The sequence below is a fragment of the Rhizobium sp. MHM7A genome, assembly GCF_005862215.1.
Lineage (GTDB): Bacteria > Pseudomonadota > Alphaproteobacteria > Rhizobiales > Rhizobiaceae > Rhizobium > Rhizobium bangladeshense.
Genome location: NZ_VCHT01000010.1, coordinates 224,401 through 281,937, shown reverse-complemented (window position 1 = coordinate 281,937; position 57,537 = coordinate 224,401). Strand labels below are relative to the sequence as shown.

The window sequence follows — 57,537 nt, the reverse complement described above, 5'->3', positions numbered from 1 at the left end:
CGTATCGGCCTCGCCGGCGAGCAGGCGGCTTGCCTGCGTGGTGTCGGCAACCATCGACGCGTTCTTCTGAGTCATCTGGTCCATGGCGTTGACCGAACTGTTGACTTCCTGCAAGGCGGCCGACTGATCGCGGCTGGCGGTGGCGATGGTCTCGACATGGCCGCTGATCGCGATGATCTCCTGGCTGATCGAAGCAAGGACGCTGCCGGTCTTCTGGACGAGTTCCGAGCCGGCCGTCACTTCGCGGCTTGACGTCTCGATCAGAGACTTGATCTCGCGCGCCGCGTCAGCCGAGCGCTGGGCAAGCTCGCGGACCTCCTGGGCGACGACGGCAAAGCCCTTGCCCGCCTCGCCCGCCCGCGCCGCCTCGATGCCGGCATTCAGCGCCAGAAGGTTGGTCTGGAAGGCGATATCGTCGATCACCTCGATGATCTGCTCGATACGCTGCGAGGCACCTTCGATGCGCTCCATGGCGGCGACGGCATCACCGACCACGGCGCCGGAATTGTCGGCCGTCTTCTTGGTTGCGGCCACGACATTGTTGGCTTCGCGGGCACGCTCGGCGGAGGAGCGGACCGTGACGGTGATCTCTTCCACCGCCGCTGCGGTTTCTTCGAGACTAGCCGCCTGCGCCTCGGTGCGCTTGGACAGCTCGCCGGCAGAAGCGGAGACGGCGCCGCTGTTGCGCTGTATCGTCGAGGCGCTGTCACGGATGCCGGACAGCGTATCCTGCAGACGCAGAAGGGAAGCGTTGAAATCGACGCGCAGTTGCTCCAGTCGGCCGACGAAGGGCGTGCCGATCGTCTGCGAGACATCACCCTGCGACAAGCGTCCGAGGCCCGCTGCAAGCTGACTGACGGCAAAATCGATCTGGCCGTCGAGCGAGCGCTTGTCGGCATCGTTCCTGGCGCGTTCGGCATCGCTGAGCGCGCGCTGTTCGGAGGCCTCGGTCTCCAGATCGCGCCGGGCGCGGGCGCTGTCGCGGAAGAGCGAGAGCGCCCGACCAATCTCGCCGAACTCGTTCTTCTTCTCGAGACAGGGGACCACCCTGTCGAGATCCCCCGAGGAAATTGTGTGGACGCTCGCGGTCAGCGCCTGCAGCGGCTTTACCGACAGGCGGATCGCATAGAAGGCGAGAACACCCACGAGCAGCATGACGACGGCGCCGATGCCGAGAACCAGGATCAGCAACTCATTCATGCGCTGATAGTAGAACTCCATCGGAATGCCGATGAAGAGAATACCAATATTGGCGCTCGACGCGTTTTTGATCGGGAAGTAACCGGTCATGAATTTGCGGCCGAATAGCTCGGCCGGTCCGTAATACGCCTCGCCCCGGGCGAGAACCGCCTGGGCCGGGTGTTCGGCTGCAAGCTTGGTGCCGACGGCGCGATCGCCGTTTTCCTTCTTCACATTGGTAGATATGCGGACGTAGTCGCCGCCCTGCTTCTGGAAGATCGTCGCGACACCGGCGATCGATTGCGCGGTGCGGTCGACAAGCGAATGATCGGCAAGGACCGGAACCGCCTCTTCCGTGACCGTGGCGAGCTGATTGTCCTTCACCTCGATCTTCGCGGCCGGGTCAGCCGCGCCGTAGAGCACAGCCATCGAGCGGGCGGCGTTCCGGGCGTCGGAGACAGCTCCGTCCATCACGTGGCGGCTCAGATTGTAATAGATCACGCCGACGATGGCGGCCGTGCTGATCGCCAGGAGAAACAATGTGATCGCAACGATCTGGCGAACGATAGACGTAGAGAAAAAGCGCAGCATCAAAACCCCCGACGGCAACGAGGGCTAAATTAGAGGAAAAGCGTTAAGGAAAATTTTCCGTAAATCTGGGTCGCCCGAGATATTCGTCCGTCCCGTTTGCGGGCGATTTCTACCCAACACGCAAACGGCCCCGGAAAACCGAGGCCGTTCGGATGACTGGACATCGGCCTTGATCACGCGGCGCGGTAGACCTGCGCTTCGGCAGCCTCACCATGGATCTTGAACTGCTGGATGAGGCGTCGCAGCGCATCGGCCTCGTCGGCCAGTTCGCGGCTGGCGGCGGTCGTCTCCTCGACCATGGCGGCGTTCTTCTGCGTCATCTGGTCCATCTGGTTTACCGTCGAGTTGACGCTCTGCAGCGCGTTCGACTGATCATGGCTGGCGCGGGCGATCATCTCGACATGCTGGCTGATCGTGACGATCTGGGCGCTGATCTTGGCAAGCACCGTCCCGGTCTCCTGCACGAATTGCGAGCCGGAGCTGACCTCGCTGGTCGACTTGTTGATCAGGCCCTTGATCTCCTGCGCGGCGGCGGCGGAGCGCTGGGCGAGTTCGCGCACTTCCATGGCGACGACCGCGAAGCCCTTACCGGCCTCGCCGGCGCGCGCCGCTTCGATGCCGGCGTTGAGCGCCAGCAAGTTGGTTTGGAAGGCGATTTCGTCGATGACGCCGATGATCTGCTCGATCTGGCGCGAGGCATCCTCGATGCGGCCCATCGCGTCGATGGCGTTGCTGACGACGACGGCGGAATCGTCGGCGCTGCGCTTGGCCTGGCGGACGATCTGATCGGCATCCTTGGCGCGTTCGGCCGACGAGCGGACCGTGACGGTGATCTGATCGACGGCAGCGGCGGTCTCTTCGAGCGAGGCAGCCTGCTGTTCCGTGCGCTTGGAGAGATCCTCGGCCGACTTGGCCATCTGGTTGCCGTTGCCCTGGATCAATTCGACATTGTCGCGGATCTGGCTCATCGTCGCCTGCAGGCGCAGCATCGAACCATTGAAATCCTGACGCAGTTGTTCGAGACGGCCGATGAAGGGGGTTTCGATCGTTGTCGAGATGTCGCCCTGCGACATGCGTTCGAGGCCGGCGGCAAGCTGGTTGACCGCGAATTCGATCTGGCGGTCCATCTCGCGCTTTTCAGCGTCATTGCGCTGGCGCTCGTGTTCGGCGGCAGCGCGTTCCTCGTCGCTCTGTTCCTCGATGCGTATCTTCGAGATGGCATTTTCCTTGAAGATGCCGAGCGCGCGGGCCATGTCGCCGATTTCGTCGTGGCGCTGCTCGCCTGATATGCTGGTATCCAGCGCTCCCTCGGCAATGCGGCGCATGGCGGCCGTAATCTGGCTGATCGGCCGCTGCAAGGTCAGCACCAGGGCGATGCCGCCGAGGATCGACAACAGGATGCCGAGACCGGTGGTCAGGACCGAGATGCTGTTTGCCTGGGTCCGCTCGGTGCCGGCCGTCTGCTTCTGCAACTCGGCGAAATCGGTCAGCTTCGTCCAGATCTGGTCGAGCTCCTGGCGGGCGGCGGCATAGGCCGCGACACGCTCACCGATCGTACCGACGATCTTCGAGCCACCGCTGGAAATGGCGTCGAGCGCCGGCTGGATCGCGCCGGATATGCCTTCGGCAAAGCCCATGCCGTTGGCGCTGGTGGTCAGCACCTGCATGTCCTTGCCGAGCGTGCCGGCCTGCTGCTGCAGGCGAACGAGGTTATCCTTGCTGGGATCGGCGAGGAAATCGGAAAGGACGATCTGCAGTGCATAGACGGAATTTTCCAGGCGCCGCGTATCCTGAAGAACGGAGTTGGTCTGGGCGATGCGGCCTTCGAGCTCGGCGAAACGCTGGGTCGCTTCGCGCATCTTCTGTGTCGCGGTCAGCTGCGTATAGGTCGAGGTCTGGCGGAAGCGCGACACGAGACGACCGAGTTCGGCGATGTTCTCGTCGGTCGGACTGGGCATCTGGGCGATCGCCTTGATGCTGTCGATGGTCGCGGCCAGGGCGTCGACGACGTTCTTCTGATTGGTCGGAACCGAAATGGCGATCAGGCGCTGGGATTTGATGACCTCCGGCATCTGTTCATTGATGAAGGCGATCTTGTCCTGCGGCGTCTGCGGCTTGCTGAAGCCGCTGGCGACGGTGCCGAGGAAATCGCCGCCCTTCAGCAGGCGATCGGCCGTACGAAGGGTAACGGTAGCGTCGCTCTCGTCGCGCTGCAGCGCGCTCTGCAATTCCTCAGCCTGATATGAAACGGTGAATCGGGTGCTGATCAGGCTCTTCTGCGCCGCGTCAATTTGCTCGTGCAGCGCCTGTTCCTGTTCATGCAAGCCCCAAAGCTTGTCCACCACGCCCGAAATGTCCTTGGTGCGGGTTGAAGCTTCCGCGAGACTGTCGCGGCCAGCCGCCTCTTCACCGACCTGGTCCAGCGTCTGTTCGAGCACGCCCTGCTGCGCCTTCAGATCCGCAAGCAGCTTGTCGCGCGCCTCCGAACTGGTGACGCGCAGGAAATCATCCATGGAGCCGTAAAGATCCTTGAACCCGCTCAGCGACTGCAGCACGCTGTTGGATATTTCCATCCGCCCCTGGAGAAGCCCGGATGCATAAAGGCCGGTCAAACCGACCGCCGAAATGGTGACGACAAAGGGCAGAACGAAGATCAGAACCTTCGTCTTGATCTTGAAGCGGGATAGAATCTTGTCAATCAACATAGCGTTCCGGGCCTTTCATACACTACTCCTCCCGCGGGCAGCCATGAGGCGCCAGCCGAGTGCACATCGGACTATTCTATTTCCATTGGGAAACCCGGAGGCCAGGCGGCAGTCATTGCCAGTTCATGTCCAAGCAGACTTGGAAACGCCCAAATAATCGCGGGCAATTGTGTCAGATTAGATATTAATTTTCAGATAAGCAGTAGTGGCGGCTTGAGCCAAGGCAGTGAAATAACTGCAAATATGCGCCGCGCGGCCGCAATGGCAATCGGAAGCCGGCAAGTTTGTCTTCAGATACCGGGGCAGATCAGATGAGATGGGCGAGCAGCAGCGCCAGGCTGGCGGCGGTCGCGCCGGCTGCGAGCATCAGGTATCGCAGGGTGGCCATCCGGGCGTCAGGTTTTGCCTGGGTGATTGCGATGGCGCGGGCGCGTCGTGCGTTTCTGTTCATGCTCGAAACCTCACTCTTATGACACTACAGTCCAACAAAAATGCTTGCCGGTAAAGCTTAATTTGGGAAAAGCTCTCACAGACGGCAATTGAGACAGGATGGCGCACCTCTCTTAAGAAGTCTTGAATCGATATAGCGGATATCTACGCGCATTCACCGGCGGCAAAGCCGGAGGCCCAGGCCCATTGGAAATTATAGCCGCCGAGCCAGCCGGTGACGTCGACGCATTCGCCGATGAAATAGAGGCCGGGCACGGCCCTTGCCTCCATGCTGCGGGAATCGAGCGCCGCCGTGTCGATGCCGCCGAGCGTCACTTCGGCGGTGCGGTAGCCTTCAGAGCCGGAAGGTTTGACGATCCAGTCCTGGGCGCCGGCGGCAAGGCGCTGCAGCGTCCTGTCCGGCAGGTCGGCCATATTGCCGGTAATATTTTCGCGCTCGACGAGAAACTGCGCCAGCCGCTTCGGCAGGATCTCCCCCAACGCCGTCTGGGCCGATTGGCGGCCATTCAGCTGCTTTGCCGTCTTCAACTGCGCGGCGATATCGACATCCGGTTCGACCGCAACGACGATCTCGTCGCCCTCCCTCCAATAGGAGGAGATCTGCAGGACGGCCGGTCCGCTTAAGCCCCGATGGGTAAACAGCAGGGCTTCGCGAAAGGCGGTCCGGCCATGGCGGATTTCAGCCGGGGCGGAAATGCCGGCAAGCGGCGCAATGCTTGCGAGCAGGCCGGGATCGAGCGTCAGCGGCACCAGACCCGGGCGGGTTTCGAGCACGGCCAGGCCGAACTGCTCGGCAAGGCGATAGGCAAAGCCGGTGGCGCCCATCTTCGGGATGGATTTGCCGCCGGTTGCGACGACCAGCGAGGATGCCTCGTAGACGCCTTGGCTCGTGGAGACGCGGAATCCCGCCGCCATCCTTTCGACGCCCGATATTTCGGTGCCGAGCTGCAGCACCGCGCCGACTGCACGCATCTCGTCCAGGAGCATGCGGATGATGTCCTTGGCGCTGTCGTCGCAGAAGAGCTGGCCAAGCGTCTTTTCGTGCCAGGCAATGCCGTGCCGATCGACCATGGCGATGAAATCGGCCGGCGTGAAACGGGCAAGCGCCGATTTGCAGAAATGCGGATTGGCGGACAGGAAATTCCTGGGCCCGGCATGGATATTGGTGAAATTGCAGCGACCGCCGCCCGAGATGCGGATCTTCTCGCCGGGCGCCCTCGCATGGTCGATGACCACGACCGAGCGGCCGCGTTTACCCGCGCGAATGGCCGCCATCATGCCGGCGGCCCCGGCGCCGATGACGATGACGTCGCTTTTGCGCTGCAAACTCTTTTCCCCGATCCAGTCGGCGTCTTCTTTTCCATCAAAGGGCGAAAGTCAACGTTTTCAGCCCCTCGCCAATTGGCAAAGTCCGGCTATGATGGCGCCACGATCAACCAAACCGGTGTGTCATGTCCCCAAAAAAGACGACGCTGAAGCCTGCCAGAAACGTACCCGCCTCGACGAAAACACCTCCGGACCCCGGATCTCTGCGCGGCGTTGCGAACTGGAAGGAAGCAGCACAGTGGCTGCGGGCCAGGGGCATCGAAGACATCGAATGCATCACCCCGGACCTTGCCGGCGTTCCGCGCGGCAAGATGATGCCGAGTTCTAAATTCACCTCGAACACCTCGCTGGCGCTGCCTTCGGCGATCTACCGGCATACGATTTCGGGCGAGTATCCGGAGGAGACGGAAAGCTTCCGATACGAGCCCCGTGACAGCGACCTGAAGCTGATGCCTGATCTGTCGACGCTATCGGTCGTGCCTTGGGAAAGCGACCCGACGGCCCAGGTGATCTGCGACATCGTCGATTCGGATGGCGGGGAAGTGCCCTATACGCCCCGCAACGTGCTGAAGCGGATCATGAGCCTCTATCATGATCGCGGCTGGAAGCCGATCGTTGCGCCGGAGATCGAGTTCTACCTGGTCGCCAAGAATGACGACCCCGACTATCCGCTGCACCCGCCCAAAGGCCGCTCCGGCCGCTCGATCCTCGGGGGCCAGGGCTACTCGATCGCCGGCATCAACGAATTCGACGAGCTGATCGACGACATCTATCATTTCTCCGAGAAGCAGGGGCTGGAGATCGATACGCTGATCCACGAAGAGGGCCCGGCGCAGCTCGAGATCAACCTGCGCCACGGCAACCCGATCGAGCTTGCCGACCAGGTATTTCTGTTCAAACGCACAATCCGAGAGGCGGCGCTCAAGCACGACATCTACGCGACCTTCATGGCCAAGCCGATGCAGGGCCAGCCGGGGTCGGCGATGCATATCCATCAGTCGGTCGTCAATATCGAGACGGGCAGGAACGTCTTTTCCAATGCGGACGGATCGGCCTCGAAGGAATTCTTCCATTTCATCGGCGGCATGCAGAAATTCGTGCCGAGCGCGATGGCGATGCTTGCGCCCTATGTAAACTCCTACCGGCGCCTGCAACCCGACATGTCCTGTCCGGTCAACAACGCCTGGGGCTACGACAACCGGACGACGGCCTTCCGCGTTCCGGTTTCAGATCCGCAGGCGCGGCGGGGGGAAAACCGGCTGCCGAGTTCCGACGCCAATCCCTATCTGGCGCTTGCCGCCTCGCTCGCCGCCGGCCTGCTCGGCATCATGAAACAGATCGAACCGACGGCGCCGACGGAGGATTCGGCCAATGAGGGCTCGATCGATCTGCCGCGCGGCCTGCTGGAAGCCGTCGCGCTGATGGAGGATGAGCCCGCCTTTGAAGAGGTGTTCGGCAAGCAGTTCATTGGCCTTTATGCCGGTGTCAAGCGGGGCGAGTTCGAGACCTTCATGCAGGTGATCAGCCCCTGGGAGCGGGAGTTTCTTCTGCTTAACGTGTGAGGGATGTCATGACACCGCAGCAGATGTGGCAGAGCCCGATCGCGCCCGGGCTGACCTGGTATCAGGCAACCGTCGGGGAGCGACCGACCTACGCCGCCCTCGACGGCTCGAGGACATGCGACGTCGCTATTGTCGGCGGCGGCTATACCGGCCTCCAGGCCGCCTATAACCTCGCCAGGTCAGGCGTTTCGGTGGTGCTGATCGAGGCCTGGCGCTTCGGAGACGGAGCGTCGGGGCGCAATGGCGGTCAGCTCGGCACCGGCCAGCGATGGTGGCCGGAAGAGCTTGAGGAAAAAATCGGCTACGAACGCTCGAAGGCGCTGTTCGATGTCGCCGAGGCGGCCAAGCGCCATCTTCTCGATTTCGCCGGAGAACATCAGATCGAGATCGATTATGTGCCGGGCCAGCTCAACGTCGCACACAAGGCAAGCTACGAACGCGACTATCGTGAGAATGCCGAAATCGCCGCTCAGCGCTACGGCTATCCGCACCTGAGCTTTATGGACGGCAAGGAAACGCAGGAGCGGCTCGGCTCGAAGCGATTCCACTGCGGCGTGCGTGATGTCGGCACCGGCCATATTCATCCGCTGAAGCTGCTCATCGGGCTGGCGCGAGTGGCCGCCAATGCCGGCGCCGCCATCTTCGAGATGACCCCGGCAAAAGCGGTCCGCCAAGGCGGCGGCAAGGTGACGATCGAAACCGAAAAGGGGACGATCACCGCCGAGCGGGCGCTGATCGCCTGCAACGGCCATATCGGCAATCTGGAGCCGGTGACGGCAAGCCATGTCATGCCGATCCGCTCCTTCATCGGCGCCACCGTTCCACTCGAAAACTATCCTGATGTGCTGCCGGGCGGCGAGGCTGTCGCCGATTCGCGCTTCGTCGTGCGCTATTTCCGCAAATTCGAAGGCCGCCTGCTGTTCGGCGGACGCGAGGCCTACACGGCAGACAATCCTCGAGACATATCGCAGCATATCCGTCGGCAGATCGGCGAAATCTATCCTGACCTGAAAGACATCGAGATCACCCATGCCTGGGGAGGCAGCGTCGGCATTACCATGCCGCGCCAGCTTTTCGTGCGGGAGGTGATGCCCGGCGTCACCTCGATCGGCGGTTATTCCGGCCATGGCGTCATGCTGTCAAACTACTGTGGCAAGCTCTACGCGGAAGCGGTGCTCGGAAAATCCGGCGATCTCGACCTGTTCAAGTCGCTCGATATTCCCGCATTCCCCGGCGGAGCCTGGATGCGGGCGCCGTTGCTTTTCCTCGCCTTGTCGTGGTTTGCGCTTCGCGACAAGTTTTAGTCCGATTGCGGATTTCCTCTTCCGGGAATTCGCTCTAAAACCGGTGCCTGACAGATTCATTGCACTGCACACTGGCTTTTTTAAATCGATTAGATTAAAAGGGCCGCCAACCAGCCTGATTGAGAGACAAGCTCATGAGCAGCCAGATCATTCCCGTTGAGCCTTTTGATTACGTCGTCTTCGGCGGCAGCGGCGACCTTGCCGAGCGGAAGCTTTTGCCTGCGCTCTACCATCGCCAGATCGAGGGTCAGTTCTCGGAACCGACGCGCATCATCGGTGCCTCGCGCAGCCCGCTTTCGCATGAAGAATACCGCAAGTTTGCCAAGGATGCGCTGACGGAGCACCTGAAGAAGGGGGAATATGACGAAGCGGAGGTGGAGAAGTTCTGCGATCGTCTCTACTACGTCTCCGTCGACGCCCGTACCGATACTGGCTGGGATCAGCTGAAGAAACTGCTCGACGAAAGCCGGGACCGGGTGCGCGCCTTTTATCTGGCGGTCGCGCCCGGCATCTTCGGCGACATTTCGCAAAAGATCCACGATCACAAGCTGATCACCAGATCGACCCGCATCGTCGTCGAAAAGCCGATCGGCCGCGACCTCGCCTCGGCGCTGCAGCTCAACGACACGATCGGCCGCGTCTTCAAGGAAGAGCAGATTTTCCGCATCGACCACTATCTCGGCAAGGAGACGGTGCAGAACCTGATGGCGCTGCGTTTCGCCAATGCGCTCTACGAGCCGTTGTGGAACGCCAACTACATCGATCATGTGCAGATCACCGTAGCGGAATCGGTCGGCCTCGAGGGCCGCGCCGGCTATTACGATACGGCCGGCGCGCTGCGCGACATGGTGCAAAACCATATCCTGCAGCTGCTCTGCCTGACGGCGATGGAAGTGCCTTCGTCGATGGATTCGGAAGCCGTTCGCGACGAGAAGCTGAAGGTGCTGCGCGCCTTGAAGCCCCTCGACGCCTCCAATGTCGAGCAGGCGACGGTTCGCGGCCAATATCGCGCCGGCGCCTCTGGCAGCGGCCCGGTCAAAGGCTACCTCGAAGAACTCGAAGGCGGCGTCTCGAATACCGAGACCTTCGTCGCCATCAAGGCGGAAATCAACAACTGGCGCTGGGCCGGCGTGCCCTTCTATATCAGAACCGGCAAGCGCCTGACCGGCCGCATGTCGGAGATCGTCATCACCTTCAAGCCGATCCCGCACGCGATCTTCGACCAGGCAGCCGGGCGCATCGTCGCCAATCAGCTGATCATCCGCCTGCAGCCCGATGAAGGCGTCAAGCAGTCGCTGATGATCAAGGATCCGGGTCCGGGCGGCATGCGCCTGCGCAACGTGTCGCTCGACATGAGCTTCGCCCAGGCGTTCAACGTCCGCAATCCAGACGCCTACGAGCGTCTGCTGATGGACGTGATCCGCTCCAACCAGACACTGTTCATGCGCCGCGACGAAGTCGAGGCCGCATGGAAATGGGTGGACCCGATCCTCAAGGGTTGGGAAACGACCGGCCAGCAGGTGCAGGGCTATACGGCCGGCACCTGGGGCCCGAGCCAGGCCATCGCGCTGATCGAGCGCGACGGCCGCACCTGGCATGACGACATCTAGGACGACATCGATGGCATCGACCCTGCATTCCTTCGCCAGTGCCGCAGACCTCGCCAGCAGCCTCGCCGACAAGGTCGCCGACAAGCTGTCGGCGGCAATCGCCGCCCGCGGTGCGGCGTCCATCGCCGTTTCCGGGGGCTCGACTCCGAAGGCCTTCTTCCAGGCGCTTTCGACGCACGACATCGCCTGGGACAAGGTGACGATCACGCTGGTTGACGAACGTTTCGTGCCGGCCGACAATGCGCGCTCGAACCATTTGCTGGTCGATGCCAACCTCTTGCAGAACAAGGCGAAGGCGGCGCGTTTCGTGCCGCTTTATCAGCCAGCATCCTCGGTCGGGGAGGCCGCCCGGCTTGCGACGGTAAAGAGCGCCGAAATCGGCATCCCCTTCGACGTCGTCATCCTCGGCATGGGCGGCGACGGCCACACGGCCTCGTTCTTTCCCGGCGGCAGCAATCTTGCCCGGGCGCTCGACGCGTCGACGCCGCGCAGCGTCATCACCATGGAGGCGGAAGGAGCCGGAGAGCCGCGCCTGACCTTTACCTTCTCCAGTCTTCAGGATGCCGCACTCCTGGTGCTCCATATCGAGGGCGAAGGCAAAAAAGACGTTCTCGCCAAGGCGGAAGGCAGCGGTGACGAGGCAGAAATGCCGATCCGCGCCGTTCTGCGCCGGGCCGCTTCCCCGGTCGAGATCTACTGGGCTCCCTGATCGGCCCCAGAACCGGGTCCGGATTAAGGCCGGAGCCGCCGAAAGAGATAGAGACAACGAATAAGGCAGGGATTTTCCATGTCCGCTCATGCACGCATTTCTGCGATCACCGATCGCATCGTCGAACGCTCCAAGCCGACCCGCGAGCGCTACCTGGAACGTGTGCGCGCCGCCGCTTCCAAGGGTGTGCAGCGCTCGGTGCTCGGCTGCGCCAACCTCGCCCACGGCTTCGCGATCTGTTCCCCCGCCGAAAAGGACGCGCTCGCCGGCGACCGCATACCCAATCTCGGCATCATCACCGCCTATAACGACATGCTCTCGGCCCACCAGCCGTTCGAGACCTACCCGGCGATCATCCGTGAGGCGGCCGCCGAGGCAGGCGGTGTCGCCCAGGTGGCCGGCGGCGTGCCCGCCATGTGCGACGGCGTCACCCAGGGACAGCCGGGCATGGAGCTTTCGCTCTTCTCGCGCGACCTGATCGCCATGGCGGCCGGCGTCGGCCTGTCGCATAATATGTTCGATGCCGCCCTCTTCCTCGGCGTCTGCGACAAGATCGTCCCCGGCCTCGTCATTGCGGCGCTGTCCTTCGGCCATCTGCCGTCGATCTTCGTCCCCGCCGGCCCGATGACGACGGGACTGCCGAATGATGAGAAGTCGCGTGTGCGCCAGCTCTTTGCCGAGGGCAAGGTCGGGCGCGCCGAACTGCTGGAGGCGGAATCGAAATCCTATCATGGTCCCGGCACCTGCACCTTTTATGGCACCGCCAACTCCAACCAGATGCTGATGGAGATCATGGGTTTCCACTTGCCCGGGTCCTCCTTCATCAATCCCGGCACGCCGCTGCGCGAAGCACTGACGCGCGAAGCCGCCAAGCGGGCCCTGGCGATCACAGCGCTCGGCAACGAATTCACGCCGGCGGGCGAGATGATCGACGAGCGCTCCGTCGTCAACGGCGTCGTCGGCCTGCATGCCACCGGCGGCTCGACCAATCATACGCTCCATCTCGTCGCCATGGCCCGGGCAGCCGGCATCCAGCTGACTTGGCAGGACATTGCCGAACTTTCGGAAGTCGTGCCGTTGCTTGCGCGCGTCTACCCGAACGGCCTTGCCGACGTGAACCATTTTCAAGCCGCCGGCGGCATGGGCTTCCTCATCAAGGAACTGTTGAAGCACGGCCTGGTGCACGACGACGTGCGCACCGTCTTCGGCCAGGGCCTCGAAGCCTATACGGTCGATGCCCGCCTCGGCGAAAACAACAACGTCCTGCGCGAGCCGTCGCCGGAGAAGAGCCATGATCCGAAGGTTCTTTCCAGCATCGAGACGCCTTTCCAGGCCAATGGCGGGCTGAAGATGCTGCGCGGCAATCTCGGCAAGGCGGTCATCAAGATCTCCGCCGTCAAACCGGAGCGCCATGTCATCGAAGCGCCGGCGATCGTCTTCCACAGCCAGCAGGAACTGCAGGACGCCTTCAAGGAAGGCAAGCTCAACCGCGATTTCGTCGCCGTCGTCCGTTTCCAGGGACCGAAGGCGAACGGCATGCCGGAACTGCACAAGCTGACGCCGCCGCTCGGCGTGCTGCAGGACCGCGGATTTCGCGTGGCGCTGCTCACCGACGGGCGCATGTCCGGCGCATCCGGCAAGGTGCCGGCGGCGATCCACGTCACGCCGGAAGCGGTCGACGGCGGCCCGATCGCCCGCATCAGGAACGGCGACATCATTCGTCTCGACGCGATCAAGGGCACGCTTGAAGTGCTCGTCGATGCCGCCGATCTGGCCGAACGCGAGCCGGTGAGCATCGATCTCTCCGATAATGAATTCGGGATGGGCCGCGAGCTCTTCGCTCCTTTCCGCCGTGCCGTCGGCGCTTCGGATCAGGGCGCCAGCGTGCTCTTCCACTGAAGCGACATTGGAGCGGTTCAGCTTTTCACCGAAGCGCAGAACCGCTCTAGCCTTTTGTTCTTGCGCAATTACGGACGGAAAACCGCTTCGCACTTTTCCTGGAATTGCTCTAGTTTGAATAAACAAAACCCGCGGAGCGCCTGAAGCGTCCCGCGGGTTTTTCTATGACCGGTCCGAGACTATCCGTCAGGCGCGGATGTCGAGGACGTAATCCTTGTGCGCCGGGTGGGTGCTGTAGACGAAGATCTTGTTCAGTTCCTTCTGCGTCAGCAGACGCAGGAAGCGGACCTCGATCGTGTTGTTGGCGTTGACCTTCATCAGCAGGCAGCCGACCTTGGTGATGCGGGCATCCGGAATGTCCAGATAGAACTGCTTCGGCAGGTTGAACTGGGTCAGGATTGCGAGTGTCGCGCTGCTCATCGAGATGCGGACAATATCGCAGCGGCGCGAAGCCGCATGCATGACGCCCTTTTCCGTATATTCGATGCGCGCGGCGTTCATGGTGTCCTCCATCTTGAACCGCGCCTCGCGGTCATACATGAAGGATTCTTCCTTGCTCAGGAAATGAGATCTTGGCTGTGACGGATTGGAAGCGGCCACGTGCTTATCCCCCTCATAAATCGATGAGGAAAAGGTAGCAGCCGATCTTTAACAGAAAGTGAGAATTCGGCCGCCCGTGCACAATTCCTGGGATTACCACCCCAAAAATGGCCGCTTCATTTCCGGTATGTATGGCCGGTCGCGTCAAAGAGATGGAGCTTCTGCCGATCGGCGGCAAAACGCATCTTCTGGCCCTTATGGACATCGTAGATGCCTGGCAGCTTGACGACGATCGGCTCGCCGGGAACCAGGCCCTCGATATAGAGCAGCGTTACTTCGCCGAGCGCTTCGACGATCGACACCTCGCCCTCGAAAACATAGTCGGCGCCGTCGGCGATCCTCAGATCTTCGGGACGGACGCCGAAGCTCGCCTGCTTGCCCTTCTCGGACGCGTCAGTCGCCACATCTAATGTCACCGACATGCCGCCGGTCAGCGTCACGGTCGTCTGGCTGCCGGTTTCCGCGATCGTGGCGGGAATGATGTTCATGGCGGGCGAGCCGATGAATTTCGCGACGAAGAGGTTGGCGGGGCGCTCGTACAGCTCCAGCGGCGCGCCAACCTGCTCGATATTGCCGGCGGAGAGGACGACGATGCGGTCGGCGAGCGTCATCGCCTCGACCTGGTCATGGGTGACGTAGATCATCGTCGTATCGGCCATCTGCTCGTTGAGACGGGCAATTTCGATACGAGTGGCGACGCGCAGCGCGGCATCGAGGTTGGACAGCGGCTCGTCGAACAGGAAGACCTTGGGATCGCGGCAGATGGCGCGGCCGATCGCCACGCGCTGACGCTGGCCGCCCGACAGCGCCTTCGGCAGCCGGTCGAGATATTTGGTCAGCTGCAGGCTCTCGGCCGCAGCGCGGACGCGGCGTTCGATCTCCTGCTTGTTTTCGCCGGCGATCTTCATGCCGAAGGCCATGTTGTCGTAGACGGTCATGTGGGGATAGAGCGCGTAGGACTGGAAGACCATGGCGATGCCGCGCTTCGACGGCGGCACGTCATTGACGAGCTGGCCGTCGATATACATCTCGCCGCCGGTGATCGCCTCGAGGCCGGCGATCATGCGCAGAAGCGTGGACTTGCCGCAGCCGGACGGACCGACGAAGACGATGAATTCACCCTGCTTGATATCGAGGTCGATACCATGGAGAACATCCACGGAACCGTAGGATTTGCGGATGTCCTTCAGTGTCAGTCCAGTCATTTTTCTCTCCCCTCCTGATCCTTAGGCGAGACGGGCGAAATACGCCCCCCACGCCGGAATATCGATCTTGTCGCCATAGTTGTTGCTGATAAAGCCATGGCCCGTCAACGCCTGCCATTCTCCCGCAGGCAGAGTGACGCTGGTCTCAGCCGGACTCATGTTGAAAATGCAGAGCAGCTTCTCGTCGCCATATTCGCGGGTGAAGACCAGACTATCTCCCTGCGCATCCTCGAATTCGATCTCACCCTTTGCAAAGGCCGGGTGTTGCTTGCGGAAAGCGATGAAGCGGCGATAGTGCTCCAGCACCGAAGTTTCATCGCCCTGCTGGACGCTAACGGCGCGCAGAATGTGCTCGACCGGCACCGGCAGCCAGGGCTTGACGGTGGAAAAGCCGCCCTGGGCGACGTGGCTGTCCCAGACCATCGGCGTGCGGCAGCCGTCGCGGCCCTTGAACTCCGGCCAGAACTGAATGCCATAGGGATCCTGCAGATCCTGATAGGCAAGATCGGCTTCCGTCAGGGCCAGTTCCTCGCCTTGATAGAGGCAGACGGAACCGCGCAGCGTCATCAGCAGCGAGGCATAGAGCTTGGCGAAAGCGTCGTGATCGGCGACCAGTCCGCCCCAGCGGCTGACGTGACGCATGACATCGTGATTGGAGAAGGCCCAGCAGGCCCAGCCATCGGGTGCGGCGGCTTCGAAATCTTCCATCACCTCCTCGACGCGCTCCGGCGTCAGCGGATCGGGCGCGAGGAACTCGAAGGCATAACACATGTGCATCTTGTCATTGCCGGAGGTGTATTCGCCAACGATTTCGAGGCCGCGCTGGCTGTCACCCACCTCGCCGACGGCGGCGATTGCCGGGAACTCTTCGAGGACGGCGCGGAAACGCTTCAGGAAGGCAAGGTTCTCCGGCCGGTTCTTGTCGTAGATATGCTCCTGGAAATTATAGGGATTGACCGCCGGCGCCGTCGACGCGTTGCGCCGCTCGGGCGCAAGCGCGGGATTGTCGCGCAAGAGCGGATCGTGGAAATAGAAATTGATGGTGTCGAGGCGGAAGCCGTCAACGCCGCGATTGAGCCAGAAGCGCACGACATCCAGCAGGCGGTCCTGCACTTCCGGGTTATGCAGGTTCAGATCCGGTTGCGAGGTCAGGAAATTGTGCAGGTAGTACTGCATGCGCGTCGGATCCCACGCCCATGCGGAACCGCCGAAGATCGACAGCCAGTTGTTCGGCGGCGAGCCATCGGGCTTGGCGTCGGCCCAGACATACCAGTCTGCCTTGGCGTTGGTCTTGCTGGACCGGCTTTGCACGAACCAGGGGTGCTGGTCCGAGCTGTGGGAGATGACGAGGTCGATCATCACGCGGATGCCGAGGCGATGGGCCTCAGCGATCATCGTGTCGAAATCCACCAGCGTGCCGAAGATTGAATCGACATTCTCGTAATCGGAGACGTCGTAACCGAAATCGCGCATCGGCGAGGTGAAGAAGGGCGAGATCCAGATCGCGTCGACGCCGAGGCTTGCCACATGCGGCAGACGGGCGGTGATGCCCTTCAGGTCGCCGATGCCGTCGCCGTTCGAATCCTGGTAGGAGCGCGGATAGATCTGATAGATCACCGCGCCGCGCCACCAGTCCTTGTCGGCGGTCAAGATCGATTGAGAAGCCACGTTCATAAGTTATCCTGTTCGTCACATTTGGGGAATGGTCAGCCGCCCTTGACCGAGCCCGCCAGCAGACCACGCACCAGATAACGCTGCAGTCCGAAGAAGACGAGCAGCGGCACGACGATGGTGACGAAGGCCGACGCCGTCAGAATCTCCCAATTGCCGCCGCGCGAGCCGAGCAGCGCGTTCAGGCTGCCGGTCAGCACGAGGTGATCCTTGTCGGTGCCGAGGAAGACCATGGCGACAAGGAGATCGTTCCACACCCACAGGAACTGGAAGATGGCGAAGGAGGCGAGTGCCGGGAAGGACAAGGGCAAAACTATGCGCGTGAAGATCTCGAAATCGCTTGCGCCGTCGACGCGGGCGGATTCGATGATCTCTTTCGGCAGGCCGGCAATATAGGCCCGCAGGAGAAAGATGGCGAGCGGCATGCCGAAAGCGGTATGCGCCAGCCAGATGCCGGGATAAGTCTTCGACGGCTGGCCGAGCATATTGCCGACCTCGTTATAGAGGCGCAGCAGCGGGATCAGCGACATCTGCAGCGGCACGACGATGAGGCCGACGACGAGGGCTATCAGCAGCGCGCGGCCGGGAAACTCCATCCAGCTCAAGGCATAGGCGGCAAAAGCGGCAATCAGGATCGGGATGATCGTTGCCGGGATCGTCACCGTCAGGGAATTGATGAAGGACTGGCCGATGCCTTCGCCGGTTAGAACCGTATTGTAGTTCTGCAGCGTGAATTCCGGCGGCGCTGAGACGGACACGTAGATGCGCCGCGGCCGCTCGTCAGGCGAAAAGGCCGTGTTCTTCATGTAGCGATAGCTGCCGTCGCTGTTGATCTGCAGCGTTTCGCCGTCGCCGAGATCGGCGGTCATACCGGCGTCGAAAGCGGCCGGCTGCTGCACACGGTTACCGAAGGCTTTTACCGAGCGGCCGGTCTGCCCTTCCAGCACATTGCCCGAGATGACGTAGTTGGCGCCTTCCTGCCGCTGCTGGTCGGGCGTGCCCAGACGCACGGCGACGGTCTGCGTCGAGCCGACGAAGGCTGTCCACCAGCCGGAGACGACGATCTGGTCCTTGTCGCGCAACGCGCTGACGAAGATGCCGAGCGTCGGGATCAGCCAGATGATGACGATCAGCAGAACGGCGAGGTGAACGAAGAGGCGGGCGGGGCCGATCTTGAAGTAACTTCCGACAGCGGTCATCTCAATGGCCCTTCAGTTCGCGATTGGCACGGCGCACGTTCCAAATCATGATCGGCGTGACGGCGAGCATGATGATGATGGCGATGACGGCGCTTCGGCCGGAATCGCCACCGCCGCGGAACATCCAGTCGAACATCAGGTTCGCCAGCACCATCGTCTGCCATTGGCCGTTGGTCATGGTCAGCACGATGTCGAAGACCTTGAGGACGAGGATGGTGATCGTCGTCCAGACGACGGCGATGGTGCCCCAGACCTGCGGCACCATGATGCGCCAGAAGATCTGCCAGCCATTGGCGCCGTCGATGACGGCGGCCTCGATCGTCTCCTCGGGGATGCCGCGCAGCGCGGCCGACAGGATGACCATGGCGAAACCGGTCTGGATCCAGATCAGGATGATCATCAAGAAGAAGTTGTTCCAGAAGGGAACCGAGATCCAGACTTCGGGCGTGCCGCCGAAAAGCTGGACGATGGCGTTCAAGAGGCCGATCTGAACGTCGTTGCCGCCGCGATACTCATAGATGAATTTCCAGATGACCGAGGCGCCGACGAAGGAGATCGCCATCGGCATGAAGACGATGCTCTTGGCGATATTGCCCCACCAGATGCGATCGGTCATCACCGCGATGACGAGGCCGAAGAAGGTGCAGGCGGCTGGCACGACGGCGAGCCAGAGGATGTTGTTGAAGATCGACTGGCGGAATTCGCGGTCGCCAATCGCCCATTTATAGTTGGCGACACCGACGAACTGCAGACCGGTACGGTCATAGAAGGAGAGAATGAAGGTCGCAACGACGGGATAGACGAGGTAGACGAAAAGCAGGAAGAGCGCCGGGCCGAGAAACAGCCATGGACGGATGACAGCGCGGCGGTTGAGATTGCGCGATGCGGCGCGTACGTCGCCGTCGCTCACCGGCAATGCGAGATCCAGGATCTTGTTGGAAAAATAGAAATAGGCCGAGCACGCGACAACGGCGACGAACACGACGACCAAAGCGGACACTATCTGCGACAGCATTTCGTCCCTCCCCTGCTTCCCCTGATCTTATTCCGATCGACGTTCATTCTGACGAGTCAAGGCCGGTCACCGTCAATCCATTCGTATTGCCCAATCACAATATTCCTGCGATGGCCGGGCTGTTGGCGAGCCCGGCCAGTCATGCAGGCCATGCCGCCGGCAAACCGGCGGCATATCTGACTGATTACTTGATGCCGTCCCAGGCGCTCTGGATTTCGCCGGCCGCCTCTTCGGCGGACTTGCCGCCGACGAAATCGACCATGCCCGTCCAGAAGGCGCCGGCGCCGATCTTGCCCGGCATCAGGTCGGAACCGTCAAAGCGGAAGGTAGTGGCGGAAGTCAGGATCTCGCCTTCCTTCTTCATCTGCGGATTGGCGTAAGCCTCGGTGCTGACGCTCTTGTATGGCGTCAGGAAACTCGACTGCGCCATCCATACCTCGTGCGCGATCGGGGTCTTCAGGAAGTCGATGAAGGCACGAGCCGCCTTCGAATCCTTGGCGATCGAGACGAGCGTGCCGGCGCCGAGAACCGGCTTGCCGAGTTCCGGTTTCGAGGCATAGGTCGGCATGTAGAAGAAGTCGGCATCCTGGCCGAGTTTCGTGCCCTCAGGGAAGAAGGACGGAATGAACGAGGCCTGATGGTGCATGTAGCACTTCGGCGGAACGGCGAAGAGGCCCTTCGGGCTGTCGCGGAAATCGGTCGAAGCCACGGCAGCCACGCCGCCATCGACATATTTCTCGTTCTTGGCGAACTTGCCGAACTCGTCGATCGCGGCAACGACGGCCGGATCGGTGAACTTCAGCTCGTTGGTCGTCCACTTGTCATAGGCTTCGGGCGGCTGCATGCGCAGCATGATGTCCTCGACCCAATCGGTCGCCGGCCAGCCGGTGGCGCCGCCGGAGCCAAGACCGATGCACCAGGGAACGCCGCCGTCCTTGACGATCTGGTCGGTCAGGGCATGCAGCTCTTCCATGGTCGTCGGAATCTTATAGCCGGCTTCCTCGAAATTCTCCGGAACGTACCAGACGAGCGACTTGACGTCGGCCTTGTAAGGGAAGGAATAGAAAGCTTCCTTGCCGTCCTTGCCCTTGTAGGTGCCGTAACCGACCCAGCTGTCGCCTGCGCCGTAATTGTCCTTGATCCATTTGGAATTGTCGTCACCAAGCGGCGTCAGGAAGCCTTTGCTGGCGAGATCGGCCAGAAGGCCCGGCTGCGGCAGAATGGCGATGTTCGGCGGCGAGCCCGCCTGCGTGTCGATGACGATCTGCTGTTCGTAGTTTTCGGAAGAAGAGTACTTTGCGTCGACCCCGGTCGCTTCGGTGAAATAGGCGAGAACGCTCATGAAGAACGCCTCATCCTCTCCGCGCCACGGCCCGAAGATCGTCAGGGGCTGCCCCTTCAGATCGGCATGCGCGGCCTTGAACTCGTCATAGCTCTTCCAGTTGAATTTGGAATCCTGTCCAGGGGCAAATTTCAGATCGGCCGCGGACGCAGCTCCAGCAAAGAGCGCCGCAACGGCAACGCCCATCAAAAATGACTTTTTCATGTGATCAACCTCCCATCACAATCCCAACCGCGCCGAATTTCCTTAAGAAAGAAATTTCAAAGCGCTTTGACACCCAACTCATTTCACTTTCGGTGGAACGAAGTCAAGTCATTTCGCGAGAATCCCTCCCGAGCGGGGGAATATCCCGGCGCAGCAGCGCCTATCGTGGAAATATGGAGCGATTTTTCTTGAGTCAAGCGCTTGAGATGATACATAATTGAAAGCGCTTTGGATGCCATTTGAAGGCGGGAGACCTTTTAAGGCGGCTGAGGGCGGGCCGGGAGGAAGCATAGCAGGTGAATCTCAAACAGCTATCGGAAATGCTTGGGCTTTCGCAGACGACGGTGAGCCGGGCGCTGAACGGCTATCCCGAGGTCAATGAAGCGACTCGGGAGCGCGTGCTTCAGGCCGTCAAGGAAACCGGATACCGGCCGAACAAGGCTGCCCAGCGGCTCGCAACCGGCAAGGCAGGCTCGATCGGCCTCGTCATGCCGACGGCGCCGGGCCACCAATCCGACGTCCATTTCGGCGAATTTCTGGCTGGGCTCGGCGAGGAGGCCGTGCGCCATGATTTCCATTTCGTCATCATGCCGTCCGACCCGGATGATGAGGTAGCGGCGCTCCGGCGGCTTGCGATCAGCGGCAATGTCGACGCGCTGTTCATTGCCTATATGCGCGCTCACGACCCGCGGCTCGCCATGCTGAAATCGCTCTCCATGCCCTATGTCGTGCACGGCCGCTCCTTCGGCGCGGAGCCGGATTATCCCTATCTCGACATTGATAACGAAGGGGCTTTCTACGACGCGACGCGGCTCTTGCTGCAGCTCGGCCATACGCGCTTTGCCCTGATGAACGGTCCAATGCATCTCGATTTCGCCATCCGCAGAAGGAACGGCGTCATCTCAGCCCTTGCCGAACGCGGCCTCACGCTCGAGGAGCATTGCATGAACCACGCGCTGATGACGGACGAACAGGGCCTGCTGGCGATGGAAAGGTTCCTGCAACTTCCGGAGCGGCCGACGGCGATCCTCTGCTCCAGCACGGTGATGGCGCTCGGGGCAATCCGCGCGGTCAACCAGGCGGGATTGCGGCTCGGCGACGACATTTCGCTGATCGCCCATGACGATGTGCTGCCGCTATTGAAGCCGGAAAACTTCTCGGTGCCGCTGACGACGACACGCTCCTCGCTGCGGTCGGCAGGCGTCCGCATCGCGCAGCGGCTGATCGGCACAGTGAAACAGGGCGGCCCCTTTCCCGACCAGGAGCTGTGGAAAACCGAACTGATCGTCAGGGCCTCGACCGGCCCTGCCCCGCAGACATAGAGCATTCTCTGTTTGGCAAGTCCGGAGAAGAGCTAGCGCGACCCCGGTAAATCGGCGACCCGTTAACCGGAAGTTCGCGTAACGACGGGTGCCTCTCGCTTTCACAGGGAGGGGCCATGGGTGATCAATTTCCAAGCCAAGAGCCCGTAAGTCGATGGACGAAGGGGCTTTTTGCAGCGGATTGCCGTCACGAAAGGGCGGCGGTTGAACGATTGCAGTCTATCCAGACGATTTCGACGGGCGTCGCCGAAAGAGCTGATCCCAGATGTCGTACCCCGCAGGGACAATCCCGATCAGCAGTGCAGCGGCCAAATCGAACCGTGGAACAAACGCCAGGATGACTGCGCAGAACGCGACAAGCGTCCCGAATGCAAATATTGCAAAAAACCGGCTTCTGTTCATCGGTCTATTCTTTCGGAATGGGCCAGACACTGCGTCATCTCTGTCCTCCATAGAGCAAATTCGGCAGCATGTAGACGATGCTCGGGAACAGATAGATGATCACCATGCAGAGAATGACGATCAACATATAGGGCATCATGCCGCGGAAGATGTCGGTCAGTTTGACATGCTGAGGCGAGACGCCCTTCAAGTAGTATGCCGACATCGCCATGGGTGGTGATAGGAAGGCCGTCTGCAGGTTGATTGCCACGAGGATACCGAAGAACAGCGGATCGATCCCAAAATGCGGCAGCAGCGGAATGAAGATCGGGATGAAGATGACTATGATTTCGGTCCATTCCAGAGGCCAGCCGAGAAGGAAGATGATGATCTGGGCCAGGATCAGGAACATCAGCGGCGACATGTCCAGGCCGGTCACGAAGTCACTGATGAACTGTTGGCCGCCGAGATAGGCGAATACCGACGCGAAGGTCGCCGAACCGACGAACAACCAGCAGACCATCGCGGTCGTTCGCGCCGTCAGATACACCGACTCCTTCAGTCGCTGCCAGGTCAGCGCCCGATAGGCCGCAGCAAGCGCCAGTCCCCCCAATGCGCCGATTGCGGCGGCTTCCGACGGCGTTGCCAGGCCAAAGAGAATGGCACCGAGCACCGCAAGAATCAGAAAGGCGAGCGGCGCGAAGGATGTAAGCATCATCCAGGCGAGTTGGACCGGCGTGTGCTCGCCCACATCTTCTTTCGTTGGCCGCGGCGCCAGTTGCGGCTGCAGGATTGCTCGCACCACGACATAGATGAGATAAAGCCCCGCCAGGGCGAGGCCGGGCAGGAGCGCCGCCGCATACATTCGGACGACCGAGATCCCGGAGGTGGCCGCATAGACGATCAGCAGGATGGAAGGCGGGATCAGGATCCCGAGCGTCCCGCCCGCGCAGATCACGCCCGTCGCGTAGCGCACGTCGTATTTCGCCTTCAGCATCGCTGGCAGGGCGAGCAGTCCCATCAACGTCACCACGGCCCCGACGATGCCGGTTGCCGTGGCAAAGAGTGTGCAGGTGGCCAGGGCCGCGACCGCCATCGAGCCGGGCACCTGGCGCGTGACGCTGAATAGCGTCGTGAACAGCCGATCGACGATGTTGGCTCGCTCGACGATGTAGCCCATGAACAGGAACAGCGGGATAGCCGTCAGCACGTCGTTCTGGATGACCGAGTAGGTCTGGTTGACGAACAGATCGAAGACCCGGTTGTTGAAGAAACCGCCGATCCAGGTCTCCGCCAGTGTAAAGGCATCGCCGCCGGATTCGAGCGCGCGGTCATAGCCGCGCCACATGCGGCCGGCATCGAAATAGGCATAGTATCCGAAGCCGACACCCAGAGCCATCAAGGTGAACGCCACCGGGAAGCCGAGGAAGATGGCGAGGATCAGGATGAGGAGCATCCCGACGGCGATATGTGCGTCCGTCATTGAGCGTCCCGATCCCGTGGTTCACGTCCAGCGTCCAGTTCCCGCGACGGAAGGAAACCCTCGTCCTCGGACTTGAGCACGTCCAGGCTTTTGGTTTCCAGTAGTACCTTTTCCAGTTCTTCGACATCTTCGGCCTGCTTCGGCCATTCGCCCGTCCTTATGCAGAGAATGCAGCGGAAGACCTGCGCCACGCCCTGCAGGAACAGGAGAATGCCGGCGGCGACGATCACGGCCTTGAACTCGAAGATCGGCACACCGGCGGGACTGTTGGAACTGACCTCCAGGTAGCGCCAACTGCGTGCGGCATATTTCCAGCCCGAGAACACAAGCGCGGTTATCCCGGGAAAGAAAAAGATGAAGTACAACACCAGTTCCAGCCTGGCCTGCGTCCGCGGTTTCCAGAGCCGGTAGATGAAGTCGCCGCGCACATGGCCATTACGCGAGAGGGTATACGCTCCCGCCATCATGAAGATCGCTCCATAGAGCATGTAGCTCAGATCGAAGGCCCAGGGGGTCGGCGCGCGAAAGAGGTAGCGTGCAACAACCTCATAGCCGACGCCGAAGGCCATGATGAGTATCCCCCACGCGAACACCTTGCCGAACCACGCCGACAAATCGTCGGCGAATGCAATGTAACGGAGCATGCAAGCGCCTCCCTAACCTCGATGAGGGGCGAGGCCCGGAAATACCGGGCCTTCACCATCTATTTTCCGAGGTTCAATTTTCCAGGGAAATAGTGCTCATAGGCGAGTGCGAGATCGGCGGAGTTCATCAATTCGTAGTACACGACCCTCTCCACCCACTGCCGCTGACTGTCGAGCACCTTCTTCATGAATGCATCCGCTTCAAGCGTCGGGATGATCGCATCCCAGGCCTTCAGTTGCGCATCCAGGATTTCCTTTGGAGTGCGGTGCACGGTCACGCCATGTTCGGCCTGGAGTTTTTGAAGGTCGCTTGAATAGTTGTCCATCGCGGACGCTGTAATCGCCGTGCTTGCAGCCTCCACGCCATATTCCAGGATCGCCTGCAGATCGGCGGGAAGGTCGTCAAACACATCCTTGTTGAAGAGGAACTCGAAAGATTCGCTCGCTTGATGGTAGGACGACAGCATGTAGTTCTTGGCGACATCCTGCGAACCAAACCGTATGTCAGAGGAGGGATTGTTGAACTCGAAGGCGTCGATGACACCTCGCTCCATTGCCGGCACGATCTCGCCGCCCGGAAGTTGAGCGACGCTCATGCCCATATTCTGCATGAGATCGGCGGCGAGCCCGACCGTCCGATATTTGAGGCCGTTGATGTCGTTCACGGTCGCGACCGGGTTCTTGAACCAGCCGAACGGCTGCGCGGGCATCGGGAAGCCATAGAAGCCGTAAATGTTCAGCCCCATGATGTCCTGGGTGAGTTCTCGGTAGAGATCCTTGCCGCCGCCTTGATGGAACCATCCAAGCATGGTGGTTGCGCTGCCGCCGAATACCGGCCCGGTACCGAAGAGGGAAGCTGCCTTGTGCTTTCCGTACCAATAGACGGGAACGGTGTGGGCTGCGTCGATCACGCCGTCGTTGACGCCGTCGAGCACCTGAAACGCGCCGACGACCGTACCGGCAGGCATTAGTTCGAACTTCAGGCGTCCGCCGGACATTCGTTCGACCCGTTCGACGTACAGACGCGCAAAATCCATCCAGATGTCCGACGCGGGCCAGGATGTTTGCATTTTAATGACGGTGGGTGCCTGGGCCAGCACCGCCGGGGCGGCAAGAGCCCCAACTGCGGTTACTCCAACAAGCGTAGATGCTCCCAGCAACTCTCGACGCGATACTGCCTTTTTGCTCATTGTTCTTCCTCCCTGGATTGTTGTCGAATTCTCCCTAGTCTGCATAGTTGAAGAAGAAGACTTCCCAACCTTTTCGCGATCGGTATCGACAACTGATTGTTCTCATTTGTCTAATATACACACTTTTTGCAATTCTGACAGACGTTCAAGTGTTGTTGAGGACAGCCTGGGGCTGTGGTCCAACGGCCAGGGCACAGTACCGCTACTCCGCGTTGTCCGGACTACCTCAGCTTAGAAAGTAAAAGCTGCTTTCGCCCGCCAACGATGAACTGGAGCCATGTGCTGAACTCGAACCATGTGCTCGTTCTTGATCGCCTTCGTCCCAAGTCGATTAAGCCGACGAGAGCCGACGTCCACACATGGCGCACAGATGTCTCTCGTCAAACCAATGCTATGGCCGCTTTCGGGGAGCGGCAACAATTGCCTCTATGACCGAGAAGGCGGCGCGAAGCTGTCATGGCTGAGCCATGGTAAAGCAGTCGAAGAGATGCGAATTCGCGACCAGCAAAAAGTTTCGAACAACAGGGGCTAAAGGCGCGCCGGATGAATCGAATTTCATACGACGCTCTTTAGCGGCTTGCGTTGCAATCAGAACTGCGGCGGCGTCTGCCCCGCGGCGCGATGAGCGGCGATGACGGTGTTGGCCATCAGCATGGCGATGGTCATCGGCCCGACGCCGCCTGGAACCGGCGTGATGGTGCCGGAGACGGTGGAGACCTCGGCAAAGGCGACGTCGCCGACGAGCCGGGTCTTGCCCTCGCCCTTGTCGGGAGCCGGCACGCGGTTGATGCCGACATCGATCACCGTCGCGCCGGGCTTGACCCAATCAGCCCTGACCATCTCCGGCCGGCCGACGGCGGCCACCAGAATGTCGGCGTTGCGGCAGACCTCGGCGAGATTCTTGGTTCTCGAATGGGCGATCGTCACCGTCGCATTGGCGTTGAGCAGCAATTGCGCCATGGGCTTGCCGAACAGGTTGGAGCGGCCGATGACCACGGCGTTGAGGCCGGAGAGATCCTCGCCGTGGGTGCGGCGGACGAAGACCATGGCGCCGGCCGGCGTACAGGAGACCAGACCGGTCTTCAGATCGCCGGTGGCGAGCTTGCCGGCATTGACGACGCTCAGGCCGTCGACATCCTTTTCCGGCAGGATCGACTGGATGATCGGCTCGCTGTCGAGCGGCTTCGGCAAAGGCAATTGCACGAGGATGCCGTGGATCGAAGGATCGGCGTTGAGGGTGGCGACGAGGCTTGCCAGTTCCTCCTGTTTCGTCTCGACAGGCAGCGTGTGCTGGACGGACTTGAAGCCGCATTCCTTGGCCATGCGGCTCTTGGAGCCCACATAGGCGTGGCTTGCCGGATCGTCGCCGACAATGATGACGGCAAGGCCGGTGGTGACGCCGCTGCTCTTTTCCAGCGCCGCCGTCGCACTCTTGACCGTCTGAATTACGGATGCAGCTACGTTCTTGCCGTCGATTACTGTCGTCACGCGTCTCTCCGCCCTGTTTCGCGTCAATCTAGGGATAGTTGACGAGCGTCAAATGCCCGCTAACGCCCTATCCTGTCGGAAAGCGGCAAGGCAATATCAAACTTGCAAGGAAATGGATCGTCAACGCAGCGGCTGCCGCGTTTCCATTACATGAAACCTAAGCCGGTCCCGCAGGCCTGAGATCTCGGAGCGCAGCACTTCGATCTCATCGACCGCCGCCGGCATGGGCGACGGTGGCGGAGACGGGACGGACGGTGGCACGGGCATTTCCGATGCGGGAACAGCAACGGCTTTGCGCAAGGACAGCAGGAAAGCCAGGGCAAGACCGATTGCCAAGCCAGCGGCGGCTCCGGCCAGCGCGCGGCCGGTCAGACTATTCGTTGCCGATACGGTCGACGCCAGCGGCGGCTTCAGCACGGTCATATCACCACCGTCGGCTGCCCCCGATGCGGGCGCAGCGTCCTCCAGCCGCGAGCGCGCTGCACTCGCCTTCTCGCGTAGCTCGATCAACCGTGACAGATCGACGCCGGTATCGCGGCTCTGGGCGATCAGCGTGTTGCGACGGTCGTTCAGGCTCTTGCGCGCATCGACCGCAGCTTTGGCAGCGGCATTGGCGAGTTGGGTAAGCCGGGCAAGCTCCCTTCCCATGTTCTCCTTGAGACCCTCCGTTTCGGCCTGCTGCTGCAACAGGCGCGGATGGCGCGGGCCGAGCTCGGCCGAAAGCTGCGCAAGCGTCGTCCTTGCGACCGCATATTTGTCGCGCCAGTCCTGCAGCGCCGGCGAGAGCATATCGGAGGGGAGCGAGCCATCCAGCACGCCCGCAAGCTTCGCCGCCTTCAACCGGTCGGCTTGCGCCTTGGCGGCGAGAATGTTCTGGTCTGCCTCTTTCAGATCGGCGTCGAGCCGGTCGATCTGACGGCGAAGATCGATCGCCACCTTGACGTTGCCCTCGCCGCTCTTTGCCGTGAAGGCGGCAAGCTCCGCCTTCGCCTCGTCATAGGCCTTGCGTAGAGCGGCGTCGGTTTCAGCGCTCCGGCCGCGGCCGCTGCCTGCGGAAACCGCTTCGGCAAGCCGTGCGGCGATACGCATGGATTTGCCGCTGTCGCCGGTCGTCACCCTGACGAGGATCGTGCCGGCGACGGCATCGGGCACGATCTCGATCGCCTGTTTCAGCGTGGCCTCGGCGCGTGAGGCCGGATCGGCTGCAGCACCGGTGGCCGAGAGGAGATCGAACGCAACACCGAGAGCATTGGCACTGGAGCCGGCAAACTCCGGATCGCGATCAAGTTTCAGCGCAGCGACCGTCGAGGCCACCATGCGCCCCGATAGCAGCCCCTTCGCCGCAGCCTGCGTGAAGGCGGCGCGGCTTGCCGCATCCGTCTTTACCGCGAGCGTCGTCTCGGCCCGGTAGAGGGCCGGCGAGACCGGCATCGTCGACGACAGGCCCGCGCCGAGAATCGTCCCGGCAACCACCGTCATGACGAGGCCAAAGCGACCGGCGCGCCGACGCGGCGGTGCCGGTCGGGGCCCAGCAAGGTCTCCACGAATTGCGGTGAGCGGTTGAAGGGGAATTGCCGGTTCTTCGATCGCAGCGCTCGGCTCTGCATGACCGGCCGGCCCCGGCGCAAGAGGACTGCCGATGTCGTTGGCGGCCTGCAGGCGATTGCCAAGGATGGTTTCGATGCGGTCGACGAGCGGCGCCGGGCCGGCCGCTTTTGCGCGCTGCTCTTCCAGCGCGCGGCCGATGGCGCGCAAGAGTTCGGCCTCGGGCGAGGCGATATCTGCCCCCTTCGTCCGCGGTAGGCGATAGGCATCGTCAAAGTGACGCTGCCCCGCGGCTGCGCGATCCTGAAAGCTGCTTCTGGCCCTGATATCGTACATTTGCGCCACATCTCATGCACATGATGGCCGAGTTCGCTCATCCGCGCGCGTTGCAGATGATTAAGCGACACTAAACATTCATGGCAAAGAAATCGTTAACTGCGGCGGGCAAGAATTGCGATCCGATTTCAAATGTCGATCGCAGTGTCTGCGCGCCAGGAACGCGTGGGCGCCGCAGGCTCAGCTCGCCTTCTTGCGTTCGGCCGGCGGCTGCACGACGCTACGCTGCTCTTCCGGGTGGCTGAGAATTCTTTCGCGCCGGCGGAAGCGATAGCGCAGGACATGGAAGAGGAAGACCGGAATGCCGACGACGTAGCGCCGCCAGAGGCGCGCAGGCTCCTGTATCAGGCGATAGGCCCACTCCAGGCGCATCATCCGCACGGTCTTCGGCGCCCGCGGAACGGCGCCGGAGACGAAGTCGAAGAGAGCGCCGACGGTGAGCACCAGGCGCGCATGGTCGGCTCGAATATTGTCGTGAACCCATTTCTCCTGCAGCGGCGTCCCCATGCCGACGATCAGAATATCGAGCTTCTGGCGCTCGACTTCCTCGATGACATCCGTGGAATCGACCTTGTCGAAAAAGCCATCGGAAATAACGACAAATTCATGCCAGGGCGTGTGCTTGCGGAAATTTTCCGCCGCCGCATCGACGACCGAGCGCTTGCCGCCGATAAGGCCGATGCGGCGCGGGGCCTCCATGAAGGTGAGGAAAGCCGGCACGAAATCGGTGCCGTTCAGATTGGCGGGAAACGGCGCACCATGGGCAATCTGCGAGGCGATGTTAAGACCGATGCCATCCGGCAGCACCAGATTGTGCGACATGATCCGGTAATATTCATCGTCACCCAACGCCGTCAGCATGTTATGGGCGTTGACGAAGCAAACCACGGTCTGGCCGACAGGAATGGAGGCCAGCTCGTTGATAAAAACGAGGGCATCGTCCCAGCCGAGATCGCAGACCGGCAGATCGAAGATCGTCCGCCGCGACGCAAGCACCGCGAAGTTTGCAATCAAGTTCATTCCTACCTCCTGCCGAGGGTGCGTCATGCGCCCGACATCCCGGAAAACAAGCCCATATTCCGCACCCCGGAGGTCTTCGAAAGGACCGGTCGCGTCAGGCATGGAACGGCGTCGCCCCGATCACGAAAACGGCGCATGCCAAGCTGTGCCGCCTGATATAGCAGGATGGGTTCAAACAACCCTTAGGAAAATTCCTTAGATTTTTATGCTCGCATAAGTAGTTTGTTAACCAATACGGCCGAAATGGAAACGGCGCCCGAAGGCGCCGTTTGTGCATCTAAACCGCGTCGCGATCGTTCAGATTCGCTCTTCGCGCTTTAACCTTTGTTTTTTGGCAGGTGGTTATCGCAAAACCGCCGCACACGGTTGCGCACGTGCTCCATTGTTTCAATGGGCGGCTGGAGCCGGCGCACCCTCAGCGGGCGCGCCTTCGACGATCTTGACCGGGGCGCCGAGCTTCTTCGTCTCACCGGCAGCATTTTGCTTGATCTCCTGCTTGGAGAGATAGTCGAGCTGCTCCAGCATAACGTCGGCGACATACTCGCCACCGAGGCGCTCGTTCATGCCCTTCTTGATCTGCTCGCGGAAGGCTTTCGGGTCGAAGGATTTGATGCGAGTGAGGTCGATCATCTTGTTGCCGACGAGAAGGCTGAAAAGTTGGTCGGTCGTCATCTCGGTCAGCGGCAAGGTTACGCCCTTCAACATGTCCTTGTTCATCATGAAGGAGATACGGCCGAGGAAATAACCAGTGACCGCGCCGTCTGAGATAACCGGCACGGTGATCGTTTCACCCTTCACCAGTTCGAGCGCGCTCTGCTTGGAATCCGTTATCGCGGGAGCCGGCGCCGTCGCCAGGTACACCGAAAAATAGACCGAGGCCAAGGTGATGGCGCAAACCCAGATACCGGTGAGGACGAGCTTGACCATCAGTTTCCACGCGCGGCGAATTGTTCCTGGGAATAGGTGCCGTCGGCATCGGCGTCCTGAACCGCATTCTTCAGCAGGTCGGCAACGGCACGAACCGCTTCGAGATGTGCCTCGACGCGCCGGGCGTTAAGAACCAGCTTCTTTTTCAGGCCGTGCAGTTGATCAAGATGGGCAGCCGCAAGCTCGGCCGGATCTGTATCGCGGAAAAGCATCGACAGCTCGTAGAGGCAGCGGCTCTTGTGGGCGTTGGAGACCTTGAGATCGAACTGCGGGTCGTTGCCGATCCGGGTGTTCTCATTGTCGATGATCATCTCGAGACGTCCGAGAACGGATTTAATCCTGTATTCGTTCGAAACTATTTCCATTGTACCCTCGGTTATGCGTCGCTTAGAGCACGATGCCGAAAGTGTGCGCGGTTTTCGGCAATATCATGCTTAACTATTTAATTTAGAATAGGAATCAGATTTTAGGCCAACAGGTCCAACATCATCCTGTTCTATCGATCTTGGAATCGGCGGTCGGCGTGCCGAAGGTCTTGCGCTGGAAGTCATCGATCATGCTGAGCGCGGTATTGCGATCATCATTATCAGTCGAGGCATTGACGACCCTGCCTTCCTGGCGGCGCAGAAGTTCGCTGTACATCTGCTTGGCGATGCCGATGCCGTCGCCCTTGGCCATGGTGTTGCCGAGCTGTTCGGCCATCATGCCCTTCCAGATATCGCCGGTCGCGCCCTTGCCGTAGACCTCTTCACTTTCGCTCGGCAGCATCGACTTGACGAAATTCTGCAGCACCATCGCCTCGAACTTCCGGTAGCTTTCCGGAACCTCCTCGGTCTTGGTGCGATTCTGAACGTTCGCAAGGCCGCTCTTCTGGCCGATTTGATCGAGAACGTCGACCGTATTGGTGAAACCCTTGCCGTTCTCGGCGAGGCTCGTTGCGGCAAAGGCCGCGCGATTTGCCTTCAACTTTTCCTGGGCCGCCTGAACCTCCATGGGGTCGGCGGCTTTAACCACGTCCAGGACCAGATCACTGGGGGGCGAAATAGCCACGTTACAATCCTCTGAATTAAGATCGTAACGACTATGGTTTTTGAAGCTTGCTGGAGGCTGGTGTTGCGAATTGCTGATCGATCACATCGTAAACGGCATTGTCGTCTGCCTCTCGGCGCTCCGCATCGAGGGCCGCTTTCATGCCCTCTTCCAGCCGATCGGCCTTGGCCCGCTCACGCGTCAGCCGCATCTCGTGGATCTGCTGCATGCCGGTCAGTTGCTGATCCTTGATGCTGAGCCTGCCGAATCGATCGGCATAATTTTGCGAGAAAGCGTGGTGGACAGGGTCCATCGAGCCAAGCGCGACTATGACGTCATCCATCGCCGCATTGACCTCGATGCGCTGACGGCTTGTTTCGGCCAGGTCGTTCTCCGCCATCCTTTCGATATGCCGCTGTACCGACAGGAGACGCTTGAGCTTTTGGGAACGGCTCTTCTCGATCATGACAGCCTCATCGCCCGATATAGATCGAGCCGAAGGATTGGCCGAACTGGCTGACCATCGCCGCAATCGAGACGTAAATCAGGAAGAGGCCGCCCATCAGCAGATAGGGCGTGGAAATGAAATAGACCGGGATCTGCGGCGCCAGCTTGTTGATGAAGCCGATCGAGACGTTGAAGATCAGGCCGTAGATCAGGAAGGGGCTCGACAACCGCAGCATGATGTAGGTGGTCTGCTCCAGCGTGTCGGTAAAGGAGATCAGTGTCGCGCGCATCTGCACCAGGCCGCCGAAGGGCATTGTCGTGTAAGAATCGATCAGGGCGCGAAAGACGATGTGGTGGAAATCCATGATGAAGAGAATCATGATGCCGGCAAAGGTGATGAAGGCGGAAAGGCTGGTCTCGGGCGTGTCTTCGATGACATCGGCAGAACCCGGCTGGGTATAGCCGACCATCATGGCGAGGATCGTCGCGGCGAATTGCATGCCGAGCGTATAGATCCTGGCCAGCATGCCGTACATCACGCCGATCAGTGATTCGCTGAAAATCAGGCCGATATAGGTTCCGGTTCCGGTGTGGACGGCCGGATAAACAGTGTCCCAGAGCAGGGGCATGACCGCGATCGACAGGGCGACGGCAATAAAGACACGCATCTGCTCGGGCACGCGGGCCGAGGAAAAACCCGGAAGGGCCAGCACACAGCCGCCGATCCGGCAGAAAACCAGAAACAGCGCGAGAACCGTCCCTTGCGGGTCTGTTATCATGAAATCGAGCCCAAAATCTTTATCTCGATGCCCTTGGCCAATTCGACATGCGAGAGGACCGGCAATGTGGCGAACAGTCGTTCGATGATCATGCGCACATAGGAGCGTGTTTCCGGCGAGGTGACAAGTGCGAATGGCAGGCCGCGATCCATGAACTCACGGATAACTTTGCTGGCCTGTTCGCTGAACTCCTCCAGGCTGCGCGGATCGATATCGAATTCGATCACCTCGCCCTTGGCATCGCGCTTCAGCGCCTGGTGGAAGGCAAGATCCCATTTGCTGCCGAGCCTGAGCACGCGCAGTACGCCATTATCGGCGAGATCGCCGCAGAGCTGCTGGGCCATGCGGATGCGGACATGCTCGACGATCTGCTCGGTCTTGCGGACATGCGGAGCAAGCTCGGCCACAGCTTCAAGAATGAGATGCAGGTTGCGGATCGAAACGCGTTCGGCAAGCAGGAGCTTGAGCACCGCCTGCAGGCCCGAATAGGACATGTGCGACGAGCAGATCTCATCGGCAAGCTTCTTGTATTCCGGATCGAGGCGATCGATCAGCACCTTGACGTCCTTGTAGGAAAGAAGCTGCGGCAGGTTGTTGCGAATGACCTCGCTCATATGTGTGAGCACCACCGAGACATTGTCGATCGGCTGGAAGCCTTCGCGTTTCAGATCGTCGGCGAAGTTTTCGAGTATCGAGACGGCCGGCATGCCGAAAGCGGGTTCGCGAATTTCATCACCGGGAATGCTCGGGCGCCGGCCGGCGCCGGTGACGACGAGGACCTCGCCGACGCGCAGCAGATTGGAGGCGACCGTCGTGCCATGAATACGGATCTGATAGGACTTCTCGGGGATGCCGATATCGTCCGTCACCTTGATTTCCGGCACGACGAAGCCGTATTGCGTCGCGAACTTCTTGCGCATCTTGCCGACGCGGAAGGCGAGCTCCTGATGGGCGCCGAGCAGACGGGTGGAGACCATCTTGCCGAGCGCGAGCTCGATTTCGGAGGTGCGGAGCACCGACTTGACCGAATCCTTCTCCAGCTCCTTGCTCTGCACGACCTTCTTTTCCTCCTGTTCGCGGCGAAGCTTGTTTTCAGCCTCGACCTGACGCGGAATGAACCAGGCGCCAAAAGCGAGAAGACCGCCAAGCACCACGAACGGGACAAACGGCAGGCCCGGCATCAAGGCCAGGACCAGCATCAGCACGGCCGAGACGGAAAGCGCGCGGGGATAACCGCTCAACTGGTTGACAACGGCCTGATCGGTGGAGCCGGTGGTGCCGCCGCGGGAAACGAGAAGGCCGGCTGCGAGCGAAACGATGAGGGCCGGCATTTGCGAGACGAGGCCGTCGCCAACCGAGAGCTTGACGAAGACGTCGGCCGCTTCGCCGATCGGCATGCCGTGGCGGAAATAGCCGATGATAATGCCGCCGAAGACGTTGATAGCTGTAATGATGAGGCCGGCAACGGCATCGCCGCGCACGAACTTCGACGCACCGTCCATCGCACCGAAGAAGGAGCTTTCCTCTTCGAGCTCCCGGCGCCGGCGCTGAGCCTCCTTCTCGTCGATGATGCCGGCCGAGAGATCGGCATCGATCGACATCTGCTTGCCGGGGATGGCATCCAAGGTAAATCGCGCGCCGACTTCGGCAATACGTGTCGCACCCTTGGTGATGACGATGAAATTGATGGTGATGAGAATGAGGAAGACGATCAGACCGATGACGAAGTCGCCGGACATGACGAGACTGGCGAAACCGGCAATGACGCCGCCGGCCGCATCGTGGCCCTCATTGCCGTGAGACAGGATGACGCGGGTCGTGGCGATGTTCAGCGCCAGCCGGGTCATCGTCGCGATCAGCAGGATGGTTGGGAAAGACGAGAAATCGAGCGGCTTCTGAATCCACAGCGCGACCATCAGGATCAGCACCGAAAAGGCGATCGAGAAGGCCAGTCCCATATCGATCAGGAACGGCGGGATCGGCAGGAAGAGAATGCAGATGATGACGACGATGCCGAGAGCAAAACCGACATCGCGCAGGCTCGGGGCGACTTTGGGAAGGGGGAGTGCAGGTGGTTGCGCCATAAGAGTTCCGTCTCTTCATGAGAGGTGGCGGATTTGAATCCGCCCTATTCGGAGCGACAGTTAAATGGCGAAGCTTGCGCGAAGGTGGCTCAGAAGCCGGACTGAATGCGCGAAAAGACCAGATTGGTGAAAATTGAGATCTGCGAGCCGATGAAAGGGGCAGTGATGCCGACCGTAACGAGCACGGCGACGATCTTCGGCACGAAGGTCAGCGTGGCCTCCTGCACCTGGGTCAAAGCCTGGATCAAGGCGATGACCAGACCCACCACCATCGCCGCTATGACGGCGGGACCGGCGGCAATCAGCACTGTCCAGATTGCGGCCTGGAAAAGATCCAATGCATCAGCTTCATTCATCCGAAGGCAACCTCATATCGCCTTGAAGCGGCCCTGTCATGACCGGGCCGCGATTGTTGGCATCAAACAGGCGCGGGGGCGCCCCTTCGCCATCAGGAGCTGCTGCTCGGAGCCTCGTCGGCGACAGTGATTCCCGCCTGCACGAGTATCTTACCGCCATCCTCGGTCGTCGCAATGATGCCGTCGGAATAAACCTTGACGGACTCGATGACACCTTTGACCGTGCCGTCGGCACTCTCCATATATTTGCCGACGTAGCTGCTGGCCTGGGTCAGGCTCGAGCTGGCAAGAAGCGTGTCCAGCTTGGTGTTGGTGTGGATCGTCTGCTCGACCTGCGAGAAGGTCGCAAGCTGAGCGACTTGCTCGCTGGCATCCATCGGATCGGTCGGATCCTGGTTCTTCATCTGCGCGATGAGCAGCTGAAGGAAGTTGTCGTAGTTCATCGTCGCCTTGCTCTGGGCCGAACTCGGAGAGTTCGTAGACGTCGAGTTGGTCACCTTCGACGTTGCGTCTACCGCCATGGCGCAATCTCCTTGCGAATCTGCTCGACCATCGTCGGCGGCAGTTCGTGGTTGTTGAGAATATTGTCTTCGATTGCGTAAAGGCCGCGGATGGCCTTCAATGCGTCGAAGGCGCGGCCGGTCGACACAAGCGCGTCGATCCGCTTCAGTTCGGCGAGGATCTCTTCATTCTTGAAGCAGGTGAGCAGCATGGTGATCGACTTGCGGAACATCGCCGTCGAGTGCTCCTTGCCCTCTGGATTGATGAGGATCATCTGCGCGATGAAATAGAGCTGGCGCAGTGGCGTCGTTGCGCCTTCCGGCTGGAGGACGTGGTTCTCAAGAAGGAACGTCACATCATTCAGGAATTCCAGCGCGACCTTGCGGTCGACACGCAGGACAGCGCCGTTGATGAAGATTCTCTCTCCGGCTTTCAGAGAAATGCGAAGTGTACTTTTCATTTAAGTCCATCCCTGATGATGGTGGTAACGTCGATGATGCCCTGGTAGTTATTCGACAGACGTTTTCTGATCCTGTCGCATTCCTTCAATATCCAGATCGCAATCGAGATGAGATTGGCCCTGAGCTGAATATCCAGCTGATTGTCCGGATGTTTCAGATCCTCGATGAAGCTGATCCACACCCGACGCGTGTAAAACAGGGCTTCAATGGCTTCCCGGCCGTATTTTTCATTGTCGCGCGCCAACGCCAGCAGTTCTATGGACCGGTCAAGAACCTGCCATTCCCGCTCTTTCGCGTCGGCCACCGAGTCCTGCATGACTTCGGCATATGAGAACTGATACATTCATGCATCCTTCTGTATATTGCGCGCCTTTGCTCATCAAAGGTAGTTCACGAGACTCAACTGCTGGATCTTCGAGACGATCGTGTAAGCGGTTTCAAGCTGCGTTTCCAAAGTCTTGACGAGGGTCGAGGCTTCGTATGGGTCGACGCCCTGAAGATCGACCAGTTTGTTCTTGATGATATTCGACTGGGCGTCGAGAGCGTCGTTGGACTTCTTGACGCGTTCCTGCGAGAGGCCGAGCTGGCTTGCCTGCGTTACGAGACCGCTTGTCGCCTTGGCCGTGTAGCTGATGGCCTGTTTGGACACCGTCGTCATTGCATCGGTGCTGAGGTTCTGGCCGAGCAGCGCGGTGGTCATGACCGAGGCGAGTGCGAAATAGCGCATGCCTTCTGAATTGGCGTTGGTCGAGGATTCGATCACTTCCGAATTGCTGATGCGGCTCGTCATGTTCTGGTTCGATGCCTGAGACCAGCCGGTCCCCGCGGCCGTCCAGTTTGCCTGGTTGAACATCGGCTCCACCTGCGTTGTGATGAAGGTCTCCATCTCTGCGCCGGTGAGTGCGCTGACCGCCTTCGGCGGGACGAGAGCGGCTGCATAGGTGTTCAGTGCCGTAACGATGGCGGCGCTCGTCGATGTCGTCTTGTCAGTCAGCGGCTGCACGTCGGTGTTGATGCCGGAGAACAGATATTCGCCGTTCACCATGGTGTTGGCCGTATCCATCATCGTAGACAGCGCGCTGGTCGCCGATTGAATGGCGACGGTGATGCTGCCGGGGTCACGGCTGCCCTGCAGCGCCGTCAGCTTCGAAACCAGGCCGTCGCCGACGTCCTTCATCTTGGAAAGGCCGAGCTGCGAGGATTCCATGCGCGCGCTGACAAGCGAATTGCTTGCTTTGATCGAGGCTATCCTGTCGGCCTCGCGGGTGAAATCCACGCTTCTGGCGGCGTTGCCACCGAGCGAGACACCGATATCGGCATAGACTCCCGTCGTTGCCTCCATCGTCGCCTTCGTCATCTGGTTCTGCGCCTGACGGATGGTCAGCCGCATCGCATTCTGAATGGCCGAACTTGAAATGAATGAGCTCTTCATGGCTTAACTCGCAATATCCAGCAATGACTTCAGCATTTCGTCGACGGCGTTCAGGATCTTGGTCGCCGCCTTGTAGGACTGCTCGATGTCGAGAAGCAGCGTCAGCTCCTCGTCGAGATTGACGCCCGTCTCATTGGAATAGGCTTCGTCGGAGCGCGACAGTGCCGCCGCGGTATTTTCCGCCGCCGTCGTGGCGTTGCTGCGATACTGCTCCAGCCAGCCGAGGGAATTCGTCGCATATTCCATGATGCTGACATTGGAATCGATGCCCGTCGTGGCGTCGAAGCCAACCGGCGCCCCCGCTGCCGGGTCGAAATCAATATCGGCGCTCATCGCCGTATAAAGGCGATCGAGTTCGGCCGTATAACCGCTGACGCCCGACGTGTTCAGAACGAGGCCGGTGGCGTTGACGCCGCCATCGCGCAGACGCATCGGGTCGCCGCCCTGCGAGGTGATCACGCGGCTGCTGACGGTGATGGTCGACGCCATGCCGGCAACCGCGGTGGCGCCGGTGTCGACCGTGCCGCCGCTCCAGGTGAAGAGGCCGGGCACATAGGCTGGGGGCGCTGTGGTGTTCTGCTCCTTGAAGAGCGAGACAAGGCCGCGGGCGATCTCATCGAGCTGTTTCTGGAAGTTGGGGGCGATCTCGTCGCGGATCTGGAGGAGCGATTGGAGGCTCCCCTGCCCCGTCGTCGTCGAGCCCTTGCCGAGCGGCAGTGCAACACCATCGATATAGACGGAATTGCCGACGGTTGTAGCGGTATAGACATCCTGGGACTTGAACGTCACCTTGCGCGGGATCGTCTCGAAGAGGATCGTACCGTCGGGCGTGCTCAGCACCATGTCGTTATTCTCGCGCGTCGTCGCGCTGACGCCGACGATCTGCGAAATCTGCTTCAGGACTTTTTCACGTTCATCGAGAGCGCCGGATGCATCCGTACCGGAAGCCGTGGCAGTCTTGACCGCATTGTTGGCCTTCTCGAACTGGCTGAGTAGAGTGTTCAGCGTATCGACGGCAGTGGCGATTTCCTTGTCGGCATTGGCGCGAACATTCTGAACCGACCGGGAGGCATTGTTCAGCGAGTTGGCGACGTCCTGGGCAGCGGTGATGGCGCCCTGTGCGGCGACCGTGCTGCCGGGAGTAGTGCGGAATGCTTGAAGCTTCTGCTGGAAAACACCGAGATAGGTGGACGGCGACGTTTCATAGTCGTTGCCGCCCATGATTGATTTCAAGTCCTCGAGGCCACCCAGCAGGGTCTGCTGGGCGCTGTCCTGAGAGGAGGTCTTCAGATACTGGCGCAGCAGGGCATCTTCCTGTGCGCGGTTGATCTGAACGACCTGCGCGCCGTTCAGGGACGTAGTGAGCATCGCCTGCCGGCGCACGTAATCTTTATTGCCGGCATTCGAGATATTGTTCGATACGACACTGCTTTGCGTGCCGGTATTGTTGAATATGCTCTGCGCGGTATTAAGTGCGGACGTGAGCGACATGGCTTAGCCGTTACCTTACTTATCTCTTGAGATTGACGAGTACGTCCATGATGTCGGAACCCGTCTGGAACACTTTCGAATTGGCGGTATAGCTGCGCTGCGATTCGATCATCTCGGTCAGTTCGCCGGCGAGGTCGACGTTCGAACCCTCGAGAGCGCCCGATTTGATCGTGCCGAGGCCGTTTGTTTGCGGGAAACCGGTGACGGTGACGCCGGACTGGCCGTTGGCGCTGTAGACGTTGCCGCTCATCAGCGTCAGCTTGTCGGGGCTCGCGACGTTGGCGAGCGGAACGCGGTAGAGCGGCTTGGTGCTGCCGTCCTCATATTTGGCATAGACGATGCCGTCGCCGTCGATCGTGACGTCTTTCACCGGGCTTGCTGCCTGGCCATTCGGCGTGCCGGTGCCCGCAAAGTCGGCGCCGAGTTGGGTAAAGCCGGAGAGATCCATGTTAATCGTCAGACCGGTTACAGGATCGACGATCGGAATGGCGCCGGAAGAAATCATCTTGCCGTTGGCGTCGAAGGTGAGTGAGCCGTTGCCAACGTCACCGCCGGCAGTAGTGTAGGGGAACGACGTCGTTCCGCCCACCGCCGCATCGGCATTGCGATAAATCGAAACTTCCCAGGTGCTGGCAACCCCCGGAGGCGCCGGAGGCGGAGTGGTCACAGCGGTCTTGGTGAAGTAAAAGTCATACATCACCTTGTTGCCGAGGCGGTCGTAGGCGACCATGGAAAACTTTTTGGTGTCGGTGGTCGTCGTGGCGGCGTTGGCGCTCGGCAGCGTTGCTGGAGCGACAGGAGCCACCTTCGCGTTGGAATCGAGGTTGCCCTTGAAGTAGCCAGCCGTTGAGGCAATGGCCGTCAGACCTTCCTGGTTTACGTTGACGGGTACCAGGCCGTCGAAACCGTTGACGACGACGGCGGGGGCGCCCGAGTCGTAGGAATAGCCCATCAGCTGAAAGCCGGCTGAGTTGACAAGGTTGCCTTCATCGTCCTTCTGGAAGTCGCCGGCGCGGGTCAGCACCGGCGTACCGTCCGGCCCCTGGACGATGAAGAAGCCGTCACCCGAGATTGCGAGGTCGGTGCTCGAGGTAGTGTAGGAAATGTCGCCCTGGTCGGAGACGGCCTGGCGCACGGAAGTCTGAACGCCGCCGGAATTATAATTGCCGCCCGAGGAGGGCAGAACCAGAGTCGAGAAGCTCGTCGACACGGCCTTGTAGCCGGTGGTGTTCACGTTGGCGATGTTGTCGGCGACGGTGCTGAGGCGGTTCGCCTGCGCGTTCATGCCCGACACTGCCGTCTTCATGCTGCCGAAAATGCTCATCTGAAAACCTCGTTTTACCTGTTAAACTCGAGAGTATTTGTCGGGCCTTGCGTGAAGCTGTCTGTAATGGCGAGCAGCGAGGCCAATATCGAGGCTCAGCCGGGCGCCGCCACCCGGCCGGAAAAATCAGGCCCAATCAATGCAGTAGCCAAGGAAGCGCTTGGAATCGACCGGGTCGACGCCGAGCTTCTTGCGCAGCTTCTTGCGCAGCTTCGAGATGTGGCTTTCGACGACGTTCTCCTCGACCTCTTCATCGAAGATGCCGTAGATGGCGTTGAAGATCTGGGTCTTGGTGACACGGCGACCGCGGTTGGCGATCAGATATTCGAGGATGCGGCGTTCGCGCCGGGGAAGCGCAAAGACCTCGCCGTTAATCTCCGGGTCACGGCCATCCGAGAAGACGCGGATCCCGCCGATATCGGTATAGTTGGCGATCGCCTTCAGCCGGCGCCGGATCGCAGCCGCCCTTGCGAGGATTTCGCGGGGATGGACCGGTTTGCGCACGACGTCGTCGACGCCGCAATCGAAAAGGGCAAGCGTGTTTTCAAGCGAGGGCTGATCGCTGACTGCGATCACAGGCGCCATCGAGCGGTCCCTGATCGCCCGGGGCAGCTCGAAGCTGCGCTGGCCCTGACCGATCAGGAATGCCTCTACCGCCGCAATATCCGAATCGGCGGCGGTCTGCACCCACTCGCCGAATTCCGATGGATCAAAGCCGGTGGAGGGAATGCCCTCCCGGCCAAACAAGGATGTGTATCCGTCTTTCACGAGCTCACGCTCATCAACCACTACGATCATTCGTCCGCCTCCGAATCAGTGTGGCACTTCGATGATCTATGGGTACGAATCGCGCGAATCGGCGACAACTCGTTAAAGTGAATGGCGGAAATTAATAATTGATTAAGACCTGCGTGGCGATTTGATCAATATGTAGTGGCAACCGTCGGATATCCACACAAAAGTTTCGTGGAAAAGTTAACGCTTGGTTAAATGTGACTTGCGCATCGATTTAGCGCCGGATTCCTGCCACATTACGACACAGTTTCGTCATAATTTGGCGCTTCTATTTTTAGTTGAATTAATTTTGGCAGAAGTTACTCGCATTAGGAGTCCATTTGCCGTAGCCGGTGGCCACCAAATTGGCGATGACACGGCAGACATACTGCTTCTGTGCGGGGTTGTTATTCGGCCCCGCGTGGTATCTTGCTACCGCCATCGTCCACGTCTCATGGCGATCATGCAGGTTGCGGAGAAACTTCGCAGCATACTCGACGTTGCGATGCGGATCGAACATATCTTCGGCCGAGGCGAAATTCTCGCCGTGATAATAGTGATTGATCTGCATGCATCCGATGTCGATGAGCTTCGCCCCGCCTCTGCGGGCGACATCGAACTGCCTCATTGCGTCCTCTTCCGAGGGCGGAAAAATGGCCTTGCCTTCGACGTTCATGGCATAGGGATAGAGTGAACCCTTGCGGCCGGTCTCTGTCAGGCCGACCGAATAGAGGATACCTACCGGGATGCCGTATTTGGCGGCAGCCGACTGGATTTCTTGTTCGCAGGCACCGGTGGAAGCGGCCGCCTCAGAGGTAAACGCCGCCAGAGCCGCTGCTGCGAGCACCGCCAGCAGAGACGCCTTCAATACCGTTCTCGCCTGCGCCATTGAAGCCTCCATCCGTCCGCTGCGCCGTCTGATTGTGGCGCTCGCGCGCCTCGCCACCCTGCCCTTGCTGGGCGAGCGACTGCTGCTGGGAGGCCTGCCCCTGGCTGCCAGGCTGGTTTCCGGCGTCGGCACGCTCGACGGGAGCCATGCTGATCGTGACGTTGTCGACCGCATAGCCCTGGCTGCGTAGCGCTTCGAGAATCTTGCCGTGGTCTTCCTTCAGCTGCCGATAGGCTGCGCCGGTTTCGACCTTGAGGTCGACGTTCAGGGCATCGCCGGCCAGGCGCATGGTCGCCGTCACCAGGCCAAGATCGATCGGGTTCATCTGGATCTTCAGTGTGTTGACCACCTTGCCGGTGCTCGTCCATTCCGCCGCGTTGGAGAGCGCTGAACTCGGCTCCATGGCACGCGCCCATTCGGAATCACCGGCGAGAGCCGCGGTGACCGCTGCGGAATTCGTATTCTGCGCCAGGCCGATATAGCGGCGCGACTCGAGGACAGAAATGTTTTCGACATCGGTCTTCTTCGAACCGTCCTTCGGTCCGACCTGTTCGGCGCCCAGGTGAACGTCCATCGACACGCCGCGGCCATCGGCGCGGCTGATCCGGAACATCCTGCCGTCGGTGGCTTCGGCGTTCTCCGCACCGGGAACCCTGATGTCATCGGCCTTGATGCTTTCGGCGCTGCCGTTGACGACCGTCAGGGCGTCAGATGCGTGGCCGGTCGTTTTGGCGTCAATGCCCGCGGTCTGCTTGTCGGCATGTCCGGCCTCGGCGGCCTTGATGGAGGCTTGATGAGCGGCTGCCGCGGCCGGCAAAGTGACCGTCCCATCGGCAGGCTCCTGCTTCAGTAGGCCGAGCACATCGGAAATGCCGCCGTCATCGTCCTCACTGTCCGTAGCCTTATCTGTTTGCGAGATCTCTGTCTTGCCGTGCTTGACGCCCTTGGCCGTTCGCGCGGCCTCGTCGGCGGACTGATCTTCGGCATCGAGCTTGCCGACGCCAGCCGGCAATTCGAGCCCGTCCTTTGCATGCTTCGCGGCCGCCCTTTCGCCATTGGCGATCGTTTCCGGCTGCACGTCGGCCTGTGCCTTCAGCACAGCGTCGCTGAGATCGATCAATGGTTTGGCGCCGCTGCGGCTACGGAGCGTCCGCGCCGCCTTCCCTGCATCGCCGTCGGCGACACTCTGATCCGGCTGTGCATTATCGGGTGCGTCGTCGGCGGTGCTGCCGCTTGCCTTGGCCAGCACATCGGAGAAGTCTCCCTTCTGACCGGCGGCGTCACCCTTTCCAGCCTTAGCGGATTTCGCCGCCGCAGCCGCCTCCGCACCAGAGGCTCCGCCCGAGACGCTCAAATCCATCATTGTTCGTTGCCTTCCTGCGCCAGAAGACCATCGATCTCGTCGAGCTTGGATCGGCTGGTCGTCACAAATGCGTTGAATGAGGAGTCGGTATCCTGGCTCTGGCCAGTCGATGCCACACCTCCCGGAACAGGCTCGGGAGGCGCGCCTGGCGTCCCCGGTTGCATGGCTATCGCCGCAGCCTTTTCAGAAGTGATTTCTTGATGAGAAGTGTTAGGATTGGATGCTTGCGTCAAGCTTGCCGGATCCGGCGCGCGCAGGATCTGCTCGGCAACCGAGCGCGCCGCCGCCTGCAGCGCCTGATCCCGCGGCGAAAGCATCTTGCCGTCGATGCCGCTGACATTCTTCGCCGCCCGGTCGATATCGTCTGTCGGAAGCCCGGCCATGCCGCCATAAAAATCCGCAAGCGGGCCGAAGGGATTGTCGGTGCCCGCGCCAAGCAACTGCACACGCTCGACCGCCATGCGCGCCAACTCGGACTTGCCCGCTATCGCCGCGGCGCGGGCGATGCGCAGATAGACCTCGCGCTGGCGCGGGGCATCCATGAAGGACAGTATATCGACGACATCCTGCGGTTTCACGTCGTGATCATGGGCGACGACAAGCTTGACGAAAAGATCGGCGAACTGACTGGCATAGGGGGAATGCAGGAAGCGCCTGACATAACGCTGAGAATAGGCCAGCGCTTTGTCGAGCATCCCCTTGTCGACGCAGATGGCGAGGGAACGGCGCAAGGCCGCCTCCTCGACGATCGTACCCGGCGCGGCAAGACGCGCCTGATCGTAAAGACCCAACGCATCTGTCGGTTTCGTGGCGATCAGCACATTGCCGCCGATCAGCGCCAGGTATGGACCGATCTTCTTGTCGCGATATTCCCTGGCGGTTTCCTCCAGCGTCTTGGCGACGAGCAGCCCCTTGCCGGTCAGATATTTGCGCAGCACATCGGTGACGCGGTTGTCGAAATAGCCGTTGACGTCATGGGCGATCAGATATTCGAGCGTCTGGGGATTGCCGCCGCTCATCGTGTAGATCAGCGCCGCATCGACATTGCGGTCGTCATCGAAAATCCTTGTATCGGCCGTGCGCAGCCGCTCGTCGATGGTGCCGAGCATGAAGCGCTGCATTTCGCCGGCCGAATGATCACCGGCGACAACGGAATCCTGCACGAACTGCAGTGACCGCAGCATCTTGTACGGCGCAAGATCGTCCGGATCCTGCGCATTGCCTGCGGCAGGCGAAAACATCGCCAGGCCAAGGGCCATGAATCCGACGTAGCGATGCTGCCGACGCGCCATCCGACTATCCCTATTCCGCCTGCACCAGGATCTCGATCCGGCGGTTGGCTGCGTTAAAAGGGTCGGCGGGCAACTTCAGCCGGCGGTCAGCGAAGCCGGAGACCTGGGAGATGCGCGTCTCGTCCAGCCCGCCGCGCACGAGCATGTAGTAGGCGCTCTGGGCGCGGTCCATCGAAAGCCGCCAATTCTCGTTCTGCCCACCCTTGTATTGGCGCCCGTCCGTGTGGCCACGGATGGCGACTGCGCCACCCCTCTCCTTCAGGATCGTCCCGATCTTTTCCATGGCAAGCACCATCTCCTGGCGCGGAACGGCCGAACCGATATTGAACATCGAATCGTCGTTCTGGTCGGAGATGCTGACCAGCAGGCCGCCCTCGGATGCCGTCACTGTCAGGCCTTCGGCAAGCTTGCCGGCAACACCGCTGATCTGCTGCGCGATCTGCGCCTGAAGCTGTTCTGCTTCCTTCTTCTGCTGCTCGGCCCCAACCGCGCCCTTGTCGGCTTCCTTCTGATCGGCGTCCTTCTCGGCCTCCGCCTTCTTCTCACCAGGCGCCTTGCTGTCCGTCGCCTTGCCACCCTTGGCCTCGGCGGCACCCTTGGTTTCCTTGGCCTCGGCCGGCTTCTGTTCAGTCGCCAAAGGCGCCGGCTTCACATCCTCGGCGTTGGCGACCTCCGTCGTCTCGCTCTCGCTCGCCTGCTCCTCACTCCTGCCGGGCGGCAAGGATTTTCCCGCCGTTGTCACCTCGACCTGCTTGGTCCAGAAATCCGGATCGAAGGGGTCGCGATAGGCTTCGCCGCCATCGGCACCGGTGGCAGGGCCGGAATCGGCCGCGCCGCCATCGCCCTTGGCGCTGACATTGGCCTGCTGGCCGACCTCTTGTGCGATTTCGGCGAGAACCGAATAGGGATTCTCGAAGAAATCGGCTTCGGAATAATTGGTGTGGTCGCCTGAAGTCGATGTCTGGTCGTCACCATCCGCGGCGGACTTGCCTTCGGTCGGATTTTCTTCCTTCTGCTTCGACTTTTCGTTCTTCTCCTCGCCCTCCGCATCGTCGACAGGCTTCTTCAGGCCTCTCTCGGTCGGCTTTTCGTCGGCAAGCTTGATCGGATTGAAATAGGTCGCGACCGCAGCCTTGGTCTCCTCATTCGCGGCGTTGACCAGCCACATGACCAGGAAGAATGCCATCATCGCCGTCATGAAGTCGGCATAGGCAATTTTCCACGCACCGCCATGGGCACCATCGTGATCACCGCCGCCATGCCGCTTGACGATGATGATCTCGTTCCTGCCGTGGTGATGGTTTTCGCCTTCGCTCATTCGAGAACTTTCTTCAAGCTGGCCGCCCAGGCGGACATACGGGTGACGACGACGGATTCACCAATTTCGACGGAAAGATCGATATCGTCGCCCTCAATGTGCCGAACCGCCGCGACATGGTCGCCGAGTTCGGTTTTCAATATGTCGAAGAGGCTGGTCGGCCCCCTGACGACGATCGGTCCGGCCGCGCCTTCGAGAATCGCATCACGCAGCAAAGCGGCGAGACTTTCGGCAGCCTTGGCCGCAAGCGCTTCCGTCATGACGGGCGCAATGACCATCGCCGCACCGGCGCTGACCAGCTGAGCGACCTCTTCGGCCATATCGCGGACGCGGGATGCAATGACCGCCGCCGCCTCAACTTCATAGCGAAGCTTCAGTTCTTCGAGCTCGCGCGCATGGCCCTCGGCCAGCGCGCGCGCCTCGTTTTCGTATTTCTCGGTCAAATCAGCGGTCGCCGCGGCGTGGCCTTCCGCATAGGCTTCGCGACGCTCCGCCTCTACGTCGACCGGCGGTTCGCTGGGCGCCTCCGGAAAGGCATCTCCGGCGAAATCGTCGATGTCGATAATCGGCGCCGATGATTTCGGTTCGCCGAAATCCTTTAAATACCGAGAAAGCGAAATGCTCATAGAAACCATCCAGCATCCGGGAGACGAGCGCCATGCCCACCCCCGTCCAAAAATGACCTTGCGCGCGACACATCCTTCGTAGCGAACAAGGGCTTGACCTTGCGCCGGCACAAATTCGGACGGTGCCTTCTTGCCGGAAACTAGGAATTCAAACTTGCGCGAAGATGAATGGCGCCGCCGTCACCCATGAACGCGCTCGCTCTATTCCAGCAGAATGAGGATCTTGCTTGCGGCCGTGTTTAGGATCGAGATCGCTTCGACCGCCATTTGCTTCTGCGTTTCGATCGCCTTCTGGCGGATCGAAGCCTCGTCCATGTCGGTATCGACGAGCGCACCGACGCTCTTGTCAATCGAATCGGACAGATTGGCGGTGTAGTCGATCTGATCCTCGATACGCACCTTCATCACCCCGATGGAGGCCGCCGTCGTCGTCAGTGAAGCGAGCAGGGAGTCGGTTACGTCGAGCATATCGACAAGCTGCGCGTCGGTGGTGTTCTTACCGATCGCGACTTCCATGCCCGTCGCCGGCGTGGTCGAGCCGGCGTCCAGGAGATAGTAGTTTCGCGGTCCGACGCCGCTGTTATTGATCGCCTGGGCATCAATCGCCTTGGTGAACAGGCCGCCGCTCGCATTGTTCTTGTCGATCAGGATGGTCTGCGACGACGGGAAGTCGATGCTCTGAGCCTGGTATTCGCCTGTCGAGGCGCGCACGAAGCCGGAGATGACAGACCATGTCGGCGGCGCGGCCTTGTCACTGTTCAGCAACCAGTTTTCCCCTGCAAAGGACGTCGATTCGACGACGGTCTGCAACTGCTCCTTATATTCGCTGATCTCGGCGTTGATCTTGTCCTTGTCCGCACCCGGCTCTCTTGCCGAGACCAGCTTGGCGCGAATTTCGCCTATAAGATCGATCGCCGAATTCATCGCCGTGTAGGTCGCATCCACCTTGGCAGCGCCGAGACCGAGCGCGTCACCGATCGTGCCGAGATTGGTGCTGTCCGAGCGCATGACAGTGGCGACCGACCAGTAGGAGGCGTCGTCTGCGGCCGTCTCAATCCTATATCCTGAAGAAACTTGCTGCTGGGTCTGACTGGCTTCTTTGTTGATGCTGCGCAGCACCGCAAGTGCATTCACCGCGGCCGCGCTGGTAATCTTAACGGTCATCGACAGGGTCTCGGAATATGATGAAAGGGCAGGCCGGATTGCCGGCGGCGACTGAAGTGGCGTCATGCCTCCGGCGAAATTCCACCGGCGCGTCGCAAAAGCAAATCAATTCAAGGCGAAGTTACCTCGATATCAACTTGTTCGGCAAGAGCGGCGGCGCAAGCGCGGCACGTGGATCACCTCTCAAGGCAAGTTGTTGAAACAAAAGGAAGAACCGCGCCGTTTCGGGCGCGGTCCGGAAGATCTTCGGCTTGCGGCTGAACGGCGGCGCAAGATTCGGTCCAGCTTCAGCGACCGATTTAGCTGCGGAACAGCGTGAGGATGTTTTGCGCGCTGGAGTTGGCGATCGACAGCGACTGGATCGCCAGCTGCTGCTGGGTTTGCAACGCTGTCAGCTTGCTCGATTCCTCTTCCATGTCGGCATCGACGAGGCGGCCGACGCCCGAGTCGATCGAATCACTGAGTGCTCCAACGAAGTTTTCCTGCAGCTCAATGCGGGTGGAAATCGAGCCGAGCTGCGAGGCAGCCTTGGTCATGGCCTCCAGGCCGGCTTCGATGGACGTCAGGGCCATCGAAATTTCGGCCGAACCGAAGGTGCTGATGTTCATCGAGTAGATCGAGCCGATCGTACCGGATGATGTGCCGATGATGCCGGAGCTCGTCTCGATCGTGCCCGTCGAGGTCATCCCGAACAAAACGTTACCCGTGGAGGTCGTGTTCAAGACGTAGTCCGTGGTCTTGACCGAGACATTGCCGTTGCCGTCACGGACGAAGGTCGACACGACGCTCTTGGTGCCGTCGGCGCCGGCGACCCAGTTTTCGCCGGAGAAGGAAGCCGACTGCGCAATGCTGAGCAGCTGCTGCTGCAACTGGCCGATTTCTTCCTGCACCTTGGTCTTGTCGACGCCCTTTTCGGTTGCGGCGACGATCTTCGCCTTGATCTCGGTGATGACATCGATGGCGCTGTCCATGGCGGAATAAGCGGTATCGACCTTGGCGGCGCCAAGGCCGAGGGCGTCGGAAACGGCGGAAAGGGCCTTGTTGTCCGAACGCATAGTCGTTGCGATCGACCAATAGGCAGCGTTGTCGGCCGCCTTTTCGACACGATAACCGGACGATACCCTGTTCTGCGTGTCTTCGAGGCTGTTGTTGATGCCACGGAGTGTCTGAAGAGCGGCCATTGCCGCGACGTTGGTCAAAATGCTGGTCATGAAATGTTCGCCCCTCGTCGGCAGTTGGAAAAAAGGGACATTCCGGAATGCTACCGGGAACGGGGATCAGCCTCATGCCTGTTAACCGACTTTTAAAATTGGTTAACTCGCCGTCTCGCTGACCTGAGAAAACAGCATTATGGTTAATCAAGAGTTAACGAAAATGAAAAAGCCGCGCTCCATCGAAGCGCGGCTCGAATTCCGGGGTCCGCCGGGCCGGCGGACCGATGTTTCTGCAGATTATTAGCCGCGGAAGAGCGACAGGATGTTCTGCGAAGAGGAGTTCGCGATCGACAGCGACTGGATCGCCAGCTGCTGCTGGGTCTGCAGAGCGCTGAGCTTGGAGGACTCTTCTTCCATGTTGGCGTCGACGAGGCGACCGACACCGGAGTCGATCGAGTCGCTAAGAGCGTTGACGAAGTCTTCCTGGAGGCCGATGCGGGTGGAGATCGAGCCGAGAGCAGCGCCGGCGCTGGTCATGGCCTTCAGAGCCGCCTCAACGTTGGTCAGAGCCGACTGGATCTGGCCGAGGGTGAAGTTGGTGATGCTCATCGAGTAGATCGAGCCGGTCGCACCCGTCGAGGTACCGAGGATACCCGTGGAGGTTTCAACCGCGCCGGCGCTCATGCCGAACAGCACGTTACCAGTGGAGCTGTTGGAGAGTACGTAGTCGGTCATCTTGACTGAAACGGCGTTGGAGCCGTCGCGGACGAAGGTGGAGACGACGCTCTTGGTGCCGTTTGCGCCGGCAACCCAGTTTTCGCCGGAGAAGGAAGCCGACTGAGCGATGCTGAGCAGCTGTGCCTGCAGCTGGCTGATTTCTTCCTGAACCTTGGCCTTGTCAACGCCGTTTTCGGTTGCAGCAACCAGCTTGGCCTTGATGTTGCCGACGACGTCGATGGCGCTGTCCATGGCGGCGTAGGCGGTGTCAACCTTGGCGGCACCGAGACCGAGAGCGTCGGAAACAGCGGAAAGTGCCTTGTTGTCCGAACGCATGGTCGTTGCGATCGACCAGTAAGCAGCGTTGTCGGAAGCTTTGCCGACGCGGTAGCCGGACGAAACGTGAGCCTGGGTTTCCTGGAGACCCTGGTTGATGCCACGCAGAGTCTGGAGGGCTGCCATTGCAGCGTTATTGGTGTTGATGCTCGTCATAATTGCTTGCCCCTTGTTGGCAGATTTTAAGAAGGGACATTCCGGATTTATGGCCGGCCCACAGCGATCAGCATCATGCCTGTTAACCGTCTTTTTTAAGGTTAACTCGCCGTTTCGATGGGCCTAGAAAACAGCAAGATGGTTAAGGAAAGCTAAATCAGAAACGGAAATACCGTAAAAATATCTGACACTTAGGAGGTTTTTCATTAACCTTATTTTAAAACATTTCGCGGCCGGGAATGATCCGGCCGCGAAACTTGGAAACCTTGTGCCGACCGCTCTTAGCGGAAGAGCGACAGGATGTTCTGCGAAGAGGAGTTGGCGATCGACAGCGACTGGATCGCCAGCTGCTGCTGGGTCTGCAGAGCGCTGAGCCTGGAGGACTCTTCTTCCATGTTGGCGTCGACGAGGCGACCGACACCGGAGTCGATCGAGTCGCTGAGAGCGTTGACGAAATCGTCCTGGAGGTCGATGCGCTTGGAGAGCGAGCCGAGAGCAGCGCCGGCGCTGGTCATGGCCTTCAGAGCCGATTCTACGTTGGTCAGTGCCGTCTGGATCTGGCCTGCGGTGAAGTTGGTGATGCTCATCGAGTAGATCGAGCCGGTCGCACCCGACGAGGTACCGAGGATACCCGTGGAGGTTTCAACCGAGCCTGCGCTCATGCCGAACAGGACGTTGCCCATCGAGGAGCTCGAAAGAACATAATCGGTCGTCTTGATCGAAACCGCATTGGAGCCGTCGCGGACGAAGGAGGATACGACGCTCTTCGTGCCGGCAGCGCCAGCAACCCAGTTTTCGCCGTTGAAGGAAGCCGACTGAGCGATGCTCAGGAGCTGCTGCTGCAGCTGGCCGATTTCTTCCTGAACCTTGGCCTTGTCAACGCCGCTTTCGGTTGCAGCAACCAGCTTGGCCTTGATTTCGGTGACGACGTCAATAGCGCTGTCCATGGCGGTGTAAGCCGTATCGACCTTGGCAGCACCTACGCCGAGAGCGTCGGAAACGGCGGAAAGTGCCTTGTTGTCCGAACGCATGGTCGTTGCGATCGACCAGTAGGCGGCGTTGTCGGAAGCGTTTTCAACGCGATAACCGGAGGAAACGCGGTTCTGCGTCTGGTTGAGGCCCTGGTTGACGCTGCGCAGCGTCTGGAGAGCTGCCTGCGCGGAAGAATTCGTGTTAATGCTTGTCATAAGTCTGTCCCCTGGAAAACTAGATACAAAAAGGAGGACATACCGGACTGTAATACCGGCGATGACGGACCAGCTTCATGCTACTCGGCGCCTGTTTGTTGTGGCCCAAACCCGTCATGTCTGGGGCAATCTCGCAGCCAATGCTTGCCAACTTCTTAAAAATGAAGGCGCTGGGGAAGCCCTCATCTCGCATAGTTAATACCCTATAACAGGGCATAGTTAATGCCGGCCGAACATACTTCCTTGCGTTCAAATCCGGGGCAGACAGCACGATCGGGAAAAGCAACTTCCCGCCAGGCAGAGCTCTCACGCCACCGGTTTCAAGCAAGCTTCGGATGCCAATGTGGCAAGCGCCGGGATAGCATCATCGGACCGATCCGTCCGTTTTCGGGAGGGAAAGCCCGTGCGTGTCGGCGACCACAGTCATGCCAGAACATTTCCTTCATGGAGTTGGGTTTTGAACAGCAAAGTTTCGTTCTCTGCGGCATCCAAGGATTACCAGATGGGCCGCTACACACAGTCCTTGGCGACGCTCAACCAACTCATGGATATCCAAAAGGACGCCAAGACCTACGCGCTGCTGGCTAAGAATCTCCTGCAGCTCGGCTTCAAGGCCGACGCGGCGAAAGCCTATGGCCTTGCCGCCGGCTGCGAAAGTCCCAACTCTTACGAATACGCAAAGCAAGCCGCCAAACTGCATTACGAGACCGGCAATGAGGACGACGCACTGCTGATCGCCATGCGAAACCTCGCCAGGGCACAGGAAGATGCGGAGCTCGCCTTTATCATCACCGCAATCTATCTGAAGCGCCAGCAGCGGGATATCATCCGTCCGTTCAAGACGGTGCTGTCGCAGAGCGCCAATCCCGATCATATGCGTCTGGCGGCTTTGCTCCTCAGCGACGATCTGAACGATGCAACCAACCAGAGCCTGGCGCGCAACCTCTTCAAACGTTTTCCAGGCAACCTGGCATTCCGTTTCCTCCATCTGGTCTTCGCCCGCGAATTCAATGACTTCGAAGAGGCAGCCAAGCATCAGTCGGTGATAGAGCAAGCCCTTGCAAAGGGCGACCTCGAGATCCTGCGCAAGGACAATCCGTTCTATCATCTGCATTGGTGCGGGAACGAGGATTACAATCGATATGCAACAATCGGCACCGCGCCGCTCAACCAGGAGCGCGTCGCCTTTCGCCGCAATCAGCCGCATAGCTGGTCGGACAAGATCCGGATCGGCTACATGTCATCGGACTTCTGGGATCGCCACGCAACGATGAAGCTCTTGCAGCGTATTCTGGAACTCCATGACAGGGAGCGTTTCGACATCACCCTGTTCTGCCACACGGGGCCGGAATACCTGAAGCACAACGATACCGACCGCAGCCGCTGGGGCCGGATCGTCGATATACACGGCTTCTCCGACCAGGCTGTGCTGGAGACGGTGCGAGAGCACAATATCGACATCATGGTCGACCTGAAAGGTCATACGTCGGGCAGCCGCGCGACGGTTTTCAACCTGCCGCTCGCACCTGTGCATGTCGGCTGGCTCGGCTTTCCCGGCAGCACCGTCAACATCGACCTCGACTACGTGATCGGTGACCATTTTGTCCTGCCCGACGTGGCAAAGCCATTCTACCATGAAAAATTCTGCCGGCTTCCAGAGAGCTACCAGCCGAACGATCCGACGTATCGTCCGAAGCCTCGTCCGGTCACGCGTGAACAGCTCGGCCTTCCGGAAGAAGCCTTCATCTTCGCATCCTTCAACGGCAACCGCAAAATCACGCTGGAGACGATCAACAGCTGGTGCCGGATCCTCAAGCGGGCGCCGAACAGCGTTCTCTGGCTGATGGCGAATACGCCGCGCAACCAGGCGAACCTTTTGAAGCATTTCCAGGCGGCAGGCATCTCCGCCAAGCGCATCATCTTCTGCCCGCGCGCGCCCTATGAAGAGCATATCGATCGTCAGCAGGCAGCCGACCTCGGCATCGACACCTTCCCAGTCAACGGCCACACGACCACCTCGGAGCAGCTCTGGGGCGGGTTGCCGGTTCTGACGCTGAAGGGGACGAACTTCGCTTCACGGGTCAGCGAAAGTCTGCTCAGGGCAATCGATCTGCCGCAGCTCGTCGCAGCCGATATGCAGGCCTATGAAGACCTCGCCGTCGAGCTGGCGCAGAACCCCGAGCGGGTCGCCGAATACAAGGCGCACCTGAAGGAGATGCGCTACATCGCGCCGCTCTTCGACGCCGAACGCTTCTGCCACCATCTCGAGCAGGCCTACGAAATCATGGCCGAGCGTGCCAAGCAGGGTCTGGCACCCGACCATATCGACATTGCGGCGCTACCGTCACGCACGGCGCCGTTCGCGGCCGAGTGAGGTTTCGCATCTCAACAAAAACCCGCCGGAGCGATCCGGCGGGTTTTTCGTTGAGGAGTAAATGAGGGCGGCCGGTCAGCTGAACGAGCGCACCAGGCTTCCGACGAGCAGGTTCCAGCCGTCGATCAGCACGAAAAACAGAATCTTGAAAGGCAGCGAGATCGAGGTCGGCGGCAGCATCATCATGCCCATCGCCATGGTAATGGTTGCGACGATCAGGTCGATGACGAGGAACGGCAGCACGACGAGAAAGCCGATCTCGAACCCGCGGCGAATCTCGGAAATCATGAAGGCAGGGATCAGCACGCGGTAATCGATCGGCTCGGCGGTCTGGATATTCTGTCCGCGTTCGCGCGCCAGATCGACGAAGAGCGCCAGATCCTTGTCGCGGGTATTGGCCGCCATGAAGGTGCGGAAGGGTTCGGCAATACGCTGGACCGCCTCGGTCTCGTTGATCTGGTTGGCAAGCAGTGGCTGCACGCCGTTTTGCCACGCCTGATCGAAGGTCGGCGACATGACGTAGAAGGTCATGAACAGCGACAGCGACAGGAGGATCATGTTGGAGGGCGTCGAGGAGAGGCCCATCCCTGAGCGCAGGATCGAGAAGGCGATGACGAAGCGCGGGAAGCTCGTCACCATGATCAGGATGCCCGGCGCGACCGAAAGAACGGTCAGCAGGCCGAAGGTTCGGATGATCCAGGCGGCGACGGAGCCATCGACCGGCACGTTCAACAGGTCAGTCGGCAGCTGCTGTGCCACCGCCAGTTCCGGTGCCGCCATCATGGCGGCAAGGAAAACTATGAATCGAATCATTCGATGACAAAGGTCCTGAACATGACCTTCGATACCCGTCCTTGCGAGCGCAGGTCAACACGTTCCTGAATGTCATCCTTGAGATATTGAAACCCCCGCGGGCCCTCGATCTGCTGGAGGGAAACCGTCCTGACATAGGCGAGGATATCCTGATGAATATCCTCGGAAACCTTGACATCCGGCGGCCCGTTGAAGAGCAGCGCGACTTCGAGTCGGACCCAATTTTCCGAGGGGTAGGCGAGGTTCGAAGTGATCGGCTCGAGCTGGACGACGTTGTTCTCCTCGGTCGAGATGCGCGCCAGGCCTTCTTCCGCCTTCTTCTTGGCCTCGGCCTCCTTGGCCAGCTCGGCATCCTTGGCGCCCTTGATATTAGGCGCAACGATCGTGCCCACCGCCCAGCCGCCGCCGGCGCCGAGCAGGGTCAGGACGACGACGCCGATGATCGTCATCAGCGAACCGGATTTCTTCTTCGAGTGACCTGCGCCTTCGTCTTCGTCTGCCATCGTTGTCGGCCTCAAAGCGGCGAGAAAAGATCGACGGCCTGCTGGCCGCGCGGTGGCTGCTGCACCTCCATCAGGCGGCCGCGACCGCCATAGGAGATGCGGGCTTCGGCGATCTTGTCGTAGGAGATCTGATTGTCGGCGTTGACGTCCTGCGGACGCACGATACCGGCGACATTCAAAATGCGCAGTTCCTGGTTCAGCCGCACTTCTTGCGAGCCCGAGATGACGAGATTGCCGTTTTCAAGAATACCGGTGACAACAGCCGCAACCAGAAGCGTGATCTTGTCGGTGCGCTCGATCTTGCCCTTGCCGTCGGTGCTGGTGTCGGAACCGTAGGTGAGATCGGTCTTGGATTCAGGCGTCCACCCGAAGATCTGAGCGTTGACATCCCAGCTCATGCCGCTCGAATTCGTGCGGCTGCGGTTGGTCTCGTTGTCGAAGGAGGCCTTGTCGTTGATCTGTATGTCCACGGTCAGGATATCGCCGACGTTCAAAGCGCGCGCGTCCTTAAAGAGCGCGGCCTGCGAGTCGCTCCAAAGCGAATAGCCCTGCGCTACGGCGCGCGGCTGCTTCGGATAGAGCGCCATCTGCGGGGTCTGGCCATAGGCAAGGCCGCTGCCGATCGGGCTCATGGCAGGCGCACGGCCGATCTCGCTGACTGCCGTCGGGGACTGGCAGCCCGCAAGGAGTGCGAGGGCGGCGATCGCGGCCGGGAAACGCATGTTCATGAAGGATCCTTCGACGTATTGGGATCGGATGCACTGGCGATGATGCTGGCGATGACGGCGGCTTTCTGCGGGTCCATTTCGTTGAGGATGAGGCTCGACTGACGCGGACCGAGCCGCATGATGACAGCCGAGGCCACTTCGATCTTCATATCCTGCAGCTGGAGCGCCGCCGCATCCGGCTTCATCTTCTTATAGATTTCGGTGAGGCCAGCTTCCGCCTGCTTCAGGAAATCGTCACGCCGCTTCAGCCAGTCCTGATATTCGGCCTTGCGCTTGTCCATCTCCGCCATGCGGGCGTCGATGTCGGCGCGAAGCCTCTCCAGCTCCTGTTTCTGCAGGAGGTAGCGTTGGTCGCGAGCGGGATCGGCGATGTTGGTGCAGAACTGCTTGATCTCGTCCTGGGACGTGATGTCGCCGGCCGGCGCATGTTCCTGTGCAAAGGCGCCGGGGATCGACAGAAGGACGAGGCCGGCTGCCGGCAGCGCCAGCCGCCGCAGCAGTTGCAGGACCGTCATGTCAGGATTGATGATCTTTATCATTGCAGCACAAGCTCCGCCTGCAGGGCGCCCGCCGACTTGATGCCCTGGAGAATGGCGATGATGCCATCCGGTTTCACGCCGATATTGTTGAGGCCGGCGACAAGGGTCCTGAGGTCGGGACCGTCGATGATGGCAACGCGCCCGCCGGTCTGCTCAGCCGCGATATCGGTCTGCGGCTGGACGGCAGTCCGCCCGCGCGAGAAGGGTTCGGGCTGGATGATCTGCGGCGTCTCGGTGACCTGTACCGTCAGAGTGCCGTAGCTGACGGCGACCGGCGAAACGCGGACATCAGAGCCGATGACGATCGTTCCGGTGCGCTCGTTGATAACAACCTTGGCAGGCGTATCGGTTTCGACGATGAGATTCTCGACATCGGCCATGAGCCGGGTGAGATCGGCCGTGCGCGGTTTCTGGATCACGACTTCCTGCGAATCCTTGGCTTCGGCGACCGGGCCGCCGAAGCGCGCGGAGGCATAGCCATTGACGATGTCGGCAATGCGGATCGCCGTTGAGAAGTCAGGATTGCGCAGTTGCAGGACGAGATTGACCGAATCCTTGAAGTGGGACGGCAGTTCGCGTTCGATGATGGCGCCGCCGGGCACGCGACCGGCGGTGGTGACGCCCTCGGTCACCGTCGCCGCCTGGCCCTGCGCCTGAAAGCCGGAGACGATGACGGAGCCCTGGGCGACAGCGTAGATCTGGCCGTCGGCGCCGGAAAGCGAGGTCATGACGAGCGTGCCGCCGCGCAGCGAGGTCGCGTCGCCGAGCGAGCTCACCGTGACGTCGAGACGGC

General features: G+C 60.5%; 51 protein-coding genes (2 of these 51 cut by a window edge). 7 read left to right on the top strand and 44 right to left on the bottom strand.

From position 1 onward, the window contains the following. From FFR93_RS28105 to FFR93_RS28095, 4 genes are all read right to left on the bottom strand, one after another. Nucleotides 1–1,770, bottom strand: partial view of a methyl-accepting chemotaxis protein gene (locus FFR93_RS28105; protein ID WP_138395552.1) — the 5' portion only. The gene continues 78 nt to the left of window position 1, outside the view; the window shows 1,770 of its 1,848 coding nt (coding positions 1–1,770); its start codon is at nucleotides 1,768–1,770; its stop codon lies off the left edge, out of view. Nucleotides 1,771–1,943: 173 nt separating this feature from the next. Beyond that, nucleotides 1,944–4,475: a HAMP domain-containing methyl-accepting chemotaxis protein gene (locus tag FFR93_RS28100; protein ID WP_138395551.1), complete on the bottom strand. Its 2,532-nt coding sequence runs from the start codon at nucleotides 4,473–4,475 to the stop codon at nucleotides 1,944–1,946. 307 nt (nucleotides 4,476–4,782) lie between these two features. Then, nucleotides 4,783–4,926 (bottom strand): hypothetical protein, encoded by a 144-nt coding sequence (locus tag FFR93_RS41065; RefSeq protein ID WP_167358980.1) that lies wholly within the window; start codon nucleotides 4,924–4,926, stop codon nucleotides 4,783–4,785. A gap of 143 nt (nucleotides 4,927–5,069) precedes the next feature. Further along, nucleotides 5,070–6,251, bottom strand: a complete 1,182-nt coding sequence (locus FFR93_RS28095; protein ID WP_171049273.1) for an NAD(P)/FAD-dependent oxidoreductase — start codon at nucleotides 6,249–6,251, stop codon at nucleotides 5,070–5,072. A gap of 125 nt (nucleotides 6,252–6,376) precedes the next feature. On the opposite strand from FFR93_RS28095, the gene FFR93_RS28090 reads away from it, so the two are divergent. The 5 genes from FFR93_RS28090 (at nucleotide 6,377) to edd (ending at nucleotide 13,335) form a co-directional block, all read left to right on the top strand. Next, nucleotides 6,377–7,813, top strand: a complete 1,437-nt coding sequence (locus tag FFR93_RS28090; RefSeq protein ID WP_138395549.1) for a glutamine synthetase family protein — start codon at nucleotides 6,377–6,379, stop codon at nucleotides 7,811–7,813. Between the two features lie 8 nt (nucleotides 7,814–7,821). Beyond that, complete coding sequence (locus FFR93_RS28085) at nucleotides 7,822–9,117, top strand: FAD-binding oxidoreductase (RefSeq protein WP_138395548.1); 1,296 nt, start codon at nucleotides 7,822–7,824, stop codon at nucleotides 9,115–9,117. 134 nt (nucleotides 9,118–9,251) lie between these two features. Further along, on the top strand, nucleotides 9,252–10,727 hold the full coding sequence (zwf, locus tag FFR93_RS28080) for a glucose-6-phosphate dehydrogenase (protein ID WP_138395547.1): 1,476 nt from the start codon (nucleotides 9,252–9,254) through the stop codon (nucleotides 10,725–10,727). Between the two features lie 10 nt (nucleotides 10,728–10,737). After that, nucleotides 10,738–11,436, top strand: coding sequence for a 6-phosphogluconolactonase (pgl, locus tag FFR93_RS28075; RefSeq protein ID WP_064709905.1), 699 nt, complete (start codon nucleotides 10,738–10,740; stop codon nucleotides 11,434–11,436). 78 nt (nucleotides 11,437–11,514) lie between these two features. Further along, nucleotides 11,515–13,335 (top strand): phosphogluconate dehydratase, encoded by a 1,821-nt coding sequence (gene edd, locus FFR93_RS28070; RefSeq protein WP_138395546.1) that lies wholly within the window; start codon nucleotides 11,515–11,517, stop codon nucleotides 13,333–13,335. Nucleotides 13,336–13,521: 186 nt separating this feature from the next. Here the strand turns inward: edd and FFR93_RS28065 are convergent, their stop codons facing one another. From FFR93_RS28065 to FFR93_RS28040, 6 genes are all read right to left on the bottom strand, one after another. Beyond that, a complete protein-coding gene (locus FFR93_RS28065) occupies nucleotides 13,522–13,875 on the bottom strand; it encodes a hypothetical protein (RefSeq protein ID WP_009996042.1) in 354 nt (117 codons plus the stop codon). 176 nt (nucleotides 13,876–14,051) lie between these two features. Further along, nucleotides 14,052–15,140 (bottom strand): sn-glycerol-3-phosphate ABC transporter ATP-binding protein UgpC, encoded by a 1,089-nt coding sequence (gene ugpC / locus FFR93_RS28060; RefSeq protein ID WP_064709903.1) that lies wholly within the window; start codon nucleotides 15,138–15,140, stop codon nucleotides 14,052–14,054. Between the two features lie 21 nt (nucleotides 15,141–15,161). Continuing rightward, on the bottom strand, nucleotides 15,162–16,814 hold the full coding sequence (locus tag FFR93_RS28055; protein ID WP_138395545.1) for an alpha-glucosidase: 1,653 nt from the start codon (nucleotides 16,812–16,814) through the stop codon (nucleotides 15,162–15,164). A gap of 32 nt (nucleotides 16,815–16,846) precedes the next feature. Further along, nucleotides 16,847–18,010, bottom strand: a complete 1,164-nt coding sequence (locus FFR93_RS28050) for a carbohydrate ABC transporter permease (RefSeq protein WP_064709901.1) — start codon at nucleotides 18,008–18,010, stop codon at nucleotides 16,847–16,849. A gap of 1 nt (nucleotide 18,011) precedes the next feature. Further along, on the bottom strand, nucleotides 18,012–19,025 hold the full coding sequence (locus tag FFR93_RS28045) for a sugar ABC transporter permease (protein WP_138395544.1): 1,014 nt from the start codon (nucleotides 19,023–19,025) through the stop codon (nucleotides 18,012–18,014). 184 nt (nucleotides 19,026–19,209) lie between these two features. Next, nucleotides 19,210–20,571, bottom strand: a complete 1,362-nt coding sequence (locus FFR93_RS28040) for an ABC transporter substrate-binding protein (protein ID WP_064710796.1) — start codon at nucleotides 20,569–20,571, stop codon at nucleotides 19,210–19,212. Between the two features lie 296 nt (nucleotides 20,572–20,867). Here FFR93_RS28040 and FFR93_RS28035 point away from each other — a divergent pair, with 296 nt between their 5' ends. Beyond that, nucleotides 20,868–21,893, top strand: coding sequence for a substrate-binding domain-containing protein (locus FFR93_RS28035; RefSeq protein ID WP_138395543.1), 1,026 nt, complete (start codon nucleotides 20,868–20,870; stop codon nucleotides 21,891–21,893). A gap of 436 nt (nucleotides 21,894–22,329) precedes the next feature. Here the strand turns inward: FFR93_RS28035 and FFR93_RS28025 are convergent, their stop codons facing one another. The 29 genes from FFR93_RS28025 to FFR93_RS27885 form a co-directional block, all read right to left on the bottom strand. Beyond that, on the bottom strand, nucleotides 22,330–23,757 hold the full coding sequence (locus tag FFR93_RS28025) for a TRAP transporter large permease subunit (RefSeq protein WP_138395542.1): 1,428 nt from the start codon (nucleotides 23,755–23,757) through the stop codon (nucleotides 22,330–22,332). Then, nucleotides 23,754–24,401: a TRAP transporter small permease subunit gene (locus FFR93_RS28020; RefSeq protein ID WP_138395541.1), complete on the bottom strand. Its 648-nt coding sequence runs from the start codon at nucleotides 24,399–24,401 to the stop codon at nucleotides 23,754–23,756. Before FFR93_RS28020 ends, FFR93_RS28025 begins: the two co-directional genes overlap by 4 nt. A gap of 59 nt (nucleotides 24,402–24,460) precedes the next feature. Then, nucleotides 24,461–25,591 carry a TRAP transporter substrate-binding protein gene (locus FFR93_RS28015; protein WP_064709894.1) on the bottom strand — a complete coding sequence of 377 codons (1,131 nt, stop codon included), beginning with the start codon at nucleotides 25,589–25,591 and terminating at the stop codon, nucleotides 24,461–24,463. 588 nt (nucleotides 25,592–26,179) lie between these two features. Beyond that, complete coding sequence (gene folD, locus FFR93_RS28010) at nucleotides 26,180–27,079, bottom strand: bifunctional methylenetetrahydrofolate dehydrogenase/methenyltetrahydrofolate cyclohydrolase FolD (RefSeq protein ID WP_064710791.1); 900 nt, start codon at nucleotides 27,077–27,079, stop codon at nucleotides 26,180–26,182. A gap of 120 nt (nucleotides 27,080–27,199) precedes the next feature. After that, complete coding sequence (locus FFR93_RS28005; protein ID WP_064709892.1) at nucleotides 27,200–28,960, bottom strand: hypothetical protein; 1,761 nt, start codon at nucleotides 28,958–28,960, stop codon at nucleotides 27,200–27,202. Between the two features lie 180 nt (nucleotides 28,961–29,140). Further along, complete coding sequence (locus tag FFR93_RS28000; protein ID WP_064710789.1) at nucleotides 29,141–29,980, bottom strand: WecB/TagA/CpsF family glycosyltransferase; 840 nt, start codon at nucleotides 29,978–29,980, stop codon at nucleotides 29,141–29,143. Nucleotides 29,981–30,367: 387 nt separating this feature from the next. Next, entirely contained in the window at nucleotides 30,368–30,907 is a 540-nt protein-coding gene (locus tag FFR93_RS27995; RefSeq protein ID WP_138395540.1) for a hypothetical protein, read from the bottom strand. After that, nucleotides 30,907–31,272 (bottom strand): hypothetical protein, encoded by a 366-nt coding sequence (locus FFR93_RS27990; protein ID WP_003556590.1) that lies wholly within the window; start codon nucleotides 31,270–31,272, stop codon nucleotides 30,907–30,909. The genes FFR93_RS27995 and FFR93_RS27990 overlap by 1 nt, the downstream gene beginning before the upstream one ends. A gap of 121 nt (nucleotides 31,273–31,393) precedes the next feature. Then, nucleotides 31,394–31,957 (bottom strand): rod-binding protein, encoded by a 564-nt coding sequence (locus FFR93_RS27985; protein ID WP_138395539.1) that lies wholly within the window; start codon nucleotides 31,955–31,957, stop codon nucleotides 31,394–31,396. Between the two features lie 31 nt (nucleotides 31,958–31,988). Continuing rightward, entirely contained in the window at nucleotides 31,989–32,402 is a 414-nt protein-coding gene (locus FFR93_RS27980; RefSeq protein WP_064710786.1) for a hypothetical protein, read from the bottom strand. Between the two features lie 7 nt (nucleotides 32,403–32,409). After that, nucleotides 32,410–33,162, bottom strand: a complete 753-nt coding sequence (gene fliR / locus FFR93_RS27975; protein ID WP_138395538.1) for a flagellar biosynthetic protein FliR — start codon at nucleotides 33,160–33,162, stop codon at nucleotides 32,410–32,412. Further along, complete coding sequence (gene flhA, locus FFR93_RS27970; protein WP_138395537.1) at nucleotides 33,159–35,246, bottom strand: flagellar biosynthesis protein FlhA; 2,088 nt, start codon at nucleotides 35,244–35,246, stop codon at nucleotides 33,159–33,161. The genes fliR and flhA overlap by 4 nt, the downstream gene beginning before the upstream one ends. 89 nt (nucleotides 35,247–35,335) lie before the next feature. Continuing rightward, nucleotides 35,336–35,602 carry a flagellar biosynthesis protein FliQ gene (gene fliQ / locus FFR93_RS27965; RefSeq protein ID WP_064709885.1) on the bottom strand — a complete coding sequence of 89 codons (267 nt, stop codon included), beginning with the start codon at nucleotides 35,600–35,602 and terminating at the stop codon, nucleotides 35,336–35,338. Between the two features lie 92 nt (nucleotides 35,603–35,694). After that, complete coding sequence (flgD, locus tag FFR93_RS27960) at nucleotides 35,695–36,123, bottom strand: flagellar hook assembly protein FlgD (RefSeq protein WP_138395536.1); 429 nt, start codon at nucleotides 36,121–36,123, stop codon at nucleotides 35,695–35,697. Then, entirely contained in the window at nucleotides 36,114–36,563 is a 450-nt protein-coding gene (gene flbT, locus FFR93_RS27955; RefSeq protein ID WP_138395535.1) for a flagellar biosynthesis repressor FlbT, read from the bottom strand. The genes flgD and flbT overlap by 10 nt, the downstream gene beginning before the upstream one ends. Next, nucleotides 36,560–36,907: a flagellar biosynthesis regulator FlaF gene (gene flaF, locus FFR93_RS27950; protein ID WP_064709883.1), complete on the bottom strand. Its 348-nt coding sequence runs from the start codon at nucleotides 36,905–36,907 to the stop codon at nucleotides 36,560–36,562. The genes flbT and flaF overlap by 4 nt, the downstream gene beginning before the upstream one ends. Nucleotides 36,908–36,943: 36 nt before the next feature. Then, nucleotides 36,944–37,996: a flagellar hook-associated family protein gene (locus FFR93_RS27945; protein WP_138395534.1), complete on the bottom strand. Its 1,053-nt coding sequence runs from the start codon at nucleotides 37,994–37,996 to the stop codon at nucleotides 36,944–36,946. 3 nt (nucleotides 37,997–37,999) lie between these two features. Then, nucleotides 38,000–39,487 carry a flagellar hook-associated protein FlgK gene (gene flgK / locus FFR93_RS27940; protein ID WP_064709881.1) on the bottom strand — a complete coding sequence of 496 codons (1,488 nt, stop codon included), beginning with the start codon at nucleotides 39,485–39,487 and terminating at the stop codon, nucleotides 38,000–38,002. 19 nt (nucleotides 39,488–39,506) lie between these two features. Beyond that, on the bottom strand, nucleotides 39,507–40,811 hold the full coding sequence (locus FFR93_RS27935) for a flagellar hook protein FlgE (RefSeq protein ID WP_138395533.1): 1,305 nt from the start codon (nucleotides 40,809–40,811) through the stop codon (nucleotides 39,507–39,509). A gap of 126 nt (nucleotides 40,812–40,937) precedes the next feature. Further along, nucleotides 40,938–41,609 (bottom strand): winged helix-turn-helix domain-containing protein, encoded by a 672-nt coding sequence (locus FFR93_RS27930; RefSeq protein WP_064709879.1) that lies wholly within the window; start codon nucleotides 41,607–41,609, stop codon nucleotides 40,938–40,940. A 280-nt stretch (nucleotides 41,610–41,889) separates the two neighbouring features. Further along, nucleotides 41,890–42,474: a lytic transglycosylase domain-containing protein gene (locus tag FFR93_RS27925; RefSeq protein WP_064709945.1), complete on the bottom strand. Its 585-nt coding sequence runs from the start codon at nucleotides 42,472–42,474 to the stop codon at nucleotides 41,890–41,892. After that, the gene (locus FFR93_RS27920; RefSeq protein WP_138395532.1) at nucleotides 42,395–43,837 is read right to left on the bottom strand and encodes a flagellar hook-length control protein FliK; all 1,443 of its coding nucleotides are present in this window, start codon (nucleotides 43,835–43,837) and stop codon (nucleotides 42,395–42,397) included. Before FFR93_RS27920 ends, FFR93_RS27925 begins: the two co-directional genes overlap by 80 nt. Next, a complete protein-coding gene (gene motC / locus FFR93_RS27915) occupies nucleotides 43,834–45,129 on the bottom strand; it encodes a chemotaxis protein MotC (protein WP_138395531.1) in 1,296 nt (431 codons plus the stop codon). Before motC ends, FFR93_RS27920 begins: the two co-directional genes overlap by 4 nt. A gap of 10 nt (nucleotides 45,130–45,139) precedes the next feature. Then, entirely contained in the window at nucleotides 45,140–46,447 is a 1,308-nt protein-coding gene (locus tag FFR93_RS27910; RefSeq protein ID WP_138395530.1) for a MotB family protein, read from the bottom strand. After that, nucleotides 46,444–47,073: a hypothetical protein gene (locus FFR93_RS27905; RefSeq protein ID WP_138395529.1), complete on the bottom strand. Its 630-nt coding sequence runs from the start codon at nucleotides 47,071–47,073 to the stop codon at nucleotides 46,444–46,446. The genes FFR93_RS27910 and FFR93_RS27905 overlap by 4 nt, the downstream gene beginning before the upstream one ends. Before the next feature lie 201 nt (nucleotides 47,074–47,274). Beyond that, nucleotides 47,275–48,237 (bottom strand): flagellin, encoded by a 963-nt coding sequence (locus FFR93_RS27900; RefSeq protein WP_138395528.1) that lies wholly within the window; start codon nucleotides 48,235–48,237, stop codon nucleotides 47,275–47,277. A gap of 299 nt (nucleotides 48,238–48,536) precedes the next feature. Further along, entirely contained in the window at nucleotides 48,537–49,448 is a 912-nt protein-coding gene (locus tag FFR93_RS27895) for a flagellin (protein ID WP_138395527.1), read from the bottom strand. Nucleotides 49,449–49,691: 243 nt separating this feature from the next. Then, on the bottom strand, nucleotides 49,692–50,600 hold the full coding sequence (locus tag FFR93_RS27890) for a flagellin (RefSeq protein WP_064709873.1): 909 nt from the start codon (nucleotides 50,598–50,600) through the stop codon (nucleotides 49,692–49,694). A 281-nt stretch (nucleotides 50,601–50,881) separates the two neighbouring features. Next, complete coding sequence (locus FFR93_RS27885; protein ID WP_064709872.1) at nucleotides 50,882–51,787, bottom strand: flagellin; 906 nt, start codon at nucleotides 51,785–51,787, stop codon at nucleotides 50,882–50,884. 457 nt (nucleotides 51,788–52,244) lie between these two features. Here FFR93_RS27885 and FFR93_RS27880 point away from each other — a divergent pair, with 457 nt between their 5' ends. After that, nucleotides 52,245–54,161: a glycosyl transferase gene (locus FFR93_RS27880; RefSeq protein ID WP_138395526.1), complete on the top strand. Its 1,917-nt coding sequence runs from the start codon at nucleotides 52,245–52,247 to the stop codon at nucleotides 54,159–54,161. A gap of 75 nt (nucleotides 54,162–54,236) precedes the next feature. Here FFR93_RS27880 and fliP read toward each other — a convergent pair whose 3' ends face one another. The 5 genes in view from fliP to FFR93_RS27855 are tightly spaced (at most 11 nt apart) and all read right to left on the bottom strand, a layout consistent with a single transcriptional unit that may run on beyond the window. Beyond that, the gene (gene fliP / locus FFR93_RS27875; protein WP_138395525.1) at nucleotides 54,237–54,974 is read right to left on the bottom strand and encodes a flagellar type III secretion system pore protein FliP; all 738 of its coding nucleotides are present in this window, start codon (nucleotides 54,972–54,974) and stop codon (nucleotides 54,237–54,239) included. Then, complete coding sequence (locus FFR93_RS27870; RefSeq protein WP_064709869.1) at nucleotides 54,971–55,477, bottom strand: flagellar basal body-associated FliL family protein; 507 nt, start codon at nucleotides 55,475–55,477, stop codon at nucleotides 54,971–54,973. Before FFR93_RS27870 ends, fliP begins: the two co-directional genes overlap by 4 nt. A gap of 11 nt (nucleotides 55,478–55,488) precedes the next feature. Next, on the bottom strand, nucleotides 55,489–56,205 hold the full coding sequence (gene flgH, locus FFR93_RS27865; RefSeq protein WP_064681130.1) for a flagellar basal body L-ring protein FlgH: 717 nt from the start codon (nucleotides 56,203–56,205) through the stop codon (nucleotides 55,489–55,491). Continuing rightward, nucleotides 56,202–56,744 (bottom strand): MotE family protein, encoded by a 543-nt coding sequence (locus tag FFR93_RS27860; protein ID WP_138395524.1) that lies wholly within the window; start codon nucleotides 56,742–56,744, stop codon nucleotides 56,202–56,204. The genes flgH and FFR93_RS27860 overlap by 4 nt, the downstream gene beginning before the upstream one ends. Beyond that, nucleotides 56,741–57,537 carry the 3' portion of a flagellar basal body P-ring protein FlgI gene (locus FFR93_RS27855; protein WP_138395523.1) on the bottom strand. Its footprint extends 325 nt past the window's final position, so only the last 797 of its 1,122 coding nucleotides appear in the window; its start codon lies beyond the right edge, outside the window; the stop codon is at nucleotides 56,741–56,743. Before FFR93_RS27855 ends, FFR93_RS27860 begins: the two co-directional genes overlap by 4 nt.

Excerpts from the sequence above, each read along its gene's own strand:
- FFR93_RS28100 (WP_138395551.1), bottom strand. The coding sequence starts at position 4,475 with ATGTTGATTGACAAGATTCTATCCCGCTTCAAGATCAAGACGAAGGTT.
- FFR93_RS41065 (WP_167358980.1), bottom strand. The coding sequence starts at position 4,926 with ATGAACAGAAACGCACGACGCGCCCGCGCCATCGCAATCACCCAGGCA.
- FFR93_RS28090 (WP_138395549.1), top strand. The coding sequence starts at position 6,377 with ATGTCCCCAAAAAAGACGACGCTGAAGCCTGCCAGAAACGTACCCGCC.
- FFR93_RS28085 (WP_138395548.1), top strand. The coding sequence starts at position 7,822 with ATGACACCGCAGCAGATGTGGCAGAGCCCGATCGCGCCCGGGCTGACC.
- zwf (WP_138395547.1), top strand. The coding sequence starts at position 9,252 with ATGAGCAGCCAGATCATTCCCGTTGAGCCTTTTGATTACGTCGTCTTC.
- pgl (WP_064709905.1), top strand. The coding sequence starts at position 10,738 with ATGGCATCGACCCTGCATTCCTTCGCCAGTGCCGCAGACCTCGCCAGC.
- edd (WP_138395546.1), top strand. The coding sequence starts at position 11,515 with ATGTCCGCTCATGCACGCATTTCTGCGATCACCGATCGCATCGTCGAA.
- FFR93_RS28065 (WP_009996042.1), bottom strand. The coding sequence starts at position 13,875 with ATGTATGACCGCGAGGCGCGGTTCAAGATGGAGGACACCATGAACGCC.
- ugpC (WP_064709903.1), bottom strand. The coding sequence starts at position 15,140 with ATGACTGGACTGACACTGAAGGACATCCGCAAATCCTACGGTTCCGTG.
- FFR93_RS28055 (WP_138395545.1), bottom strand. The coding sequence starts at position 16,814 with ATGAACGTGGCTTCTCAATCGATCTTGACCGCCGACAAGGACTGGTGG.
- FFR93_RS28050 (WP_064709901.1), bottom strand. The coding sequence starts at position 18,010 with ATGACCGCTGTCGGAAGTTACTTCAAGATCGGCCCCGCCCGCCTCTTC.
- FFR93_RS28045 (WP_138395544.1), bottom strand. The coding sequence starts at position 19,025 with ATGCTGTCGCAGATAGTGTCCGCTTTGGTCGTCGTGTTCGTCGCCGTT.
- FFR93_RS28040 (WP_064710796.1), bottom strand. The coding sequence starts at position 20,571 with ATGAAAAAGTCATTTTTGATGGGCGTTGCCGTTGCGGCGCTCTTTGCT.
- FFR93_RS28025 (WP_138395542.1), bottom strand. The coding sequence starts at position 23,757 with ATGACGGACGCACATATCGCCGTCGGGATGCTCCTCATCCTGATCCTC.
- FFR93_RS28020 (WP_138395541.1), bottom strand. The coding sequence starts at position 24,401 with ATGCTCCGTTACATTGCATTCGCCGACGATTTGTCGGCGTGGTTCGGC.
- FFR93_RS28015 (WP_064709894.1), bottom strand. The coding sequence starts at position 25,591 with ATGAGCAAAAAGGCAGTATCGCGTCGAGAGTTGCTGGGAGCATCTACG.
- FFR93_RS28005 (WP_064709892.1), bottom strand. The coding sequence starts at position 28,960 with ATGTACGATATCAGGGCCAGAAGCAGCTTTCAGGATCGCGCAGCCGCG.
- FFR93_RS28000 (WP_064710789.1), bottom strand. The coding sequence starts at position 29,980 with ATGAACTTGATTGCAAACTTCGCGGTGCTTGCGTCGCGGCGGACGATC.
- FFR93_RS27995 (WP_138395540.1), bottom strand. The coding sequence starts at position 30,907 with ATGGTCAAGCTCGTCCTCACCGGTATCTGGGTTTGCGCCATCACCTTG.
- FFR93_RS27990 (WP_003556590.1), bottom strand. The coding sequence starts at position 31,272 with ATGGAAATAGTTTCGAACGAATACAGGATTAAATCCGTTCTCGGACGT.
- FFR93_RS27980 (WP_064710786.1), bottom strand. The coding sequence starts at position 32,402 with ATGATCGAGAAGAGCCGTTCCCAAAAGCTCAAGCGTCTCCTGTCGGTA.
- fliR (WP_138395538.1), bottom strand. The coding sequence starts at position 33,162 with ATGATAACAGACCCGCAAGGGACGGTTCTCGCGCTGTTTCTGGTTTTC.
- flhA (WP_138395537.1), bottom strand. The coding sequence starts at position 35,246 with ATGGCGCAACCACCTGCACTCCCCCTTCCCAAAGTCGCCCCGAGCCTG.
- fliQ (WP_064709885.1), bottom strand. The coding sequence starts at position 35,602 with ATGAATGAAGCTGATGCATTGGATCTTTTCCAGGCCGCAATCTGGACA.
- flgD (WP_138395536.1), bottom strand. The coding sequence starts at position 36,123 with ATGGCGGTAGACGCAACGTCGAAGGTGACCAACTCGACGTCTACGAAC.
- flbT (WP_138395535.1), bottom strand. The coding sequence starts at position 36,563 with ATGAAAAGTACACTTCGCATTTCTCTGAAAGCCGGAGAGAGAATCTTC.
- flaF (WP_064709883.1), bottom strand. The coding sequence starts at position 36,907 with ATGTATCAGTTCTCATATGCCGAAGTCATGCAGGACTCGGTGGCCGAC.
- FFR93_RS27945 (WP_138395534.1), bottom strand. The coding sequence starts at position 37,996 with ATGAAGAGCTCATTCATTTCAAGTTCGGCCATTCAGAATGCGATGCGG.
- flgK (WP_064709881.1), bottom strand. The coding sequence starts at position 39,487 with ATGTCGCTCACGTCCGCACTTAATACCGCGCAGAGCATATTCAACAAT.
- FFR93_RS27935 (WP_138395533.1), bottom strand. The coding sequence starts at position 40,811 with ATGAGCATTTTCGGCAGCATGAAGACGGCAGTGTCGGGCATGAACGCG.
- FFR93_RS27930 (WP_064709879.1), bottom strand. The coding sequence starts at position 41,609 with ATGATCGTAGTGGTTGATGAGCGTGAGCTCGTGAAAGACGGATACACA.
- FFR93_RS27925 (WP_064709945.1), bottom strand. The coding sequence starts at position 42,474 with ATGGCGCAGGCGAGAACGGTATTGAAGGCGTCTCTGCTGGCGGTGCTC.
- FFR93_RS27920 (WP_138395532.1), bottom strand. The coding sequence starts at position 43,837 with ATGATGGATTTGAGCGTCTCGGGCGGAGCCTCTGGTGCGGAGGCGGCT.
- motC (WP_138395531.1), bottom strand. The coding sequence starts at position 45,129 with ATGGCGCGTCGGCAGCATCGCTACGTCGGATTCATGGCCCTTGGCCTG.
- FFR93_RS27910 (WP_138395530.1), bottom strand. The coding sequence starts at position 46,447 with ATGAGCGAAGGCGAAAACCATCACCACGGCAGGAACGAGATCATCATC.
- FFR93_RS27905 (WP_138395529.1), bottom strand. The coding sequence starts at position 47,073 with ATGAGCATTTCGCTTTCTCGGTATTTAAAGGATTTCGGCGAACCGAAA.
- FFR93_RS27900 (WP_138395528.1), bottom strand. The coding sequence starts at position 48,237 with ATGACCGTTAAGATTACCAGCGCGGCCGCGGTGAATGCACTTGCGGTG.
- FFR93_RS27895 (WP_138395527.1), bottom strand. The coding sequence starts at position 49,448 with ATGACCAGCATTTTGACCAACGTCGCGGCAATGGCCGCTCTTCAGACA.
- FFR93_RS27890 (WP_064709873.1), bottom strand. The coding sequence starts at position 50,600 with ATGACGAGCATCAACACCAATAACGCTGCAATGGCAGCCCTCCAGACT.
- FFR93_RS27885 (WP_064709872.1), bottom strand. The coding sequence starts at position 51,787 with ATGACAAGCATTAACACGAATTCTTCCGCGCAGGCAGCTCTCCAGACG.
- fliP (WP_138395525.1), bottom strand. The coding sequence starts at position 54,974 with ATGATTCGATTCATAGTTTTCCTTGCCGCCATGATGGCGGCACCGGAA.
- FFR93_RS27870 (WP_064709869.1), bottom strand. The coding sequence starts at position 55,477 with ATGGCAGACGAAGACGAAGGCGCAGGTCACTCGAAGAAGAAATCCGGT.
- flgH (WP_064681130.1), bottom strand. The coding sequence starts at position 56,205 with ATGAACATGCGTTTCCCGGCCGCGATCGCCGCCCTCGCACTCCTTGCG.
- FFR93_RS27860 (WP_138395524.1), bottom strand. The coding sequence starts at position 56,744 with ATGATAAAGATCATCAATCCTGACATGACGGTCCTGCAACTGCTGCGG.